Annotated in this window: 58 protein-coding genes, 1 tRNA gene, 2 pseudogenes and 1 riboswitch (1 of these 62 cut by a window edge); of the genes and pseudogenes, 54 read left to right on the top strand and 7 right to left on the bottom strand. The window is 67.9% G+C overall.

All coding sequences use genetic code 11. The features are described from left to right. Positions 1–704, bottom strand: the 5' portion of a protein-coding gene (locus A5728_RS00860; RefSeq protein ID WP_064845240.1) for a 6-phosphofructokinase. Its footprint begins 328 nt before the window's first position; 704 of the gene's 1,032 nt are visible here — the first part of the coding sequence; it begins with the start codon at positions 702–704; its stop codon lies off the left edge, out of view. Positions 705–908: 204 nt separating this feature from the next. On the opposite strand from A5728_RS00860, the gene ppk2 reads away from it, so the two are divergent. After that, entirely contained in the window at positions 909–1,820 is a 912-nt protein-coding gene (gene ppk2 / locus A5728_RS00855; protein WP_172644385.1) for a polyphosphate kinase 2, read from the top strand. A gap of 589 nt (positions 1,821–2,409) precedes the next feature. Then, a pseudogene (locus A5728_RS13260) lies at positions 2,410–2,748 on the top strand (PepSY domain-containing protein); the annotation flags it as partial. A 52-nt stretch (positions 2,749–2,800) separates the two neighbouring features. Here the strand turns inward: A5728_RS13260 and A5728_RS00850 are convergent. From A5728_RS00850 to A5728_RS00840, 3 genes and pseudogenes are all read right to left on the bottom strand, one after another. After that, positions 2,801–2,971, bottom strand: a pseudogene (locus A5728_RS00850) (IS110 family transposase); the annotation flags it as partial. A gap of 242 nt (positions 2,972–3,213) precedes the next feature. Continuing rightward, entirely contained in the window at positions 3,214–3,582 is a 369-nt protein-coding gene (locus A5728_RS00845) for a hypothetical protein (RefSeq protein WP_064845238.1), read from the bottom strand. After that, positions 3,579–4,790, bottom strand: coding sequence for a pyridoxal phosphate-dependent aminotransferase (locus A5728_RS00840; RefSeq protein WP_064845262.1), 1,212 nt, complete (start codon positions 4,788–4,790; stop codon positions 3,579–3,581). Before A5728_RS00840 ends, A5728_RS00845 begins: the two co-directional genes overlap by 4 nt. A 323-nt stretch (positions 4,791–5,113) precedes the next feature. Between A5728_RS00840 and A5728_RS00835 the strand changes: the two genes are divergently transcribed. The 6 genes from A5728_RS00835 to A5728_RS00810 all read left to right on the top strand — a co-directional run bounded on the left by A5728_RS00835 (position 5,114) and on the right by A5728_RS00810 (position 9,159). Continuing rightward, positions 5,114–5,186 (top strand) — tRNA-Trp (locus A5728_RS00835). A 63-nt stretch (positions 5,187–5,249) separates the two neighbouring features. Then, positions 5,250–5,516 carry a preprotein translocase subunit SecE gene (secE, locus tag A5728_RS00830; RefSeq protein ID WP_064845237.1) on the top strand — a complete coding sequence of 89 codons (267 nt, stop codon included), beginning with the start codon at positions 5,250–5,252 and terminating at the stop codon, positions 5,514–5,516. A gap of 45 nt (positions 5,517–5,561) precedes the next feature. Next, entirely contained in the window at positions 5,562–6,434 is an 873-nt protein-coding gene (nusG, locus tag A5728_RS00825; RefSeq protein WP_064845236.1) for a transcription termination/antitermination protein NusG, read from the top strand. A 136-nt stretch (positions 6,435–6,570) separates the two neighbouring features. After that, the gene (gene rplK / locus A5728_RS00820; protein WP_035959909.1) at positions 6,571–6,999 is read left to right on the top strand and encodes a 50S ribosomal protein L11; all 429 of its coding nucleotides are present in this window, start codon (positions 6,571–6,573) and stop codon (positions 6,997–6,999) included. Positions 7,000–7,085: 86 nt separating this feature from the next. Further along, complete coding sequence (gene rplA / locus A5728_RS00815; protein WP_064845235.1) at positions 7,086–7,796, top strand: 50S ribosomal protein L1; 711 nt, start codon at positions 7,086–7,088, stop codon at positions 7,794–7,796. 196 nt (positions 7,797–7,992) lie between these two features. Continuing rightward, complete coding sequence (locus A5728_RS00810; protein ID WP_064845234.1) at positions 7,993–9,159, top strand: GNAT family N-acetyltransferase; 1,167 nt, start codon at positions 7,993–7,995, stop codon at positions 9,157–9,159. Positions 9,160–9,176: 17 nt separating this feature from the next. On the opposite strand, the gene A5728_RS00805 is transcribed toward A5728_RS00810, so the two are convergent. From A5728_RS00805 to moaA, 3 genes are read right to left on the bottom strand one after another with little or no spacing between them, the layout of a single operon-like run. Continuing rightward, a complete protein-coding gene (locus tag A5728_RS00805; RefSeq protein WP_082943126.1) occupies positions 9,177–10,481 on the bottom strand; it encodes a molybdopterin molybdotransferase MoeA in 1,305 nt (434 codons plus the stop codon). Between the two features lie 4 nt (positions 10,482–10,485). Then, complete coding sequence (locus tag A5728_RS00800; protein ID WP_064845233.1) at positions 10,486–10,749, bottom strand: MoaD/ThiS family protein; 264 nt, start codon at positions 10,747–10,749, stop codon at positions 10,486–10,488. A 4-nt stretch (positions 10,750–10,753) separates the two neighbouring features. Continuing rightward, the gene (gene moaA, locus A5728_RS00795) at positions 10,754–11,830 is read right to left on the bottom strand and encodes a GTP 3',8-cyclase MoaA (RefSeq protein ID WP_082943125.1); all 1,077 of its coding nucleotides are present in this window, start codon (positions 11,828–11,830) and stop codon (positions 10,754–10,756) included. A 66-nt stretch (positions 11,831–11,896) separates the two neighbouring features. On the opposite strand from moaA, the gene glp reads away from it, so the two are divergent. The 46 genes from glp (at position 11,897) to rplO (ending at position 55,580) form a co-directional block, all read left to right on the top strand. Then, entirely contained in the window at positions 11,897–13,246 is a 1,350-nt protein-coding gene (gene glp / locus A5728_RS00790) for a gephyrin-like molybdotransferase Glp (RefSeq protein ID WP_082943124.1), read from the top strand. 65 nt (positions 13,247–13,311) lie between these two features. Continuing rightward, a complete protein-coding gene (moaC, locus tag A5728_RS00785; RefSeq protein WP_231885418.1) occupies positions 13,312–13,740 on the top strand; it encodes a cyclic pyranopterin monophosphate synthase MoaC in 429 nt (142 codons plus the stop codon). Beyond that, on the top strand, positions 13,737–14,915 hold the full coding sequence (locus tag A5728_RS00780) for a molybdenum cofactor biosynthesis protein MoaE (protein ID WP_082943123.1): 1,179 nt from the start codon (positions 13,737–13,739) through the stop codon (positions 14,913–14,915). Before moaC ends, A5728_RS00780 begins: the two co-directional genes overlap by 4 nt. 1 nt (position 14,916) lies before the next feature. Beyond that, positions 14,917–15,753, top strand: a complete 837-nt coding sequence (gene fdhD / locus A5728_RS00775; RefSeq protein WP_064845229.1) for a formate dehydrogenase accessory sulfurtransferase FdhD — start codon at positions 14,917–14,919, stop codon at positions 15,751–15,753. Between the two features lie 304 nt (positions 15,754–16,057). Further along, entirely contained in the window at positions 16,058–16,591 is a 534-nt protein-coding gene (gene rplJ, locus A5728_RS00770; RefSeq protein ID WP_035959878.1) for a 50S ribosomal protein L10, read from the top strand. Positions 16,592–16,713: 122 nt separating this feature from the next. Continuing rightward, positions 16,714–17,100, top strand: coding sequence for a 50S ribosomal protein L7/L12 (rplL, locus tag A5728_RS00765; RefSeq protein WP_035959869.1), 387 nt, complete (start codon positions 16,714–16,716; stop codon positions 17,098–17,100). Between the two features lie 158 nt (positions 17,101–17,258). Further along, a riboswitch (glycine riboswitch) is annotated at positions 17,259–17,392 on the top strand. Between the two features lie 162 nt (positions 17,393–17,554). Then, complete coding sequence (gene gcvP / locus A5728_RS00760; protein ID WP_064845228.1) at positions 17,555–20,458, top strand: aminomethyl-transferring glycine dehydrogenase; 2,904 nt, start codon at positions 17,555–17,557, stop codon at positions 20,456–20,458. Beyond that, on the top strand, positions 20,455–21,600 hold the full coding sequence (gene gcvT, locus A5728_RS00755) for a glycine cleavage system aminomethyltransferase GcvT (RefSeq protein ID WP_064845227.1): 1,146 nt from the start codon (positions 20,455–20,457) through the stop codon (positions 21,598–21,600). Before gcvP ends, gcvT begins: the two co-directional genes overlap by 4 nt. A 134-nt stretch (positions 21,601–21,734) precedes the next feature. Beyond that, positions 21,735–22,478 (top strand): MBL fold metallo-hydrolase, encoded by a 744-nt coding sequence (locus A5728_RS00750; RefSeq protein ID WP_064845226.1) that lies wholly within the window; start codon positions 21,735–21,737, stop codon positions 22,476–22,478. A 239-nt stretch (positions 22,479–22,717) separates the two neighbouring features. Beyond that, a complete protein-coding gene (rpoB, locus tag A5728_RS00745) occupies positions 22,718–26,227 on the top strand; it encodes a DNA-directed RNA polymerase subunit beta (RefSeq protein ID WP_064845225.1) in 3,510 nt (1,169 codons plus the stop codon). A 65-nt stretch (positions 26,228–26,292) separates the two neighbouring features. After that, positions 26,293–30,183, top strand: a complete 3,891-nt coding sequence (locus A5728_RS00740) for a DNA-directed RNA polymerase subunit beta' (protein ID WP_064845224.1) — start codon at positions 26,293–26,295, stop codon at positions 30,181–30,183. Between the two features lie 268 nt (positions 30,184–30,451). Beyond that, positions 30,452–31,228 (top strand): IclR family transcriptional regulator, encoded by a 777-nt coding sequence (locus A5728_RS00735; protein ID WP_064845223.1) that lies wholly within the window; start codon positions 30,452–30,454, stop codon positions 31,226–31,228. A 188-nt stretch (positions 31,229–31,416) separates the two neighbouring features. Next, positions 31,417–32,616 (top strand): 4-hydroxybenzoate 3-monooxygenase, encoded by a 1,200-nt coding sequence (locus A5728_RS00730; protein ID WP_064845222.1) that lies wholly within the window; start codon positions 31,417–31,419, stop codon positions 32,614–32,616. A 45-nt stretch (positions 32,617–32,661) separates the two neighbouring features. Further along, positions 32,662–33,474: a protocatechuate 3,4-dioxygenase subunit beta gene (gene pcaH, locus A5728_RS00725; protein ID WP_064845259.1), complete on the top strand. Its 813-nt coding sequence runs from the start codon at positions 32,662–32,664 to the stop codon at positions 33,472–33,474. Beyond that, positions 33,467–34,039, top strand: a complete 573-nt coding sequence (gene pcaG, locus A5728_RS00720; RefSeq protein WP_064845221.1) for a protocatechuate 3,4-dioxygenase subunit alpha — start codon at positions 33,467–33,469, stop codon at positions 34,037–34,039. The genes pcaH and pcaG overlap by 8 nt, the downstream gene beginning before the upstream one ends. Beyond that, positions 34,039–35,481 carry a lyase family protein gene (locus tag A5728_RS00715; protein ID WP_064845220.1) on the top strand — a complete coding sequence of 481 codons (1,443 nt, stop codon included), beginning with the start codon at positions 34,039–34,041 and terminating at the stop codon, positions 35,479–35,481. Before pcaG ends, A5728_RS00715 begins: the two co-directional genes overlap by 1 nt. After that, positions 35,478–36,266 carry an alpha/beta fold hydrolase gene (locus A5728_RS00710; RefSeq protein WP_064845219.1) on the top strand — a complete coding sequence of 263 codons (789 nt, stop codon included), beginning with the start codon at positions 35,478–35,480 and terminating at the stop codon, positions 36,264–36,266. Before A5728_RS00715 ends, A5728_RS00710 begins: the two co-directional genes overlap by 4 nt. Positions 36,267–36,412: 146 nt before the next feature. Beyond that, entirely contained in the window at positions 36,413–36,811 is a 399-nt protein-coding gene (locus A5728_RS00705) for a carboxymuconolactone decarboxylase family protein (protein WP_064845218.1), read from the top strand. A gap of 141 nt (positions 36,812–36,952) precedes the next feature. Next, positions 36,953–38,164 carry a thiolase family protein gene (locus A5728_RS00700; protein WP_064845217.1) on the top strand — a complete coding sequence of 404 codons (1,212 nt, stop codon included), beginning with the start codon at positions 36,953–36,955 and terminating at the stop codon, positions 38,162–38,164. Between the two features lie 32 nt (positions 38,165–38,196). Continuing rightward, positions 38,197–38,895, top strand: a complete 699-nt coding sequence (locus tag A5728_RS00695) for a 3-oxoacid CoA-transferase subunit A (RefSeq protein ID WP_064845216.1) — start codon at positions 38,197–38,199, stop codon at positions 38,893–38,895. Continuing rightward, positions 38,892–39,551, top strand: a complete 660-nt coding sequence (locus tag A5728_RS00690; RefSeq protein ID WP_064845215.1) for a 3-oxoacid CoA-transferase subunit B — start codon at positions 38,892–38,894, stop codon at positions 39,549–39,551. Before A5728_RS00695 ends, A5728_RS00690 begins: the two co-directional genes overlap by 4 nt. Positions 39,552–39,658: 107 nt before the next feature. Beyond that, positions 39,659–40,477 carry an IclR family transcriptional regulator C-terminal domain-containing protein gene (locus A5728_RS00685; RefSeq protein WP_064845214.1) on the top strand — a complete coding sequence of 273 codons (819 nt, stop codon included), beginning with the start codon at positions 39,659–39,661 and terminating at the stop codon, positions 40,475–40,477. Between the two features lie 229 nt (positions 40,478–40,706). Beyond that, the gene (gene rpsL, locus A5728_RS00680; RefSeq protein ID WP_012397684.1) at positions 40,707–41,081 is read left to right on the top strand and encodes a 30S ribosomal protein S12; all 375 of its coding nucleotides are present in this window, start codon (positions 40,707–40,709) and stop codon (positions 41,079–41,081) included. Then, entirely contained in the window at positions 41,081–41,551 is a 471-nt protein-coding gene (gene rpsG / locus A5728_RS00675; protein ID WP_064845213.1) for a 30S ribosomal protein S7, read from the top strand. Before rpsL ends, rpsG begins: the two co-directional genes overlap by 1 nt. A gap of 79 nt (positions 41,552–41,630) precedes the next feature. After that, a complete protein-coding gene (fusA, locus tag A5728_RS00670) occupies positions 41,631–43,745 on the top strand; it encodes an elongation factor G (RefSeq protein WP_064845212.1) in 2,115 nt (704 codons plus the stop codon). Between the two features lie 160 nt (positions 43,746–43,905). Continuing rightward, positions 43,906–45,096, top strand: a complete 1,191-nt coding sequence (gene tuf, locus A5728_RS00665; RefSeq protein ID WP_064845211.1) for an elongation factor Tu — start codon at positions 43,906–43,908, stop codon at positions 45,094–45,096. A 515-nt stretch (positions 45,097–45,611) separates the two neighbouring features. Continuing rightward, the gene (gene rpsJ, locus A5728_RS00660; protein ID WP_003803825.1) at positions 45,612–45,920 is read left to right on the top strand and encodes a 30S ribosomal protein S10; all 309 of its coding nucleotides are present in this window, start codon (positions 45,612–45,614) and stop codon (positions 45,918–45,920) included. Positions 45,921–45,936: 16 nt separating this feature from the next. Next, the gene (gene rplC, locus A5728_RS00655) at positions 45,937–46,593 is read left to right on the top strand and encodes a 50S ribosomal protein L3 (RefSeq protein WP_035959743.1); all 657 of its coding nucleotides are present in this window, start codon (positions 45,937–45,939) and stop codon (positions 46,591–46,593) included. A 5-nt stretch (positions 46,594–46,598) separates the two neighbouring features. After that, positions 46,599–47,222: a 50S ribosomal protein L4 gene (rplD, locus tag A5728_RS00650; protein ID WP_035959733.1), complete on the top strand. Its 624-nt coding sequence runs from the start codon at positions 46,599–46,601 to the stop codon at positions 47,220–47,222. Continuing rightward, positions 47,219–47,524 (top strand): 50S ribosomal protein L23, encoded by a 306-nt coding sequence (gene rplW / locus A5728_RS00645; RefSeq protein WP_035959727.1) that lies wholly within the window; start codon positions 47,219–47,221, stop codon positions 47,522–47,524. The genes rplD and rplW overlap by 4 nt, the downstream gene beginning before the upstream one ends. A 31-nt stretch (positions 47,525–47,555) precedes the next feature. Next, positions 47,556–48,395, top strand: coding sequence for a 50S ribosomal protein L2 (gene rplB / locus A5728_RS00640; protein WP_035959718.1), 840 nt, complete (start codon positions 47,556–47,558; stop codon positions 48,393–48,395). Positions 48,396–48,407: 12 nt separating this feature from the next. Then, a complete protein-coding gene (gene rpsS, locus A5728_RS00635; RefSeq protein ID WP_035959716.1) occupies positions 48,408–48,689 on the top strand; it encodes a 30S ribosomal protein S19 in 282 nt (93 codons plus the stop codon). A 53-nt stretch (positions 48,690–48,742) separates the two neighbouring features. Next, positions 48,743–49,108, top strand: a complete 366-nt coding sequence (gene rplV, locus A5728_RS00630; protein WP_012397693.1) for a 50S ribosomal protein L22 — start codon at positions 48,743–48,745, stop codon at positions 49,106–49,108. Further along, entirely contained in the window at positions 49,109–49,933 is an 825-nt protein-coding gene (gene rpsC / locus A5728_RS00625; RefSeq protein WP_035959714.1) for a 30S ribosomal protein S3, read from the top strand. It begins immediately after the preceding gene. After that, the gene (rplP, locus tag A5728_RS00620; protein ID WP_064845210.1) at positions 49,933–50,349 is read left to right on the top strand and encodes a 50S ribosomal protein L16; all 417 of its coding nucleotides are present in this window, start codon (positions 49,933–49,935) and stop codon (positions 50,347–50,349) included. The genes rpsC and rplP overlap by 1 nt, the downstream gene beginning before the upstream one ends. A 3-nt stretch (positions 50,350–50,352) precedes the next feature. After that, entirely contained in the window at positions 50,353–50,649 is a 297-nt protein-coding gene (gene rpmC, locus A5728_RS00615; RefSeq protein WP_035959707.1) for a 50S ribosomal protein L29, read from the top strand. Next, positions 50,646–50,933: a 30S ribosomal protein S17 gene (gene rpsQ / locus A5728_RS00610; protein WP_035959699.1), complete on the top strand. Its 288-nt coding sequence runs from the start codon at positions 50,646–50,648 to the stop codon at positions 50,931–50,933. Before rpmC ends, rpsQ begins: the two co-directional genes overlap by 4 nt. A gap of 553 nt (positions 50,934–51,486) precedes the next feature. Beyond that, positions 51,487–51,855 carry a 50S ribosomal protein L14 gene (gene rplN / locus A5728_RS00605; RefSeq protein WP_035959693.1) on the top strand — a complete coding sequence of 123 codons (369 nt, stop codon included), beginning with the start codon at positions 51,487–51,489 and terminating at the stop codon, positions 51,853–51,855. Position 51,856: 1 nt separating this feature from the next. Then, positions 51,857–52,195 (top strand): 50S ribosomal protein L24, encoded by a 339-nt coding sequence (gene rplX / locus A5728_RS00600; RefSeq protein ID WP_035959685.1) that lies wholly within the window; start codon positions 51,857–51,859, stop codon positions 52,193–52,195. After that, on the top strand, positions 52,195–52,764 hold the full coding sequence (gene rplE, locus A5728_RS00595; RefSeq protein WP_035959679.1) for a 50S ribosomal protein L5: 570 nt from the start codon (positions 52,195–52,197) through the stop codon (positions 52,762–52,764). Before rplX ends, rplE begins: the two co-directional genes overlap by 1 nt. Positions 52,765–52,838: 74 nt before the next feature. After that, entirely contained in the window at positions 52,839–53,237 is a 399-nt protein-coding gene (gene rpsH, locus A5728_RS00590; RefSeq protein ID WP_035959672.1) for a 30S ribosomal protein S8, read from the top strand. A gap of 31 nt (positions 53,238–53,268) precedes the next feature. Then, entirely contained in the window at positions 53,269–53,805 is a 537-nt protein-coding gene (gene rplF, locus A5728_RS00585; protein WP_064845209.1) for a 50S ribosomal protein L6, read from the top strand. 2 nt (positions 53,806–53,807) lie between these two features. Continuing rightward, entirely contained in the window at positions 53,808–54,179 is a 372-nt protein-coding gene (gene rplR, locus A5728_RS00580) for a 50S ribosomal protein L18 (protein WP_035959658.1), read from the top strand. Continuing rightward, positions 54,176–54,904, top strand: a complete 729-nt coding sequence (gene rpsE, locus A5728_RS00575) for a 30S ribosomal protein S5 (RefSeq protein WP_064845208.1) — start codon at positions 54,176–54,178, stop codon at positions 54,902–54,904. Before rplR ends, rpsE begins: the two co-directional genes overlap by 4 nt. Continuing rightward, a complete protein-coding gene (gene rpmD, locus A5728_RS00570; protein ID WP_035959642.1) occupies positions 54,904–55,110 on the top strand; it encodes a 50S ribosomal protein L30 in 207 nt (68 codons plus the stop codon). Before rpsE ends, rpmD begins: the two co-directional genes overlap by 1 nt. A gap of 2 nt (positions 55,111–55,112) precedes the next feature. Then, positions 55,113–55,580: a 50S ribosomal protein L15 gene (rplO, locus tag A5728_RS00565; protein ID WP_064845207.1), complete on the top strand. Its 468-nt coding sequence runs from the start codon at positions 55,113–55,115 to the stop codon at positions 55,578–55,580. Positions 55,581–55,783 lie beyond the last annotated feature (203 nt).

Below are 55,783 nucleotides of genomic sequence, written 5' to 3'. Positions count from 1 at the left end.
CCCGCGATGGCCTCCTCGCGGTCGTCGGGGATGAAGCCCTCCGCCACGACGACGAGCGGTGAGCGGCCGCGCTCGTGGACCTCACGGACCCACTCGGAAACCTGCTCCATGGACTCCCGGAATTCGGGGATCAGGATGGCGTGCGCGCCGGCGGCCATGCCGGAGTGCAGCGCGATCCAGCCCACGTGGCGGCCCATGACCTCCGCGACCATGCACCGGTGATGCGATTCGCCGGTGGTGCGCAGCCGGTCCATCGCATCCGTTGCGATCGAGACCGCGGTGTCGAAACCGAACGTGAAGTCGGTGGCCTGCAGGTCGTTGTCGATGGTCTTGGGCACGCCCACCACGGGCAGCCCCGCATCCGCGAGCCGCTTGGCGCCGGCCAGGGTGCCTTCGCCGCCGATCGCGACCACGGCGTCGATCCCCTGACCCTCCAGGACCTTGGCGATGTTCTCGGGACCGCCCTGGGGGCCGTCGAAGGGGTTGGTGCGCGAGGTGCCCAGGATGGTCCCGCCCTGGCGCGCGAGGCCGCGTACGCTCTGCCGCGGCAGGTCGATGATGTCCCCTTCGACGACGCCGCGCCAGCCGTCCCGAAAGCCCACGAACTCGTGATCGAAGGATTTGATGCCGTGCAACACCGCGCCGCGGATCACCGCGTTGAGTCCGGGGCAGTCCCCGCCGCTGGTCATGAGCCCGATTCGCATGTGTGCCTCAGTTCCCCTCTGTCGTGTCGTCTCGTTGTTCCCCTTCCATCCTAGTGAAGCGCGCTCGGCGTTGCCCGGGACACCGAATGAACGGATGCGCGGCACATGGTGGGTCCCGTCCACCCGTGGTTAATGTGGACAACTAAGATCGGGGGAGGATCTGTGAACACGCCGTTCGCGATGTCAGGCCACCAGGAGGACGTTATGACCGCCCAGCAAGAACCGGCCCGGGAGAACCTGCGCGAGTTCATCGACAAGCTCGTGGACCAGGGGTACACCGTGCGGGACGGGCAGTCCCCGGACCCCGATCTGATCGACCCGGGTGGAAGCGCGGTGGAGACGTGGCGTGAGGGGTACCCGTACGACGAGCGGATGTCCCGCGAGGACTACGAGCTCGAGAAGTACCAGTTGCAGATCGAACTGTTGAAGTTCCAGTACTGGGGTCAGGACAACGACCTCAAACACGTGATCGTGTTCGAGGGCCGGGACGCCGCGGGCAAGGGCGGGACCATCAAGCGTTTCACCGAGCACCTCAACCCCCGCGCCGCCCGCGTGGTGGCTCTGAACAAGCCCTCGGACCGCGAGCAGGGCCAGTGGTACTTCCAGCGCTACATCCAGCACCTGCCCACCAACGGTGAGATCGTGCTGTTCGACCGCTCGTGGTACAACCGCGGCAACGTGGAGCGCGTGATGGGCTTCTGCACGGACGAGCAGTACGAGAGCTTCATGCTGCAGGCGCCCGTGTTCGAGAAGATGCTCGTGGACTCGGGGATCCACCTGACCAAGTTCTGGTTCTCGGTGACGCAGCACGAGCAGCGCACGCGCTTTGCGATCCGCCAGATCGACCCGGTGCGCCGCTGGAAGCTCTCGCCCATGGACCTCGCGTCCCTGGACCGCTGGGAGGACTACACCGTGGCCAAGGAGGAGACCTTCCGCCGCACGGACACGGACCACGCCCCGTGGATCACCATCAAGTCCAACGACAAGAAGCGCGCCCGCCTCAACGCCATGCGCTTCTTCCTCAACCAGTTCGACTACGAGGACAAGGACACCTCCGTGGTGTACCCGCCAGACCCGCTGATCGTGCGCCGCGGCCGCGACGCCGTGGACGACTGACACCCGGCTCCTCCCACCGTCCCCCGGAAGCGTCCATGGTTGGCTCCACCCCCGTGAGCCGCCTGGCCTGATTGATTCGTGGCTGGGCGGCCGCTGGCGTATCCACCCTGTGCGAGGCCACGTCCCACTACGCGGTGGACCCGAACCCGCCGAACGTGGCCCTCCTGGCGTTGACCCTCTCGATCGCGGGGCTCGTGTGCGTGCTTCTCGCCGGGCGGCGTCTCGGCGCCGTACGAACCGCGTGTGTCGTGGCGCTGAGCCAGCTGCCCTTCCACGCGCCGTTCTCGCTGGGCGGTCATGCCGCGGGGCCGTCCTGCCACGTGGTCGGGACGGCCCACGCCCACGGTCACGCCCTGCACGCCCCGTCCCCGCACCTCACGGACGCCCAGTCCCTCGTGCCTCCCGATCCGGCGGCCATGGGTCACGACCCCATGGTGAGGGCCCACGTGGCCGCGGCCGCCGGCTCTTTCCGTTTGAGCCGCTTTTCTTTCGAGCACACCCCGGGCACTCGCCTGCGGGGTGTCCTCACCACCTGCCGTCGAGAGGTACTTCATCATGTCCGCAACACTGAACGCACCGTCGTCCGAACGTGCCTGCGAGGGTGCGCGCCCCTCCCACGCCTGGTTCATGGTCCTGCTGCAAAGACTGCACTCTGCCGCTGCGCACCACGATCGACCGGTTGCACCGGGACCTGCTGCTGGGTGAGCCCGGGCGGCTCTACAGCGAACTCGCGGCCTCGTGGCTGGGTGTCATGGCCGTGAGCGGGATCGTGCTGATGGTGCTGCACCGACGCCGCGTGGGGCGGGGCCGCTGCGCCCGGGTCACCCTGGTCCCGTGCCCGGGGGAGGCCAATACGTATCGCCGGACCCGGTCGTGCCACACGGCCACGGGCGTGTGGCTGGCCCTCGATTTCCTGTTTCTCGCGTCGTCGGGACTCACGTGGTCCGCGCACGCGGGGGGGGGTGCCTCTATGGTTTTCGTCAAGCAGCCAGGGCCACTGATGACGCGGTCTGAGGGTCGGTGGGGTCTTGGTAGAGGGTGCCGTCACGCAGCATCGCGAACAGGACGTCGGTCCGCCGGCGGGCCAGGGCGATGATTGCCTGGTTGTGGCGTTTGCCCTGGGCGCGTTTCCGGTCGTAGTAGGCCCGCGACGGGGCGTGGTGGATCTCGCGGTCGCCGTCGTCCCACAACGCCGCTCGGCCCGGGAATCCGCGCACTGATCATTCGTGCGGACGGTGCTCCCCGAACGGGCCGCGCCGTCTGAACGGATGTCGCTCCCTGCGCGAACAGCACCCCTGAACGAGCAGCACCCCCGCCAGCGGTCATCTGCCGTCGGGGGTGCGTGTGCTGTGGAGGGTGCGTGCGCGGTGAAGGGTGCGTCCGCGCGGGGGCCTCAGTCGGTCTCGCCCCGGAAGTTGTGCCGGTCCACGAGCGCCCACGACGCCGCGGCGTTGACAGCGGCCACGGTGAACACCGAGGGCCACGCGCCGATCTTCTTGGCCAGCGGGTGGGACAGTCCGAACCCGGCGAGGTACAGCACGCTCAGGCCCGCGGTCGTGGCGGGTCCCGCGGAGCGGTACCACGTGCGCCCGGCGACCATGCCCTTCGCGAGCAGGACCGCGCCGCCCAGGGCGCGCACCCCCGTGAAACGGGCCACCGCGTAACCGCCGATCAGTCCGCCGGCCACCACAGCCGAGCTGGGCAGGGCCACGGCGGAGGGCAGCAATTCGTCCAGCTCGTGCAAGGTCTCTTTGACGCTCATTCGGTGCCTCCCAGGAAGTTCTGCAGACGGGACAGGCCCTCGGCGAGATCGTTGTCGCCCAGGGCGTAGGACAGGCGCAGGTACCCGGACGGGCCGAAGGCCTCACCCGGGACCACTGCCACCTCGGCCTTCTCGAGGATCAGTTCCGCGAGCTCCGCGCTCGTGGTGGGCGTGACGCCCGCGAACTCGCGGCCCAACAGCGCCGTGATGTCTGGGTAGGCGTAGAACGCACCGGTGGGGGTGGGGCACACCACGCCGTCGATCGCGTTGAGCCCGTCCACGATCGTGCGACGACGCCGGTCGAAGGCCTCGCGCATGCGCTCCACCTGGTCCATGGGCCCGTTCAGGGCGGCCAGGGCCGCGCGCTGGGCCACGTTGTTCACGTTGGAACTCAGGTGCGACTGCAGGTTGGTCGCGGCCTTCACGACGTCCGCGGGACCGACCAGCCAGCCCACACGCCACCCGGTCATCGCGTAGGTCTTGGCCACGCCGTTGAGCAGGATGAGGTTCTCGTGCAGCTCGGGCACGGCGCGGGCCATGGAGGTGAACTCCACGTCGTCGTACGTGAGGTGCTGGTAAATCTCGTCGCTGATCACGAAGATGCCCTTGGCCGCGGCCCATTCACCCACGGCCCGGGTCTCCTCGGCGGTGTAGACCGCACCCGTGGGGTTGGAGGGCGAGCAGAACAACAGGGCCTTGGTGTGCTCCGTGTATGCGGCCTCAAGTTGTTCGGGCGTGACCTTGTACTCCTGGTCCGCACCCGCAAAGACCTCCACGGGGTTGCCACCGGCCAGTCGGATGGCTTCAGGGTAGGTGGTCCAGTATGGGGCGGGCAGCAGGACGTCGTCGCCGTCGTCCACGACCGTCTGGAACGCCTGGTACACGGCCTGCTTGCCGCCGTTGGTCACGAGCACCTGGGAGGGCTCCACGGCCCATCCGCTGTCCCGCTGCGTGGCTTGCGCGATCGCTGAACGCAGCTCGGGCAGTCCCGCGGCGGGGGAGTAGCGGAAGTTCTTGGGGTCCTGGAGGGCCTCGGCGGCGGCATCCACGATGTAGTCGGGAGTCGCGAAGTCCGGTTCACCCGCGCCGAAGCCGATCACCGGCCGCCCCTCGGCCTTGAGGGCCTTGGCCTTGGCGTCCACGGCGAGGGTCGCGGACTCCGCGATCGCCGAGATCCGATGCGAGATGCGCTGCTGCGCTGGTGACATGGTGATCATTTCTCCTGGGCTGACTGGGCTGCTTGGACTGACCGGGTCGTCCCGGCGGGCGGGCCTCTCACTGGCCCGCGCACGGATCCGTACGGGAACCTGACGGGCCCGGGGTCCGACCGGGGACGCGGACACCGCTCCCAGCTTAGGTGGCCGGACCCTTGCTTTGCACGGGACGCGGCGGGCGCGTACCATGGTCTGTTGGTGCCGCCACCAGTGCGGTGCGCTCTGCCCCGGGATGGACTCCCGACGGCGGGATGACGGGCCGATGATAGGCTCGGGCACCGGATTTCGTGTCGCGCATGGCTGCGGCGCGGTGTCGAAGGGCAGTGGCGCAATTGGTAGCGCAGCGGTCTCCAAAACCGCAGGTTGCAGGTTCGAGTCCTGTCTGCCCTGCTTCAGGACCCACAACGGCACGCACACCACCGCCGAGAAGTTGCTTCACGCAGGGGAGAGCCGATGTCGCACACCGTCACAGGACAGACCCCGGGTCAACCTGCCGGTTCCGATCACAAACGTGGGATCTTCGGCCGGATCTGGCTGTTTATCCGTCAGGTCGTGGGAGAACTCAAGAAGGTCGTCGCCCCGTCCCGCCGGGAACTGGTCAACTTCGTCCTGGTCGTGCTGGCGTTCGTGGCGTTCATGATGGTGTTGATCTCCCTGTTGGACCTGGGCTTCGGTCAGGTGGCCATCTGGCTGTTCGGGAACGGCGACCAGGCCCAGTAAGTCCTTCCACCACTTCCAGACGTCCACAGAAAGCAGGAATCCCCGGTGACCGATCACGAGCTCGATAACGACGACACCCAGCCCGCTCAGTTCGACTCCCTGATGGCGGACGCTGCGCGGGACGAGTCGGCGCAGAGCACGTCCGAGACCACCGAGACCACGGATCCGCAGCAGGACTCCGACGAGCGCACCGTGCAGGAAGCCGACCTCGACGCCGCCGAGGGTAACGGCGAGGCCGTGCCCGTCCCCACCGAGGACGCCGCGGCCACGGCGGAAGCCGCCGAGGACGACGTCGACCCCGCGGTGGAATTTAAGGCCAAGCTGCGCCGCCAAGAGGGCGACTGGTTCGTGATCCACACGTACGCGGGGTACGAGAACCGTGTGAAGACCAACCTCGAGACCCGCATCCAGTCCCTCAACATGGAAGAGGACATCTTCCAGATCGAGGTACCCATGGAAGAGGTCGTGGAGATCAAGAACTCGCAGCGCAAGACCGTGCGCCGCGTGCGGATCCCCGGGTACGTGCTCGTGCGCATGAACCTCACGGATGCCTCCTGGGGCGCTGTGCGCCACACCCCGGGTGTCACGGGCTTCGTGGGCCAGGACGCTTACAACCCGGTGCCGCTGCGCCTGGACGAGGTCTTCGACATGCTCGCTCCCACGTTCGAGACCCCCGAAAAGGCCAAGGGCCTGGGCGAGACCGCCGGTTCCGGCGCGGGTGCCCAGGGTGGCGCCCAGCAGGTCACCGTGGACTTCGAGGTCGGCGAGTCCGTGATCGTGAAGGAGGGCCCCTTCGAGACCCTCCCGGCCACGATCTCCGAGATCAAGGTGGAATCCCAGCAGCTCGTGGTGCTTGTGTCCATCTTCGAACGCGAGACCCCCGTGACCCTCAGTTTCGACCAGGTCACCAAGATTTAGTCCCATCAGGTTTCGGAATCCGGCCTCGGATGTGCTTTGGTCCGGGGTGTTTCCGTTCGGTCGCCGCGCCACGGCGACCACTCGCCGTCGTACGCTCCTGTGCGGCGGTACGCACAGCTAGAAGAAGGACCATCACATGGCTCCCAAGAAGAAGGTCGCAGGCCTGATCAAGCTGCAGATCCAGGCGGGCGCCGCCAACCCGGCTCCCCCGGTGGGTCCCGCGCTGGGTCAGCACGGCGTCAACATCATGGAATTCTGCAAGGCCTATAACGCGGCCACGGAATCCCAGCGCGGCAACATCGTGCCGGTCGAGATTACCGTGTACGAGGACCGCTCGTTCACGTTCGTAACCAAGACCCCGCCGGCCGCGCAGCTGATCAAGAAGGCCGCCGGCGTCGCCAAGGGCTCCGGTGTCCCACACACCAATAAGGTCGGGAAGATCACCATGGACCAGGTCCGTGAGATCGCCGAGACCAAGAAGGAAGACCTCAACGCCAACGACGTCGAGGCCGCCGCGAAGATCATCGCCGGCACCGCCCGTTCCATGGGCATCGAGGTCAACTGAGCTCTTCCGAGCTCGTACCGAAGACAACCATCGTGGCAGGGCCGAGCGCGGCCCGCTGACCACAACTGCACAAGGAGAACAAGCAGATGGCACAGCGCAGCAAGGCATACCGGGCAGCTGCCGAGAAGATCGAGGCGGGCAAGTTCTACGCTCCCGCCGAGGCGGTCGCCCTGGCCAAGGAACTGGCCGAGAACAGCAAGTCCGATTCCACCGTCGAGGTGTCCATGCGCCTCGGTGTGGATCCCCGCAAGGCGGACCAGATGGTCCGCGGCACCGTGAACCTGCCCAACGGCACGGGCAAGACCGCCCGCGTGGTCGTGTTCGCAACCGGTGACAAGGCCGCCGCGGCCGAGGCCGCCGGTGCGGACTTCGTGGGTTCCGACGACCTGATCGCCAAGGTCCAGGGCGGTTGGACCGATTTCGACGCCGCCGTGGCCACCCCGGACATGATGGGCAAGGTGGGCCGCCTGGGCAAGATCCTGGGTCCCCGTAACCTCATGCCGAACCCCAAGACCGGCACCGTGACGATGGACGTGGCCAAGGCCGTGTCCGACATCAAGGGCGGTAAGATCGACTTCCGCGTGGACAAGCACTCCAACCTGCACTTCATCATCGGCAAGGCGTCCTTCGACGCCCAGAAGCTGGCCGAGAACTACGGTGCCGCGCTGGAAGAGGTGCTTCGTCTGAAGCCGGCCGCGTCCAAGGGCCGTTACATCACCAAGGCTACCGTGGCCACCACGTTCGGCCCGGGCATCCCTGTGGACCCGAGCGCCACCGAGGTCACCACCCAGGCGTGATCGCGGGTACGTAACGAGGGAACGCTCGCATTCCCTGCCGTCGAGGGAAGGGTCCGTGCCGTCACCGGCCGGACCCTTCTTTCGTGGGACGATGGAAACACCGTTACGAATTCTTGATGTACTTGAGGCCGGGTTCCGTGGACGGGGCCCGTCGCCCGGGTGCCGTCCCGGCCGGGCGGCGCGGAAGGAGATCACTGTGACGGAGCCGTCACCGGTACGCATCGAATTGTTGTGCATCCCCGACACCTTCGATGACGAGGCGCAGCGGGTCCTGGGGCGCGTGGCCGCGCTCGTGCAGTCCTCCCGGCGACACGTGTGGGGCACCGGTCAGCTCAGCAACGGCGCCCACGACATCTTCCGGGACCTGCACGACCCCTACGAGCGCGTGAACGTCCTGTGCGCGTACTTCGACGACCGTCTCGTGGGGCGCGCCGAGGTGCGGATGCCCCTGATCACGGACACCGACATGGCGCAGATCGCGGTGGACGTGGCCCCGGACGAGACCTCCGAGGGGATCGGGCGCGCTCTTCTGAGTGCTGCGGAGCAACTTGCGCGGGGTGAGTCCCGCCGGTTCATCCGCCTCGTGACCGAGCACCCCGCGTCCGAGGCGCGCGATCCCTCCGGCCCCGGGGACGGCAGCGCGGACGGCACGGCCGACGGCGGTGCGAGCCCCGTGGCTCCCGTCCCATGGCTCGACGCCGCCGATGGTTCCGGGCGCCTGCCCGCGAGCCACCGCCAGACCCGCTTCGCCCAGCACGCCGGGTACACCCTGCGCACGGTCAGCAGTTTCGCGCTCCTGCCCGTGCCGCTGGACGAACAGCGCGCCGCGCGCATCCACGAATCCCTCGAGGCCGTGCCCTTCGCGGACCACTACCGCCTGCACACGTGGGTGGGGGAGGCCCCGGACGAGCTCCTGGCCCCGCTCGCGCAGCTGCACGCCAAGATCCCCACGGACTCGTTCGTGCGCCCGATCGTGGCGGACCCGGACCCGTGGGACAGCGCGCGGGTGCGCCGCACGGAACAGCTGCGTCAGGAGGACGGCGACCGGTCCCTGATGGCCGTGATCCAGGACGTGCGCACGAGCGAGCTCGTGGGGATGACCGAACTGATCCTCGCGCAGCACCGCCCGGCCCTGGCCCTGCAGGACGAGACCCTCGTGGTGCGCACCCACCGCGGGCACCGGTTGGGGATGCGGCTCAAGCTCGCCAACCTCGAGCAGCTCGCGAACGTGGCCCCCGAGGTCCGGACCGTGTACTCGTGGACCCACAGCGGCAACGACCGGATGAACTGGGTCAACGCCCAGCTAGGCTTCCGGGACGCCGGTCAGTCCGCGATCTGGGAGCAGGACTTCAGCATCCACTGACCGCCGGGGCCGGTCACTCACCACGGCAGGGGCAGCACCACGGTCTCCTGTCCGCGGGCCAGCCCGTCCCGGGGCACGGACAGCAGCCCTTGCGCCGCGGCGAGTCCGCGCACCATGTTGGAGCCCACCGCGCGGCACGGCACCCAGCCGTCCTCGTGCCGCCGGGCCGGTAGCAATCGTTCGGAGCGGGCGTCGGCCAGATCCTCCCCGGCAATCGCGGGGGCGAAAGGTTGGGCATCGCGGCCCAGGTGGCCGGCCAGGAACGCCCCACCCAGCAGCAGGAACGCCACCATGGCGCCCAGGGGATTGCCGGGCAGCGCGAGCACGGCGGTGTCCCGCGCGGCTGCGAACAATGTGGGGTGACCGGGCATGAGGTCCAGCTGGTCCACGAGCACGTGGCACTCGTCCTGCACCAGGGGACGCACGAAGTCCGCGTGCGAGCGGGACGTGCCACCCGTGGTGACCACGAGGTCGTGCTCGGCACTCAGTTCGCGGAGCAGGCAACGCAGCGCCGCGGCGTCGTCGGGACCGCGGCTCACCGTGACCGTGCGCCCGCCGAAGGCCTTCACCATGGGCGGCAGGGACATGCTGAACGCATCGCGCACGTACCCGGGAGCCGGGAGCCCGCTGGTGCGCACCTCGGAACCCGTGAGCAGCAGGGCCACGCGCGGGACGGTACACACGGGCACGTCGTCCCGTCCGGCCACGGCCAGGAACGCCGCGTGCGCGGGGGAGAGCACGGCGCCCGCCCGCACCACGGTCTCGCCCTCGGCGCATTCCGTTCCGGCCGGGCGAATGTGCCTGCCCGCGAGTTCCGTGCGCGGGCTGCCGGGGGACAGCTCAAGGAGCTCGCCGCGGCGGGTTGCGAATTCCTCGCGGATGACCGTGGTGGTGCTGTCCGGGATCACGCCGCCCGTGACCACGGGGACGGCCGTGCCGGGCGCAAGCGTGACCGCGGACGCGGCACTCGGCAGCGGCGCGGACGGCGCAGCGCCGTCGGCCAGGTGATCATCCAGTCGCCGTCCGTCGGATGCCCCCGCACGGGAGCCCGGGGCGACGACGCGCCACGGTCCCGGTCCGTGGACCGCGTACCCGTCCATCGCGCTCGAGGCGTAGTGCGGGACGGAACATGCCGCGCGGACGTCGTGGGCCGCGGTGCGACCCGCCGCCTGGTCCAGGGGGACGATCTCGATCGCGCCGCCGGGCCGGGAGTCCGCGAGCACCGAACCGGCCCGGTGTGCGAGGGTCCGGGCGGCGTCACGCGCCGCGTGGTGCAGGGGTTCGAGACCGCTACTCCACGCGGGTGGGGTAGGACCAGGCATCCGATCAGCCCCCCGCGAAGGGCGGGAGGACGTCCACCGTGGCGGCCGGGGCCAGCGGGGACTCCTGGTCCCGGGCGGCCACACCGTCCACGAGCCACGAGCATTGCGGCAACACCTGGGCCAACGTGCGTTCGCCCGGTGGGGCCACGGGGTGGAGGGTGACCAACAGTTGCTGCAGCTCGGAGCGGGTCAGCGCCGTGGTGGTCTCCACGTGCTCTTCCTCTGTCCCGGCCGCGGCAGCGGCCGCCGCGAAATAACGCACGAGCACGGTCTCAGCCCCCGATCGCGCTCATGCTGCGGTCGGGCTGGACGTAGTCCCCGGAGTCGAGGCCCGCGTGGTCCATCCCGTGGGCGCGCGGCTTGACCCACATGGCATCGCGCCAGCGTTGAGCGATGTCCCGGTCGGTTGCGTTCGAGCGCAACAGGTGCATCAGATCCGTCTCGTGGTGGGAGAACAGACACGAGCGCACGTGGCCGTCCGCGGTGATCCGAGTGCGCGTGCAGTCCTCGCAGAACGGTTCCGTGACGGACGCGATGATCCCCACGGTCCCCACCACGGTGTCCTGACCGCGTTCCCGCACGAGGTACTTCTCCGCGGGGGCGCCCGCGCGGGGTGCGGTGTCCGGGGTGATGTCGAAGTCCCGGGACAGGGACTCGCGGATCTCGGTGGCCGTGACCATGTTCTTCCGGGTCCAGCCGTGGTCCGCGTCCAGGGGCATCTGTTCGATGAAGCGCAGGGCGCAGTCGTGGTCCAGGGCCCAGCGCAGCAGCGCGGGCGCCTCGTGGTCGTTGATCCCGCGCATCAGGACGGCATTGAGCTTGACCGGGCTCATGCCCGCGTCCTGGGCGGCAGCCACGCCCTCGAGCGTTTGGGTGAGCCGCCCGCGGCGGGCGAGCTTCTCGTAGGTGTCCGCGCACAGGGTGTCCAGGGAGATGTTCACGCGGGTCATCCCGCCGTCCGCGAGGGCCTGGGCACGCCCGGCGAGTCCGATGCCGTTGCTCGTCATGGACACGGGGATCCCCGGCATGCGCTCGGTCAGGGCGGCCACGAGCTCCTCGAGATCGGGGCGGATGAGCGGTTCCCCGCCCGTGAGTCGGATCTCCCGCACCCCGAAGTCCGAGACGGCGATGGCGGCCAAACGCACGATCTCCGGGACCGTCAGCAACGATTCACGCGGCAGCCACTGCATGCCCTCCGCGGGCATGCAGTACGTGCACCGGAGGTTGCACTTGTCCGTGAGGGAGATGCGCAGGTCCGTGGCGGTACGTCCGAAGCGGTCCGTCAACGGCCCCTGCGTGGGCACCCCGCGAACGGGGAGGACATGGGGATTACCGAGGAAAACGGACATACCGTCCAGTGTAGGTGCTGCCCCCAGCACGGGCGGAACCCCCGGCGGGGTGGCTACCCTGGAGCCATGTCCCGCTGTATCGAAACGCACCAGCGCACGCTGGTCGAGTTGCTCAACTCGGCGTCACACGACGACGCCGCACTCCTGCCCCTCACGCGCGCCGCGGGACGCGTGCTCGCCCGGGACCTCGTGGCGGAGGCGGACCTGCCACCGTTGGCGAACTCGCAGATGGACGGGTTCGCGGTGCGCGTGGCCGATCTGACCCCCTCCGTCCCGCCCCAGCCAGGGGATGTTGAAGGGATCGAACTGCCCGTCGCGGACGTGCGGCCCGCGGGTGCCCAACCGGCGCGGCACACACCCGGTACCGCGACCGCCGTGATGACCGGGGCCGTGCTCCCCGAGGGCGCGGACGCGGTGATCCCCGTGGAACGGGTGCGTCCCCCGCGCTTCGACGTCCCGGCCGTGACGATCAGCCCCGACGTCGCCCGGTCCGTCACCGAGGGCACCTTCGTGCGAGCGGCCGGGAGCGACGTCGCCCGCGGCGCCGTGGCGCTGCCCGCCGGAACGCGGCTGGGGGCTGCGGCGCTCGGTGCGTGCGCCGCGCTCGGACTGGGCCCGGGAACCGAGGTGTCCGTGCGCACCGGACCGCGTGTGGTCGTGGTGAGCGGAGGGGACGAGATCGCGCCCGACGGGCACGCGCCGCGCCCCGGGATGTACCACGACGCCAACGGCCCCTTGCTGGCCGCGTGGTTGTCCGAGGCGGGCGCCGAATCGGTGACCCGGGTCCGTGTGGACGACGACCCGGACGCCTTCGTGCGAGCCCTGGATCACGTTGTCACCGAGGCACGACCCCACCTCGTGATCACGAGCGGCGGGATCAGCGCGGGCGCGTTCGAGGTCGTGCGCCAGGGCCTCGAGCGGGAGGGCCGGGACACGTGGTTCGGCCACGTGGCCATGCAACCGGGAGGCCCCCAGGGACACGGCACGTTCCGTGGCGTGCCCGTGATCTGCCTGCCCGGTAATCCCGTGAGCACGTGGGTCTCGTGCGAGGTCTTCGTGCGTCCCGCGCTCGCGGCCGCGTGGGGGTGTTGCCCGTCGCCGCGGTGGTTCACGGCCGAATTGGGCGAGGCGGTTCGACCGCTGGACACCAGGACCCAGCTGCGCCGCGGGAGTATGGAACACCCGGGGGACGGAACGGTCCCGCGCGTGCGTCTCGTGGGGGGAGCGTCGTCGCACCTGCTGAGCGCCGCCGCCCGTGCGGACGTCCTGGTGCGCATCCCGCCCGGGAAGCACGAACTCGCTGCCGGGACGACCGTGGCGGTACTGCCGGTGGACGGCGGCGTGCTGCCCGCGGACGACGACCCGGTGCCCGCGGGCGCAGCAGACGGAACGGAACGAACAGGAGAGCCAGCGTGAGCGAACGAGAGCCGGAGCCCGGACAACAGCACCTGACACACGTGCGGGAGGACGGCACGGCGCACATGGTGGACGTGAGCGAGAAGACGGTGACCTCGCGCGAGGCCACCGCCCAGGCCGTGCTCATGACCCGCCCGGACGTGATCGACCTGCTGGCCTCGGGGGGGCTACCCAAGGGGGACGCGCTCGCCGTGGCGCGCGTGGCCGGGATCATGGCCGCCAAGCGCACCCCGGACCTCGTGCCCCTGTGCCACCCGCTGCCCCTGAGCAAGGTGACCGTGGACCTCACCCCGGGCGAGGACCGCGTGGTGATCGAGACGACCGTGCGCACCCGCGGTGTGACCGGCGTGGAGATGGAGGCCCTCACTGCGGCGAGCGTGGCCGCGCTGACCCTGTACGACATGATCAAGGCCGTGGACAAGGCCGCCACGATCACCGACACCCGCGTGCTCGCCAAGTCCGGCGGCAAGAGCGGCGATTGGAGCGCCCGATGAGTGAGCACGCGGATCCGGCCCACGGCCGTCCCTCCCGTCGACACGAGGTGGGCGACACCCACCTGGAGGGGCGCGGCGCCGTGGTGGTCGTGGTGTCCAGCTCGGCGGCGTCGGGCACGGCGGAGGACCGCTGCGGGCCGCTACTGCGGGACTGGTTGCGGGGCCGCGGCCTGGACGTGACGCTGCGCGTGATCCCGGACGGGCCCGAGGTCCTCGAGCTGCTGCGCAACCTCACATCGGCGTCCGGGCCTGCCGCCCCGCGGTTCGTGATCACGACCGGGGGCACCGGACTGAACTCGGACGACGTCACGCCCGAGTCCACGGCCCGGGTGCTGGAGCGCGAGTCGCCGGGGATCATGCACGCGCTGTGGAGCGCGGGGCTGCAGAAGACCCCCACGGCCGTGATGAGCCGCGGGGTCGCGGGGCACACCGGCCAGACCTTCATGGTGAACCTCCCGGGCTCGCGCGGGGGCGTCAAGGACGGGATGACCGTGCTGGACCCCCTGCTGGACCACATCAGCGCGCAGCTCGAGGACGTGCACGGTCACGGGGAGGACCGCTCCGTGACGCGCTCCGCGCAGGGGGAGGTCGTCCCCGCGGCGGTCCCGGACTCCCCGGGCCACGCCGAGCGCACGGACGTGCCCGGCCATGACGCCGCCCCCGCGGTCGGCACGGTCGGCGCGCGGGTGCCCGCAGCGGCGGCGTCGTCGTCCGACGACGACGCCGCGCCGGGCGCCGAGCCCTCGGCGGGCGAGGTGCTGCTGGCGCTCGTCACGACCGACCCCCTGGATGCGGCCGAGGCGCAGCGTGCGGTCCAGCATCCGCGGTGCGGGGCGGTCGTCGGGTTCAGCGGCGTGATCCGCGACCACGACGGCGGCAAGGACGGTGTCACGGCGCTTGAGTACAGCGCCCACCCCAGCGCGGGCGAGGTCATGCGGGACGTGGTCGGTGAGATCGCGAGCGCCCACCCGGACGTGCGCTTGTGGGCCGCGCACCGGATCGGCGCGCTCGCCGTGGGGGACAGCGCGCTCGAGGTGGCCGTGGCCGCGGGACACCGTCGCGAGGCGTTCGAAGCGTGCGCGCAGCTCGTGGACCTCATCAAGGAACGCGTGCCCATCTGGAAGCGGCAGAGCTTCGAGGACGGGCAGCACAACTGGGTGGGGCTGGACGCCTGAGATGGCCGCTCGGATCATCGTCCCCGCCCGCGTGCGCACGTTCGACGCCCACGGGGAAGTGCGCGCGGGTCCGGACCGGCTCGCGGGGGAGGAACCCCTGGAGATCCGGCTGAACGGGCAACAGTTCACCGTGACCATGCGCACGCCCGGGGACGACTTCGAACTCGTGACGGGGCTGCTGCTGAGCGAGGCCGTGATCACGGAGGTCTCGCACATCGTGAAGATGGACTACCGCTCGGGCGTGGACCAGGACGGGCACCGCACGTACAACGTGGTGGACGTCCGGCTCGCACCGGCGGCCCCGGGGCCGCGCGCGGACGCCCAGCGCCAGGTGTTCACATCCTCGTCGTGCGGGGTGTGTGGCACGCCGTCGTTGGACGGGGTGGTCAAGTCCTCCGCGTACCCCGTGGCGCACCCGCGTCCACTCGTCACCGCGGCGCGGCTCGTGTCCCTGCCGGATGAGTTGCGGGAGCACCAGCGGGTCTTCTCCGCCACGGGCGGGGTGCACGCGGCGGCGCTGTTCCCCGTGGGCCGGGACGAACCCCTCGTGGTCCGGGAGGACGTGGGCCGGCACAACGCCGTGGACAAGGTCATCGGGTGGGCGGTGCAGCGAGGACTGCTGCCGCTGCACGAAGCGGTCCTGCAGGTCTCCGCTCGGGCGTCGTTCGAGCTTGTGAGCAAGGCCGCCATGGCCGGGATCCCCGTGCTCTCCGCGGTCAGCGCACCCTCCGCACTCGCCGTGACCCACGGGCGGGAGCGCGGGGTCACGGTCGTGGGGTTCAACCGCAAGGGCCGGTGCAACGTCTACACCCACCCGGAGCGCATCACGGGGGAGTGAACCGGGCCCTGACGATTTGATGGGCACCCGCGCCCCGCTGATTTGGTGGGCACCGCGCCCTGGGGTACGATGGATGTACCAAAGACCGCCGGTCATCATGCGTGCCCCGGTACGCGCGATCTAAGAGGTTCCCGGAAACGTGAACCGTCCAGCGCAGGTGAACCAGCACGAATCCCGCTCCTCAAAACCGCATCTTCATGCGTGTGATCAGGACGTGGTCTCGAGCCCCGGGCATCTGCGCGGGGCTTTTTTCGTGTCCTCGTACGGGACGCGGGCCGGCACCCACATGTAAGGAAGGAGCACCATGGCGAATCCTGAAAAGGCTGCCGCGGTTGCGGAGTTGAAGGAATTCTTCTCCAACTCGCACGCTGCCGTCCTGACGGAGTACCGCGGTCTCACCGTGGCTCAGCTGAAGACGCTGCGCCGTTCCCTCGGTGAGAACGCCGAATACGCCGTGGTGAAGAACACGCTCACCGCCATCGCGGCTCGCGAGTCCGGTATCGACGCGTTCGAGGGCAAGCTCACGGGCCCCTCGGCCATCGCGTTCGTCTCCGGTGACGCCGTCGAGGCCGCCAAGAGTCTGCGTGACTTCGCCAAGGACAACCCCCAGTTGGTCGTCAAGGGCGGTTACCTGGATGGCGTCGCGATGGACGAGTCCGAGATCAAGAAGCTCGCGGACCTCGAGTCCCGCGAGGTTCTGCTGGCCAAGGTCGCCGGCGCCGCCAAGGCGTCGATGTCCAAGGCTGCTGCGCTGTTCCAGGCCCCGCTGTCCAAGACCGTGCGCACCGCCGAGGCCCTGCGCGCCAAGCTGGACGAACAGGGCGAGAACGCCGCCTGATCCCTTCGGGGACCCGGTTGCGGGGTCCCGGGCGAGCGCCCGGGAAACACCCGTGTTCTTCCCACGCACACCTCGCCGGCGCCACCAGCACCGGCACCACGTACAAGTAAGGAGCCAATACCATGGCTAAGCTGACCACCGAAGAACTCATCGAGGCCTTCAAGGAACTGTCCCTCATCGAGCTGTCCGAGTTCGTGAAGGCGTTCGAGGAGACCTTCGACGTCACCGCTGCCGCCCCCGTGGCCGTGGCCGGTGCCGCTCCCGCCGGCGGCGACGCCGGTGGGGCCGAGGAGGAGAAGACCGAGTTCGACGTCATCCTCGAATCCGCCGGTGACAAGAAGATCCAGGTCATCAAGGAAGTTCGCGGCCTGACCTCCCTGGGCCTGAAGGAAGCCAAGGACCTCGTGGACAGCGCTCCCAAGGCCGTCCTCGAAGGCGCCACCAAGGAAGCCGCTGACAAGGCGAAGGAAGCCCTCGAGGGCGCCGGCGCCTCCGTCACTGTCAAGTGATCCACGGCGCCTCGTGCGCCCGCCGTGTCCCGTGACGTGACCCCCGGGTCCGTCCGGCACGACATCCCCGCGAAACCCCGCACCGATCATCGGTGCGGGGTTTCGCGCATTCCCCGTAGCGGTGTGATGTGCGAAACTGTGTGTGACCATCTGGCCGTCACCGTACGGCGGGAGAGCATGGCGGATCCTCGTGAGCCGGAACCACGTGAACCGGTACCGCGGGCATCGCGCCATCGCCGAAGGAGCAAACCCTCCCCGGGAATCTCTCAGGCACCCGTACCGCCGCACCGGGCCACTCTGAAGAGCTCACCCCTGTCACGGGGAGAGCACCGACGGGGCAGGTCGACGGGCGCGAGTTGCTGCGCCCGCCGGCGAAATCTCTCAGGTTGCGATACAGAGCGGGGAGGACTCACCGGGCCCTCGCGCGCCCACAAGCAGCCCAGGAGACCCTCGTATGTCCTTCCTGTCACGCCACATCGGCCCCGACGCCGATGACATGGCCGTCATGCTCCGCACCGTGGGGGTAGCCAGCCTCGACGAACTGATCGACCGCGCCGTCCCCGAGAGCATCCGTGTCCGGGACGCCCTGGACCTGCCGGAACCCCTCGACGAGCCCGAGGCCCTCGCGGCCCTGCGCTCGATCGCTGCGCGCAACACCGTGATGCGCCAGATGATCGGGCAGGGCTACCACGACACCGTGACGCCCGCCGCGATCCGACGCAACATCCTGGAGAACCCCGGGTTCTACACGTCCTACACGCCGTACCAGCCCGAGATCTCCCAAGGCCGGCTCGAGTTGCTGCTCACGTTCCAGAACGCGGTGATCGACCTCACCGGCCTCGAGGTGGCCAACGCGTCCCTTCTGGACGAGTCCTCTGCCGTGGCCGAGGCCGTGCTCATGATGCGCCGCGCCAACCGCCGATCCAAGAGCCTGCGCGTGCTCGTGGACAGCCGCAGCCTGCCCCAGACCCTCGCCGTGCTCACGGGCCGCACCCGTGCCGCGGGTATCGAGCTTGTCACGGCGGACCTCGGTGATCCCGACGCCGCCGCGCGGGCGGTCTCGGAGGGTGACGTCTTCGGCGTCGTCGTCGCGCAGATCGGTGCGGACGGGGACGTCACGGATCCCACCGCGGTGATCGACGCCGCGCACGAGGCGGGCGCGCTCGTGACCGTGAGCACCGACCTGCTCGCCTTGACCATGCTGCGCAGCCCGGGTGAGCTGGGCGCGGACATCGCGGTCGGCTCGGCCCAGCGCTTCGGGGTGCCCCTGTTCTTCGGGGGCCCGCACGCCGCATTCATGGCGACCCGCAAGGGTACCGAACGCTCCTTGCCGGGGCGCATCGTGGGGGTGTCCACCGATTCCTCGGGCGCACCCGCGTACCGGCTCGCGCTGCAGACACGTGAGCAGCACATCCGCCGCGAGAAGGCGACCTCCAACATCTGCACGGCGCAGGCCCTGCTCGCGATCGTGGCCGCGGCCTACGCGGTGCACCACGGTCCCGTCGCACTGCGTGCCCTCGCCGAGCGGCTGCACGGTCTCGCCGCGGAGCTCGCCGCCGGGTTGCGGGAGCGCGGGATCGACGTCGCCCACGAGCGGTTCTTCGACACCGTGACCTTCTCCGCGCCGGGCCGGGCGGACGGCATCGTGGCCGCGGCCGCGGACCGCGGGATCAACCTCCGTCGCATCGACCAGGACACGGTGGGCGTGAGCTTCGGTGAACCCCATACGCAGCGGGACGTCCAGGACGTGCTCACCGCGGTGTCCGAGGCGTGCGGCGCGCGCACCTCGGACTCCGGGGAAGCCGCGAGCGCGGACGCACTGCCGGACGAGTGGCTGCGCACGGACGAGTACATGACCCACCCGGTCTTCCACACGCACCGCTCCGAGACCTCGCTCATGCGGTGGCTGCGCGAACTCTCCGACAGGGACCTGGCGCTGGACCGCACCATGATCCCGCTGGGCTCGTGCACCATGAAGCTCAACGCGGCGGCGGAGATGGAACCCATCTCGTGGCCCGAGTTCGCGAGTATCCACCCGTTGGCCCCTGCGGATCAGACCCGGGGCTGGACCGAACTGATCGAGCAGTTGCAGACATGGCTCGCGGAGATCACCGGCTACGCGGCGGTGTCCGTGCAGCCCAACGCCGGTTCGCAGGGTGAACTCGCGGGTCTGCTGGCCATCCGGCGGTACCAGCTGGCCCGCGGCGAGGGTCAGCGCAAGACGATCCTCATCCCGTCCTCCGCGCACGGGACCAACGCGGCGTCGGCCGTGCTCGCGGACCTCAAGGTCGTGGTCGTGGCGACCGCCGCGGACGGCACGATCGATCAGGCGGACCTCGCGGCCAAGATCGAGGCGGTGGGGGACGAGCTCGCGGGCATCATGGTCACCTACCCCTCGACCCACGGCGTCTACGACACGGACATCACCGAGGTGTGCGCCGCGGTACACGACGCCGGTGGTCAGGTCTACGTGGACGGCGCGAACCTCAACGCGCTCATGGGGCTGGCACGGCCCGGCCGCTTCGGCGGGGACGTCTCCCACCTGAACCTGCACAAGACCTTCTGCATCCCGCACGGCGGCGGCGGGCCCGGTGTGGGTCCCGTGGCCGTGGCCGAACACCTCGTGCCGTACCTGCCGGGCAACCCGGCGGACGCGGACCTGGACGAGCACGGCGCGGGCTTCCCCGTGGCGCAGGCTCCCTACGGTTCCGCGGGGGTTCTGCCCATCACGTGGATGTACATCGCCATGACGGGCGCGCAGGGGCTGACCGAGTCCACGCGCACCGCGGTGCTCGGGGCCAACTACATCTCCCGCGCGCTCGCGGACGTGTTCCCCACGCTGTACACCGGGGACGGCGGGCTCGTGGCCCACGAGTGCATCCTGGACCTGCGGCCCATGACCAAGGCCTCCGGCGTCACGGCCGAGGACGTGTGCAAGCGCCTCGTGGACTTCGGATTCCACGCGCCCACGCTCGCGTTCCCGGTCGCCGGGACCCTGATGGTCGAGCCCACCGAGTCCGAGGGCCTCGAGGAGCAGGACCGGTTCATCGCCGCGATGCGCACGATCCACGCGGAGATGCAGGAGATCGCGGACGGCACCGTGTCCCTCGAGGATTCCGTGATCCGCAACGCCCCGCACACCGCCCAAGTGCTCACCGCGGACGAGTGGCAGCGCGCCTACCCGCGCTCGCAGGCCGCCTACCCGGTCGCGTCCCTGCGCCGGGTCAAGTACTGGCCCCCCGTGGGCCGGATCGACAACGCCGCGGGGGACCGCAACCTCGTGTGCGAGTGCCCGCCCATCGAGGCGTTCGACGCCGCGTACAACACCGCGGCAGTAGCACAGGAGGAGACTCGATGAGCGAGCAGCACACCGCACTGTACGAGGACCACGAGCGGTTGGGGGCGCGGTTCACCGACTTCGGTGGCTGGACCATGCCCGTGCGCTACGCGAGCGACACCGCCGAGCACCACGCGGTGCGCCGCGGCGCCGGGATCTTCGACCTGTCCCACATGGGGGAGGTCTCGGTCTCGGGTCCGCAGGCCGGCGCGTTCCTGGACTACGCCCTCGTGGGTGTGCTCTCCGGGCTCACGGTGGGCCGCGCCAAGTACTCGATCATCGTGGACGAACAGGGCAGGATCCTGGACGACCTCATTACCTACCGTACGGACGAGGACGAGTACCTCGTGGTGCCGAACGCGGGCAACCAGGAGACGGTCGTGCGTGCGCTCCAGGAGCGCGCCCAGGGCTTCGACGTGCGCGTCACGGACAACGGTCCGGCGACGTCGCTGATCGCCGTCCAGGGTCCGCGCGCCCTCGAGGTGCTCGAGGCCACGCGCTTGGAACCGGCCGAGGACGTCGCCGCGCTGAAGTACTACGCGTGCGTGCGCGCACGCTGCGCGGACGTGGCCGTGCTCGTGGCCCGCACCGGGTACACGGGCGAGGACGGTTTCGAACTGTACTGCGACAACCAGGACGCGCCCGTGCTGTGGGACGCGCTCCTGACGACCGCGGCCGAGCTCGGCACGGAGGAGGCCCCCGTGGGAGCGGCGGGTCTCGCGGCGCGCGACTCCCTGCGGCTCGAGGCCGGGATGCCGCTGTACGGTCACGAACTGTCCACGGAGATCACCCCGGTCGAAGCGGGACTCGGCAAGCTCGTGGAGATCGCCCTGCGCAAGAAGGCGGAGGCCGGCACCACCACGGTCGGCGAGGAGGTGCTCGCGGCGATGCTGGAAGGCACGCCCGAACGCACCCTCATCGGTCTGGAGGGCCTGGGTCGCAAACCCGTGCGCGCGGGCTACACCGTGCACGTGGGGGAGCGCACCGTGGGTGAGGTCACGAGCGGGCTGCCCTCGCCCACGCTGGGCAAGCCGGTGGCCATGGCGCTCGTGGCCACGGACGCCGTCGACGGGATCGACGCCGGTGAGGTGAGCGTCCAGGACGCACGCGGGCGCGCCGTGGAGGTCACGCGCACCGCGCTGCCCTTCTACAAGCGGTCCTGAAGGGTGGTGTGGGGAGCGAGCCGCCCGGAGTAGTCTCTAGGCAGGCCCGCTCCGCCGTGCACGTTCCGAGGACCGCGCGGGCCGGTGAGGGTCCCGCCCCGTGTGATCGGGGCGGGACGGACAAGGAGAACGACGTGTTCCTGCGCGACGCCGCCCCCGGGATCCATATGATCCAGAACCACAACGTGAACTGCTATGTCCTGGAGGACTCGGACGGCCTCACGGTCGTGGACGCCGGTCTGCCCAGGGTGTGGAACGAACTCGGGTGGGCCGTGCGCGAACTCGGCCACGCCCCAGAGGACATCAAAGCGCTCGTATTGACCCATGCGCACTTCGACCACGTGGGGGTCGCCGCGAAACTCGTGGACCGGCTCGGGATTCCCGTTTACGCCCACCAGCGGGACAAGCACCTCGCGGCACACCCTTACAGCTACGCGCACGAGAACCCCACGGCCGTCTACCCGCTGCGTCACCCGCGCGCCGTGCCGATCCTCGCGTCCATGATCGCCGGTGGCGCCGCGATGGTGCGGGGCGTGACCGTGACCCGCGAGCTGACCGCGGGGGAGACCGTCCCCGTCCCGGGCCGCCCGCGGGTCGTGTTCACCGCGGGCCACACGTACGGGCACTGCGCGCTGTACGTCCCCACAGCGGACGCCGTGATATCGGGGGACGCGCTCGTGACCCTGGACCCCTACTCGGGTCTCACGGGCCCCCGCATCGTGGCTCGCGCCGCCACCGCGGACAGCGCGATGGCCGTGGAATCCCTCGCCGCACTCGAGGTCACGGGAGCCACCCTGGTGCTGCCCGGACACGGCGACCCGTGGCGTGAAGGTGTGGGACGCGCCGTCGAACTGGCCCGGGAGAACGGGATCGCCTGAGGGTGCGCCGCCCGAGGGGCGGGCATCTTACGGCCCGGACGGGATTTCGTCCAGCACCGGTGTGGACAAACGGGCGCAGTTCGCCTAAACTGGTACTTTGCGTTGTCCCTTATACATGCGTGCCTTCATATAGCGGTGGGCGCCGCAGGGGCGGTTGTCGACGAGCATCGAAAACCGGCCCCTTTTTCTCTCCCCGGGAACCTCGCGTATTCACTGCATGTCTGTGGAAGGATCACATCTTGGTCGCCTCGAGCACCGATACGAACGTCTCCGCCAACCACCCCACGAGTGATAACACTCCTCGCCGCGTTTCCTTCGCGAAGATCCACGAACCGCTGGACGTCCCCAACCTGCTCGCTCTGCAGACCGACAGCTTCGATCGGCTGGTCGGCAACGAGCGCTGGCAGGCACGCGTGGTCGAAGCCCAGGAGACGGGTGACACCAGCGTTCCCACGACCTCCGGTCTGTCCGACATCTTCGAGGAGATCTCCCCGATCGAGGACTTCCAGGGCACCATGTCCCTGTCCTTCTCCGAGCCGGAGTTCTACGACCCCAAGTACACAATGGTCGAGTGCAAGGACCGCGACGCGACCTTCTCGGCCCCGCTGTACGTCAAGGCCGAGTTCATGAACAACAACACGGGCGAGATCAAGCAGCAGACCGTGTTCATGGGCGACTTCCCCCTGATGACCGACAAGGGCACGTTCGTGATCAACGGCTCCGAGCGCGTCGTCGTCTCCCAGCTCGTGCGTTCCCCGGGTGCCTACTTCGAGAAGGGCCAGGACCGCACGTCCGACAAGGACATCTACTCCGCCAAGATCATCCCGTCCCGCGGTGCGTGGTTCGAGCTCGAGATCGACAAGCGCGATCAGGTGGGTGTGCGCCTGGACCGCAAGCGCAAGCAGTCCGTGACCGTGCTGCTCAAGGCGCTGGGCTGGACCGAGTCCAAGATCCTCGAGGAGTTCGGCGAGTTCGACTCCATCCGCGCGACGCTGGAGAAGGACACCACGGAGACCCGTGAGGAGGCGCTGCTGGACATCTACCGCAAGTTGCGCCCGGGGGAGCCGCCCACGGTGGACGCCGCCCAGTCCCTGCTGGACAACATGTACTTCAACCCCAAGCGCTACGACCTCGCCAAGGTGGGCCGCTACAAGCTCAACCGCAAGCTCGGTCTGGACAAGCCGTTCACGGACTCGGACGCCTCGGTGCTGTCCCTCGACGACATCGTCGCCATGATTCGCTACCTCGTGACCCTGCACGACGGCGGCTCCACCATGCCCGGTACGCGTGACGGCGAGGCCCGTGAGATCCACGTGGACGTGGACGACATCGACCACTTCGGCAACCGTCGCATCCGCGCGGTGGGCGAGCTGATCGAGAACCAGATCCGCACGGGTCTGTCCCGCATGGAGCGCGTGGTGCGCGAGCGGATGACCACCCAGGACGTCGAGGCGATCACGCCGCAGACCCTGATCAACATCCGCCCGGTCGTGGCCGCGATCAAGGAGTTCTTCGGGACCTCCCAGCTGTCGCAGTTCATGGACCAGAACAACCCGCTCGCGGGCCTCACGCACAAGCGTCGTCTATCCGCGCTGGGTCCCGGTGGCCTCTCCCGCGATCGCGCGGGCATGGAGGTCCGTGACGTGCACCCCTCGCACTACGGCCGCATGTGCCCGATCGAGACGCCGGAAGGCTCGAACATCGGTCTGATCGGTTCGCTCGCGACCTACGCGCGGATCAACCCGTTCGGTTTCATCGAGACGCCCTACCGCCGCGTCGTGGACGGCACCGTAACCAACGACGTCGTCTACCTCACCGCGGACGACGAGCGCGGGCTCACCATTGCGCAGGCCAACGCTCCGTTGACCGACGACGGTCGCTTCGCCGAGGACACCGTCCTCGCGCGTGCCTCCGACGGCTCGGGTGAAGCGGTGCTCGTGGCCCCCACGGACATCGAGTTCATGGACGTGTCCCCGCGCCAGATGGTGTCGGTGGCCACCGCCCTGATCCCGTACCTCGAGCACGACGACGCCAACCGCGCGCTCATGGGCGCCAACATGCAGCGTCAGGCCGTGCCGCTGCTCACGTCCGAGGCGCCACTCGTGGGCACTGGTATGGAGCGCTACGCGGCCCTGGACGCCGGCGACTCGGTGCTGGCCACCAAGTCCGGCGTGGTCGAGGAAGTCTCCGCGGACCTCGTGACCGTCCTGAACGACGACGGCACCACCAAGCTCTACCCGATCAACAAGTTCGTGCGCTCGAACCCGGGCAACACGTACAACCAGCGCGTGATCGTCTCCGAGGGCGACCGCGTGGAGCCCCGCACCGTGATCGCGGACGGGCCCTCCACCGACCACGGTGAACTCGCACTGGGCAAGAACCTGCTGATCGCGTACATGTCCTGGGAAGGCCTCAACTACGAGGACGCCATCATCCTGTCCCAGCGCATGGTCTCCGAGGACGTCCTGACGTCCATCCACATCGAGGAGCACGAGATCGACGCCCGCGACACCAAGCTCGGTGCCGAGGAGATCACCCGTGACATCCCCAACGTGTCGGAAGAGGTGCTCTCCGCCCTGGACGAGCGAGGCATCATCCACATCGGTGCCGAGGTCCAGGCCGGTGACATCCTCGTGGGTAAGGTCACGCCCAAGGGCGAGACCGAACTGACCCCGGAGGAGCGGCTGCTGCGCGCGATCTTCGGTGAGAAGTCCCGCGAGGTCCGTGACACCTCCCTCAAGGTTCCCCACGGCGAGTCCGGCACCGTGATCGGTGTGCGCGTGTTCGACCGCGACGACGAGGACGACGACCTCCCGGCCGGCGTCAACCAGGTCGTGCGCGTGTACGTGGCGCAGAAGCGCAAGATCACGGACGGCGACAAGCTCGCCGGTCGTCACGGCAACAAGGGCGTCATCTCCAAGATCCTGCCCATCGAGGACATGCCGTTCATGGAGGACGGCACCCCCGTGGACGTGATCCTGAACCCGCTGGGCGTGCCCGGTCGTATGAACCTGGGCCAGGTGCTCGAGGTCCACACCGGCTGGCTCGCCAAGCAGGGCTGGAACATCGAGGGCGACCCCGAGTGGCTGCACGGTCTGAGCAACTTCCCGAAGTCCACCGGTCCCACTAACGTGGCCACCCCGGTGTTCGACGGCGCTCGCGAGGACGAGATCTTCGACCTGCTGGACCACACCAACCCCACGCGGGACGGTGACCGCTTGATCGGGCGTTCCGGCAAGGCCAAGCTCTACGACGGCCGTTCCGGTCAGCCGTTCCCGGACCCCGTGTCCGTGGGCTACCAGTACATCTTGAAGCTCCACCACCTGGTGGACGACAAGATCCACGCGCGCTCCACCGGCCCGTACTCCATGATCACCCAGCAGCCGCTGGGCGGTAAGGCGCAGTTCGGCGGTCAGCGTTTCGGTGAGATGGAGGTGTGGGCGCTCGAGGCGTACGGCGCGGCCTACACCCTGCAGGAACTGCTCACCGTCAAGTCGGACGATGTCCACGGCCGCGTCAAGGTGTACGAGGCGATCGTCAAGGGCGAGAACATCCCTGAACCGGGTGTGCCCGAATCCTTCAAGGTGCTCATCAAGGAAATGCAGTCCCTGTGCCTGAACGTGGAGGTCCTCTCCGCGGACGGTAACGCGGTGGAAATGCGTGATTCCGAGGACGACAGCTTCCGGGCTGCGGACGAACTCGGTATCGACCTCTCCCACTCCGAGCCCAGCTCGGTCGAAGAGGTCTGAGACCCCTTTCGTTCATCGATCAGCCCGAACACACTTCAGGATTTTAGAAAGAGGGACAGGACCTTATGTCCAACGATTCTTCACTGGGCCTCATGCGTATCGGCCTCGCGACCGCGGATCAGATCCGCGGCTGGTCCTACGGCGAGGTCAAGAAGCCCGAGACCATCAACTACCGCACGCTCAAGCCTGAGAAGGACGGCTTGTTCTGCGAGAAGATCTTCGGCCCCACCCGGGACTGGGAGTGCTACTGCGGTAAGTACAAGCGTGTGCGCTACAAGGGCATCATCTGCGAGCGCTGCGGCGTGGAGGTCACGCGCGCCAAGGTGCGTCGTGAGCGGATGGGTCACATCGAGCTCGCCGCTCCCGTGACCCACATCTGGTACTTCAAGGGCGTGCCCTCGCGCTTGGGATACCTGCTGGACCTCGCCCCGAAGGACCTCGAAAAGGTCATCTACTTCGCGGCGTACATGATCACGTCCGTGGACGAGCAGGCCCGTCACGACGACCTGCCCAACCTGCAGGCCGCGATCGACCGTGAGAAGAAGCAGCTCGAGGACACCCGCGACGCGGACATCAACGCGATCGCCCGTGACCTCGAGAACGATCTCGCGCGCGTCGAGGAAGAGGGTGGCAAGGCCGCCGAGAAGCGCAAGCTGCGCGACTCCGCGGACCGCCAGATGGCAAACGTGCGCAAGCGCGCCGATCGCGAGATCGACTACCTCGAGAAGGTCTGGGACCGCTTCAAGAACCTCAAGGTCAACGACCTCGAGGGCGACGAGGCCCTGTACCGCCAGATGGTGGACCGCTACGGCATGTACTTCGAGGGCTCCATGGGCGCCGAGTCCATCAAGAAGCGCCTCGAGACCTTCGACCTCGCTGCCGAGGCCGAGGCCCTGCGCGAGACCATCGCCACGGGCAAGGGCCAGCGCAAGACGCGTGCGCTCAAGCGCCTCAAGGTTGTCAACGCGTTCCTGACCACGGACAACTCGCCGCTCGGCATGGTCCTGGACGCCGTCCCGGTCATCCCGCCGGAACTGCGCCCCATGGTCCAGCTGGACGGCGGCCGCTTCGCGACGTCCGATCTCAACGACCTCTACCGTCGTGTGATCAACCGCAACAACCGCCTCAAGCGGCTGTTGGACCTCGGTGCCCCCGAGATCATCGTGAACAACGAGAAGCGCATGCTCCAGGAGGCCGTGGACTCGCTGTTCGACAACGGCCGCCGCGGTCGCCCGGTCACGGGCCCCGGCAACCGTGCGCTGAAGTCGCTGTCCGACATGCTCAAGGGCAAGCAGGGCCGCTTCCGTCAGAACCTGCTGGGCAAACGCGTGGACTACTCCGGTCGTTCCGTGATCGTGGTGGGCCCGCAGCTCAAGCTGCACCAGTGCGGGCTGCCCAAGCAGATGGCGTTGGAGCTGTTCAAGCCCTTCGTGATGAAGCGCCTCGTGGACCTCAACCACGCGCAGAACATCAAGTCCGCCAAGCGGATGGTGGAGCGCTACCGCCCGCAGGTGTGGGACGTGCTGGAAGAGGTCATCACGGAGCACCCCGTGCTGCTCAACCGCGCACCGACCCTGCACCGTCTGGGCATCCAGGCGTTCGAGCCGCAGCTCGTGGAGGGCAAGGCCATCCAGCTGCACCCGCTCGTGTGCGGCGCGTTCAACGCCGACTTCGACGGTGACCAGATGGCCGTGCACCTGCCGCTGTCTCCGGAGGCGCAGGCCGAGGCGCGTGTGCTGATGCTGTCCTCGAACAACATCCTCAAGCCCTCGGACGGCAAGCCGATCGCCCTGCCCTCGCAGGACATGATCATCGGCCTCTACCACCTCACCACCGTGCGTGAGGGTTGGGCCGGGGAGGGCAACAGCTACTCCTCCGTGGCCGAGGCCATCATGGCCGCGGACTCCGGTGAGCTGCACCTGAACTCGCGCTGCAAGATCGAGCTCGAGGACTTCGTGCCGTACGCCGGGTGGGAAGCGCCCGAGGGCTGGGAGCAAGGTCAGCCCGCCGTCGTGGAGACCACGCTCGGTCGCGTGCTGTTCAACGAGACGCTGCCTGCCGACTACCCGTGGGACGAGAACGTCGCGGACAAGAAGCACCTGTCCGCGCTCGTGAACGACCTCGCAGAGCGTTACCCCATGACCCAGGTGGCCAAGACCTTGGACAACCTCAAGGACGCCGGCTTCCACTGGGCCTCCCGCTCGGGTGTCACCGTGGCCATCTCGGACATCGCCACCCCGCCGGAGAAGCCCGCCATCATGGAGGGCTACGAGGCGCAGGCCGCGCGGATCCAGGGCCAGTACGACAAGGGTCTGATCGACGACGACGAGCGCCGCTCCGAGCTCATCGACATCTGGTCCAAGGCCACCGACGAGGTCGCCGAGGCCATGCGCAACAACCTGACCGCCGGGAACACGATCAACCGGATGGTCTCCTCCGGTGCACGTGGTAACTGGATGCAGGTGCGTCAGATCGCGGGTATCCGTGGTCTGGTGGCAAACCCCAAGGGCGAGATCATGCCCCGACCGATCAAGTCCTCCTACCGTGAGGGCCTGTCCGTGTTGGAGTACTTCATCGCGACCCACGGTGCGCGTAAGGGCCTCGCGGACACCGCTCTGCGTACCGCCAACTCGGGTTACCTGACCCGTCGTCTGGTGGACGTCTCGCAGGACGTGATCGTGCGAGAGTCCGATTGCCAGACGGTGCGCGGGTTGACCCTGCCGCTCGCGGACATCACCGACACCGGTGTGCGCACGCTGCACGAGGACATCGAGAACACGGTGCACGGCCGCGTGCTGGCCAGCGCCGTGGCGGACGAGAACGGCGAAGTGCTTGCCGAGGCGGGCGCGGACATGTCCGACGCCATGATCAACAAGCTCTACAACGCCGGTGTGGACCAGGTGCGCGTGCGCTCGGTCCTCACGTGCGAGTCCGCCGTGGGCGTGTGCGCCGCGTGCTACGGTCGTTCGCTGGCCACCAACCAGTTGGTGGACATCGGCGAGGCCGTGGGCATCGTGGCCGCCCAGTCCATCGGTGAGCCCGGTACCCAGCTGACCATGCGTACGTTCCACACCGGTGGTGTGGCGTCCTCGGACGGTGACATCACGCAGGGTCTGCCCCGTATCCAGGAGCTGTTCGAGGCCCGCACGCCCAAGGGTGTGGCCCCAATCTCCGAGGTGGCTGGCCGAATCCGCATCGAGGACACGGACAAGTCGCTGAAGATCGTGGTGGTCCCGGACAACGGTGACGAGGAGTTCGCCTACCCAGTGCTGCGCCGCGCCAAGCTGCTCGTCGCGGACGGCGATCACGTGGAGGTCGGTCAGCAGCTCGTGACCGGAGCCGTGGACCCCAAGGAGGTACTGCGTATCCGCGGTCCTCGCGAGGCGCAGAAGCACCTCGTGGATGAGGTCCAGGGCGTGTACCGCTCCCAGGGCGTGGGCATCCACGACAAGCACGTGGAGGTCATCGTGCGCCAGATGCTGCGGCGCGTGACCATCATCGAGTCCGGCGACACCTCGTTGCTGCCGGGTGAGCTGGTGGACAACGTGCGCTTCCTCGAGGCCAACCGCGCCGCGGTGGCGGAGGGCAAGCGTCCCGCGGCCGGGCGTCCGGAGCTCATGGGCATCACCAAGGCCTCCCTGGCCACGGACTCGTGGCTGTCCGCCGCGTCCTTCCAGGAGACCACCCGTGTGCTCACGCAGGCCGCCATGGAGGGCAAGTCGGATCCGCTGCTGGGTCTGAAGGAGAACGTGATCATCGGTAAGCTCATCCCCGCCGGTACCGGTCTGGAGCGGTACAACAGCGTGGACGTGGAGCCCACCGAGGAGGCCAAGGCCTCCATGTTCACGGATCCCTCCGCGTTCACCGATTTCAGCTACGCCGAGGAGAACGCCGGGGGGCTCGGTTCCGAGTTCCATGCGATCCCCCTGGACGACTACGATTTCGGCGGTCACTGAGCCGAGTAGGCGTGTGATCTGAGAGCCCGGGTGGGCTTCCCTTCGGGGAGGGCCACCCGGGCTCTCGCGTACCCGGACCCGTTCCGGACGACGGCGCGGTACCCGGCCACCGCGCCCCGGTTGCGACCGACCCGAACGCGTTCGTCCCGGTCGCGGCCACCCTCGCCGCGGCTTCGTGCCGGGAGAGGCACGGCCGCGGGGTCGTAGGCTGAAGCGGGCAAGGATCCCGCGGTTCGGCTTTCGCGGGAGCCATGAACGGAGGCGAAGCATGGCCAACTCGGCGTCCGGTGAATCACTGATCACCCGGTTCGATCGCGTCCTGGACGCGTTCGGCCCCGCACGTCCCGAGCTGACCTTCCGCGAGATCTGCGCGGCCACCGGGTTGCCATCCTCCACGGTGCACCGGATCCTGGGGGACATGAAGCGCGCGAGGTGGCTCGAGTCCGGTTCCGCGCAGACCTACCGGGTGGGGACCCGGTTGTGGGAGCTCGCGTCCCGCGCGGCATCCGCCGAGAACCTCGCAGCGGTCGCGATCCCGTTCATGTCGGACGTGCACGCGGTGCTGCGCCAACACGTGCACGTGGGGGTGATCGAGGGCCACGACGTCCTGTTCGCCGAGCGGATCGCCGCGAGTGACTCGGCGGTCCCACTGCGCTCGATCGTCGCCGGACGCCTTCCACTGCACCGCTCGGCCACGGGTCTCGCCCTGTTGTGCCACTGTTCGGACGAGTTCATCGCGCAGTACCATGACGCCGCCGCGGCGCGGGCGGTCGCGGATGAACCGGGCGGTGCCCTCGTGGGCAGGGAACGCTTCGCGGCGGACCTGCGGGTCTTCGCGCAGCGCGGTTATGCGATCCAGCGCGAACGCATCGACGAGGGCAGTGGGGGAGTGGCGGTCCCGCTCAAGGTCCCCCCGGGGCACCGCGCAGCGGCCCTCGGAGCGGTGCTGCCCCTGAGCGACATGCGAGATCCGGACGTCTCGGCCATCGTGCAAACGTTACGGGTTGCCGGCCACGGGATCTCCCGCGCCCTGGGGGCATTCTGACAACCCCTTGTGGGTGATCTTCGCGGGAAACACCTCCGCCCAAGGCGCAACGGGGAGCCGCGTACCGGCCGCAGCGATGTCGTACCCCGCGTCACAGGCGCGGCCCCCGTCCCATTGAACGGAATCAATGAGATACGCGCCATGTGGCTCCAACATAATGTGACCCACGACGTGCGCAAGGAGGACACATGCTCGAGGAGCGAACGATCATCGACACCCAGGTGGCCATCGTGGGGGCGGGGCCCGCCGGACTGATGCTCTCCCACCTGTTGCACCGGGCCGGGATCGACAACGTGGTCGTGGAGAAACGCAGCCACGACGAGATCGCCAACACCCACCGTGCGGGCATCCTCGAAGCGGGGACCGTGCAGATGCTCGCCGAGACCGGCGTGGACGGGCGCGTGCTGTCGCACGGCCACGAGCACGAGGGCACCGTGCTGCGCTTCGAGGGCGAGAGCCGTCGCATCGACTTCCAAAAGCTCGTGGGTCAGTCCGTGTGGCTGTACCCCCAGAACGAGGTCTTCGTGGATCTTGCGGCGGCGCGCGAGCGCGACGGCGGTGACGTGCGCTGGGAAGTCACGGACACCGAGGTCCGGGACCTGACCACGGAGCAGCCCACGGTGCTGTGCACCACCAAGGAGGGCGAGAAGCTCGAGATCCGTAGCCGCCTGCTCGTGGGCGCGGACGGTTCCAAGGGCATCTGCAAGCGTCAGATCCCGCAGGACGTGCGCACGGACAATTTCATCGAGTACCCGTTCGCGTGGTTCGGGATCCTGTGCGAAGCGCCGCCGTCGGCACCCGAGCTGATCTACGCGAACTCGCAGTACGGTTTCGCGTTGATCTCGCAGCGCAGCGACACCGTGCAGCGCATGTACTTCCAGTGCGACCCCAATGAGAACGTGGACGACTGGGACGACGAGCGGATCTGGACCGAGTTGCAGCGGCGCATCGACGGCCCGGACGGGTTGCAGCTGCAGCGCGGGCCCATCTTCGACAAAACCGTGCTGCCGTTCCGCTCGTACGTGTGCGAGCCCCTGCGCTACGGGAACATGTTCCTGGTGGGGGACGCCGGGCACACCGTGCCGCCCACGGGCGCCAAGGGTCTGAACCTCGCGTTCTGCGACGTGCGGGTGCTCGCGCCGGCGATCATCGAGTTCTTCGGTTCCGGTGACGAGCGCGGGTTGGCCGGGTACTCCGCCAAGGCCCTGGACCGGATCTGGAAGGCCCAGAACTTCTCGTACTGGGTCACCAACCTGATGCATATCCAGCCGGGGGAGAACCCCTTCAACATGAAGCGCCGCCGGGGCGAGTTCGAGACCGTCACGAACTCCACGTACGGCTCGGGCTACTTCGCCGAGTCATACACCGGCTGGCAGGACCGCACCTGAGCACACCGGACCCAGACTCCGATCCACTCACCCAAGGAGATGATCATGACCACCGAGAACGACGACACCTTCGACCCGCCGTACGTCAAGGACGCGGACGACGCCGCCGACACCCAGAACCAGCTCAACGACGAGATGGCCGCCATCAGCAAGCAGTACGAGAAGGCCGGCACGGAGGAGACCCAGCCTCGTCTGGACTACGCCCCGTACCGCAGCTCGATCCTGCGTCACCCCACCAAGGACCCCCGCCACGCGGACCCGGAGACCATCGAGCTCTACGCGCCGGCCTTCGGCCAGCGGGACGTGCACGCGCTGGAGTCGGATCTGACAATCCAGGACGGCGGCGAGCCCATCGGTGAGCGGATCCGGATCTCCGGGCGCATCCTGGACGGCGACGGCCGCCCCGTGCGCAACCAGCTCGTGGAGATCTGGCAGGCCAACGCCGCCGGTCGCTACATCCACAAGCGCGATCAGCACCCGGCCCCGATCGACCCGAACTTCACGGGCGTGGGCCGCTGTCTGACCGGTGACGACGGTTCCTACTCGTTCATCACCATCAAGCCGGGCCCGTACCCGTGGAAGAACCACCTCAACGCGTGGCGCCCCGCGCACGTGCACTTCTCGCTGTTCGGCACGGATTTCACGCAGCGCATGATCACCCAGATGTACTTCCCGGGTGACCCGCTATTCGCGTTGGACCCCATCTACCAGTCGATCGTGGACCCCAAGGCGCGCGAGCGTCTCGTGGCGGACTACGACCACGACATCTCCGAGCACGAATGGCTGCTCGGCTACCGCTGGGACATCGTGCTGAGCGGTTCGAACCGAACCTGGACGGAGGACGACAGCAATGTCTGAGAACACTGAGCGCCTGGTGCCCACCCCGGGCCAGACCATCGGACCCTTCTACGGCTACGCGCTGCCCTACGAGGGCGGGGAGTTCCTCGTGGACCGTTCGCACCCGAACGCCGTGCGCCTGCACGGCACGGTGTATGACGGCCACGGCACGCCGGTTCCGGACTCCATGCTCGAGATCTGGCAGGCGGACGAGAACGGCCAGGTCTCGCAGGAGCCCGGTTCGCTCAAGCGGGACGGCTACACCTTCACCGGTTTCGGCCGCGTGGCGGTGGACAACGTGGGGCACTACGACTTCACCACGGTCAACCCCGGCCCCACCGAGGACGGCAAGGCCCCGTTCATCTGCCTCACGGTGTTCGCGCGCGGTCTGCTGAACCGACTGTTCACCCGCGTGTACCTGCCCGAGGATACGGACGCACTGACCAACGATCCGCTGCTGTCCTCGCTGTCCGAGGCCGAACGCGCCACGATGATCGCAGAGCGTCAGTCGGACGGCTCGTTGCACTTCGACGTGCACCTGCAGGGGGACCGCGAGACCGTGTTCCTGGCCTACCCGGGGATCTGATGATCTTCACCGGTCTTCTCACTCCGGGGAGCCACCGAGCCGCAGAGCTCGCCGACGACCGTGCCGTGGCCCGCGCGATCCTCCGTGTGGAGGACGCGTGGGTCGCGGCCCAGTCGCGGTCCGGGCTCGTTGCGCCCGACGCCGCTCGGGCGGCCCACGCCGCAGCTGAAAGCGTGGCGCTCGACGAAGCGGCCCTGAACGACCTCGCGGTCGCGTCCGAGGGCGGAGGCAATCCCGTGATCCCCCTGCTCGCGGCCTACCGTGCAGCGGTCACCGAGGAGAACGGCGCGCCGATTAGTGCGGTGCACGCCTCGCTGACCAGCCAGGACGTCATGGACACGGCCCTCGCGCTGGTGATGCGTGACGTCCGCTCGAGCATCCTCGCGCACCTCGCCCGCACGGGGGACGCTCTCGCTCGCATCGTGGCTGAGCACCGCGACACCGTGATGGTCGGACGGACCCTCACCCAGCACGCACTCCCCATTTCTTTCGGTCTCAAGGCCGCCTCGTGGCTCGCAGCGGTCGACGACGCCGTGGACGCCGTGCTCGCCGCACGGCTTCCCGTGTCGTACGGCGGGGCGTCCGGGAGCCTGGCCGCCACGATGGCCCGCTGCTCCGACGGCGCAACGTCGGAGCAGACCTTCGGGCGGGTCACCGATTTGCTGGGCCACTGGGCGGACGAGCTCGGCCTGGAGCTGCCGAACGGTGTGTGGCACACCGACCGCGTGCCGGTGCTGCGGGTCGCGAGCGGCTACGCGCAGACCACCGCCGCACTGGCCCGCATGGCCAACGACGTCCTCATGATGTCCCGGCCGGAGGTGGGGGAGCTGCGCGAACCCACCGCGGAGGGACGAGGTGTTTCCTCGGCCATGCCGCAGAAGCAGAACCCCGTGCTGAGCGTGCTGCTCAAGCGCACGGGCATCGCGGCCCCGGGGCTGCTGTCCCAGGTGTTCGCGGGTGCGAGCGCCGCGGACGACGAACGCCCGGACGGCGGCTGGCATGCCGAATGGGCCGCGTTGCGCGAGCTCGCGGTACTGGCGACCGCGGCGTCGTCGCACGCTGCCGAGCTGGCCGGGGGGCTCACGGTGGACACCGAGCGCATGGCGCAGAACCTCGAGCGCGCGGGAACGGGCGTGATGGCGGAACGGCTGAGCGCGGCACTCGCGCCGGTGCTGAGCGAGCGCGAGGTCAAGAACGCGAAGCAGCGCGTGCAGGCCGCGGTGCGCGCCGAGCCGTGGGACGCGGACGCGCTCGCGAGCGCCCTGGCGCGGGAGATCGCGGCGGAAGAGGACCCGACTCTGCCCGAGGGAGTGTCCGTCGGGGATCCGCAGTCCGTGACCCGCTGGGTCCGGAGCCTGCTGGACCCGCGCGGTTACCTGGGCGCGTCGGGCGAACTGTGTGACCGGGCCGTGGCCCGGCACGAGGAAAGGACGACGGCATGACGGTTCCCGCACCGGGACTCGTGGAATTCACCCGACCGCAGGACCTCGCGGAGGGTGCACCCCTCGTGGTGCTCGGCCCCGCACTGGGCACCTCGGTCACCCATCTCTACGCGGCCGTGGCCCCGCTGCTGGCCGAGCGGTTCCACGTGATCGGCTGGGACCTTCCGGGCCACGGGGTCAGCGATCCCGCGCAGGAATTCACGCTCGGAGAACTCGCCCGCGCCGTGGCGGACGCCGTCACCGAGCACACCGGTGCGCGGTCGTGGCACATGGCGGGGACCTCGATCGGGGGAGCGGCGGTGCAGCAATTGCTCGCCCAGGATCCCGAGCGGGTGGCGTCCGCGGCGTTGATCGCCACGAGCAACTACTTCCCGGACCCGCGGATGTGGCGCGAGCGCGCCGAGCTCGTCGCGAGTGCCGGCACACCCACCCAGGTGATCGAGTGTGCCAAGGCGTGGTTCGCCCCCGATTTCCTGGCCGAGCACTCGGAACGCGGGACCCCGTTGCTGCACGACCTGCAGGGGACGGACCGGTTCAGTTACGCCGCGGCCTGCCGTGCGCTGGGTGGTTTCGACCTGCGGGAGCGCACGCGCCCCGCGCCCGTCCCCACCGCAGTCGTGGCCGGTGCGCAGGACGCCATGGTGGGGCCCGACGTCGCCCAGGGTCTCGCGGACGCGCTGCACGCGCGCTGCGAGGTCGTTGACGACGCCGCCCACCTCGTACCTGTGGCCGCACCCGAGCTCGTGGCCCACACGATCGCGGAGCTCGTGGCGGCCGCGCGCTGACGCGGTCCACGCGCGCTCGATCGATCCGCGGCACCCGCGGGGAGCCGCGAGCGCACGAGACACGGATTCACGGGACGCGGCATGACGGGCCACGATCTCGGGAACGACGACACGAACCAGCACGAGACCAGGAACGAGGAACAAACATGAACCCACGCTCGCAACGCACCGAAGCACAGGCCCTGCAGGACGGGATGACCGTGCGCCGGGAGGTGCTCTCGGACGCCCATGTGGACCGCGCGGAGTCCGGCAAGACCGAGTTCACGGAGGACTTCCAGGACTTCATCTCGCGCTACGCGTGGGGTGAGATCTGGACCCGGCCCGGCCTGGACCGCCGGATGCGCAGCGCGTGCGTGTTGACCGCGCTGATCGCCGCCGGTCACTGGGAGGAGTTCGAGATGCACGTCAAGGCGGCGTTGCGCAACGGGCTGAGCACGGACGAGATCAAGGAGATCCTGCTGCAGTCCGCGATCTACCTCTCCGTCCCGTCCGCCAACAACGCGTTCAAGCACGCGCAGAAGGCGCTGTCGGAGTACTCGGGCTGACCGGAATTGTTCGTCATGCGAACAAGTGTTCACATGGCGAGCACCGCGCTCTAGACTGAACATATGCAACGCGGTGACCGGACACCCGAGCCCGGCGCCGCCCCGGCCGCGGCCGGGTGAGCTACCACGGTGAGGATCCCCATGAACCACGCATACGTCTACGACGCCATCCGTACCCCGTTCGGGAAGGTGGGTGGCGCGCTCGCGAGCCACCGTCCCGACGACCTCGCGGCCCTCGTGGTGCGCACGCTCGTGGAACGCGCACCCGAGCTGGACCCCGCCACGATCGACGAGGTCTACTTAGGCAATGCCAACGGCGCCGGTGAGGAGAACCGCAACGTGGCGCGCATGGCCACGCTGCTCGCGGGTCTGCCCGTGTCCGTTCCCGGCTCCACGATCAACCGGTTGTGCGGTTCGTCCCTGGACGCCGCGATGATGGGCTCCCGTCAGATCGAGGTGGGGGAAGGGGACTTGCTGCTCGTGGGCGGCGTCGAGTCCATGTCCCGCGCGCCGTGGGTGCTGCCCAAGACCGAGCGGCCCTACCCCATGCAGAACCTCGAACTCGCCAACACGACCCTGGGCTGGCGCCTCGTGAACCCGGACATGCCGAGCGAGTGGACGGTGTCCCTCGGTGAGGCCACCGAGCAGTTGCGCGAGAAGCACGGCATCTCGCGCGAGGACCAGGACGCGTTCGCGGCCACCTCCCACCAGCTCGCGGCCAAGGCGTGGGACGAGGGCAAGTACGACGACATCACGGTCAGCGTGGCCCCCAACACCAAGAAGGGCGTGGAGCTCACCCGGGACGAAACCGTGCGCGGGGACTCCACCCCGGAGACGCTCGCCGGTCTGCGCACCGTGTTCCGCAGTGGTGACAACGCGACCGTCACCGCCGGTAACTCCTCTCCCATGAACGACGGCGCGTCCGCCGTGTGGCTCGGCAGCGAGCGCGGTGCGCAGCTGCTCGGTCGCGAGCCCATCGCCCGTATCGCCGGCCGCGGTGCCGCCGCCAACGAACCACAGTTCTTCGGTGAGGCGCCCGTGGAGGCGGCCAACATCGCCGTGCGCCGCGCGGGGATCACGTGGGACGACGTCGCCGCCGTGGAACTCAACGAGGCCTTCGCCGCGCAGTCGCTCGCGTGCCTGCGCCAGTGGGGTGTGGACCAGAGCATCGTCAACCAGTGGGGCGGGGCCATCGCGATCGGCCACCCGCTCGGCGCCTCCGGGACCCGCGTGTTGGGGACCCTGGCCCGCCGGTTGCAGGAGAGCGGGCAGCGCTGGGGTGTGGCCAGCCTGTGCATCGGCGTGGGGCAGGGCCTCGCGGTGGTGCTCGAGAACGAGAACGCCCAGGGCTGAGACCCCTCCAACCTTTTCGAGAAAGGCACACCATGCTCAACATTGCAGACAGCGCCGCGGCGGCCGTGGAGCTCATCCACGACGGTGCGTGCGTGATGATCGGCGGCTTCGGTGTGGCCGGTCAGCCCGTGGAACTCATCGACGCCCTGATCGAACACGGCGCCAAGGACCTCACGGTCGTGAACAACAACGCCGGCAACGGGGACGTGGGTCTCGCCAAGCTGATCCAGCTGGGCCGCGTGCAGAAGATCATCTGCTCGTTCCCGCGCCAGTCGGACTCGTGGCACTTCGATGAGAAGTACCGCGCCGGTGAGATCGAGCTCGAGGTCGTCCCGCAGGGCAACCTCGCCGAGCGGATCCGCGCCGCCGGTGCCGGGATCGGGGCGTTCTTCACGCCCACCGGTTACGGCACGCCCCTGGCCGAGGGCAAGGAGGTGCGCGAGCTGGACGGCAAGCACCAGGTGCTCGAGTACCCCATCCACGCGGACTTCTCCCTGACCAAGGCGTACCGGGCGGACAAGGCCGGCAACCTCGTGTACCGCAAGACGGCGCGCAACTTCGGCCCCATCATGGCTGCGGCGGCCACGCACTCCATCGTGCAGGTCAGCGACATCGTGGAGCGCGGGCAGATCGATCCCGAGGTTGTGGTGACCCCTGGGATCTACGTGGACACCGTGGTGCAGATCAACCGGCCCCAGCAGCAGGACCCGCGAGAGGAAGGTGCGGCATGAGCGTTCCGCAGAACAGTGATCACCCGTTGAGCCCGGAGGAACTCGCGGAGGTCGTGGCGCGGGACATCCCCGCCGGGGCGTACGTGAACCTGGGCATCGGCCAGCCCACCCTGGTCTCCAACTACCTCAGCGCCGAGGACGACGTCACCCTGCACACCGAGAACGGGATGCTCGGGATGGGTGCGGAGGCCCACGGGGACGAGGTGGACCCGGACCTGATCAACGCCGGCAAGATCCCCGTGGTCGAGACCGAGGGCTGCTCGTACTTCCACCACGCGGACTCGTTCGCCATGATGCGCGGCGGTCACCTGGACTGCTGCGTGCTGGGTGCGTTCCAGGTGGACCAGCAAGGCAACCTTGCCAACTGGCACACCGGTAAGCCGGACGCGATCCCCGCCGTGGGCGGTGCCATGGACCTCGCCACCGGCGCCAAGCAGACCTTCGTGATGATGACCCTGAAGACCAAGAAGGGTCAGTCGAAGCTCGTGAAGGAGTGCACCATGCCGCTCACGGGCGTGGGCTGCGTGTCCCGGATCTACACGGACCTCGGCGTGTTCCTCCTCGAGGACGGCAAGGTCACGGTGCGCGAGACCTTCGGTGTCGGCTTCGACGAACTCGCCCAGCAGGTGGATGTGGAGCTGACCCCCGCCCAGTGACCCGCGCGGTAGTCTGCCGGGTAGTGTGCCGATGGTGTCGCGCGGACCGTTCGCGGTGCCATCGCCGTGTCGATCAGTGACCCACGCGGCGTCGTGGGGGAGAGAGGGTGGTCACCACGACCGGTAGCAACGACTCCGCCCCCGGGGACGGTTTCGTGCAGTCGCTCGCGCGCGGGCTCGCCGTGATCGGGGCGTTCGACGTCGAACGCCCCGCCATGAGCCTGTCCGAGGTGGCCCGGCAGACCCAGCTGACCCGCGCGACCGCCCGCCGGTTCCTGCTCACGCTCGAGTCCCTGGGTTACGTGCGCTCGGACGGGCGGCGCTTCGAACTCACGCCCAAGGTACTGAGCCTGGGCTACTCCTATCTTTCCGCGCTGTCGCTGCCGCAACTGGCCCAGCCCCACCTGCGTTCGTTGTCGGACGAGCTCGGGGAATCCACGTCCATGTCCGTGCTCGACGGCGCGGAGATCGTCTACGTCGCGCGCGTGGCCACCCAGCGGATCATGAGCGTGAGCATCTCGCTCGGCACGAGGTTCCCGGCGTACGCAACCTCCATGGGCCGGGTCCTGCTCGCGGCACTGCCCCCCGAGGAGCTCGCGGAACTGCTCGAGCGGGCGCAACCGCGCAGCTTGACCCCGCTGACACTCACGGACCACACGCAGCTGCGGGCGCAGATCGCCGCCGTGCGTCGTGCCGGCCACGCCGTGGTGGACCAGGAACTCGAACTCGGGCTGCGCTCCGTGGCCGTGCCGGTGACGGACGGCACGGGAGCGGTGGTGGCCGCGATCAACGTGTCCATGCGCGCGGGCCTCGGATCCGGGGACGTGGAACACCTGGACCGCCGCGTGGTCCCCGCCCTGCAACGGTGCGCCGCCGCCCTGTCGGCGGACGTCGTGACCTCCGGCAAAAGCGATTTCTCCTCCTGAGACGCGAGCTGCTATGCTAAGGAAGAATTGCTCGATTCCGGGCAGTCCTCAGATGGCAAATCGGACACCGTCCTGTGGTACGCACCCTGTACCTAGATGCCATCTTTCGTCATGCTCGGACACGGTTTCGTCGCAGTCACTACTGCTGATCCGTCCCGGCGGGCCCGGGATCAATATTCCGCCATCAACGGGGGCGGCCACCACCGGTCCCGTTCCAACAGGAGGCACTGTGCCAACTATCCAGCAACTGGTCCGCAAGGGCCGGCACTCCAAGGTCGTGAAGACCAAGGCTCCCGCGCTCAAGGGCAACCCCATGAAGCGCGGCGTCTGCACCCGCGTGTTCACCACGACCCCCAAGAAGCCGAATTCGGCGCTGCGCAAGGTGGCCCGTGTGAAGCTCAACGGCGGCGTGGAAGTCACCGCCTACATCCCGGGTGAGGGTCACAACCTTCAGGAACACTCCATCGTGCTCGTGCGCGGTGGTCGTGTGAAGGACCTGCCGGGTGTCCGTTACAAGATCGTGCGCGGCGCGCTCGACACCCAGGGTGTCAAGGGCCGTCAGCAGGCTCGCTCCCGCTACGGCGCGAAGAAGGAGAAGAAGTAATGCCTCGTAAAGGTCCCGCTCCCAAGCGCCCCCTCGTCGTCGATCCCGTCTACGGCTCGCCCGTGGTCACGCAGCTGATCAACAAGGTCCTGCAGGACGGCAAGAAGTCCACCGCCGAGCGCATCGTCTACGGTGCCCTCGAGGGTGTACGCAACAAGACCAACTCCGATCCCGTGGCCACCCTGAAGAAGGCCCTCGACAACGTCAAGCCCGCCCTCGAGGTCCGCTCCCGTCGTGTCGGTGGCGCCACCTACCAGGTGCCGGTCGAGGTCAAGGCAGGCCGCGCCCAGGCACTGTCCCTGCGCTGGCTCGTGGGCTACTCCAAGGCCCGTCGTGAGAACACCATGACCGAGCGTCTGCAGAACGAGATCCTCGACGCCTCCAACGGCCTCGGTGCCGCTGTGAAGCGCCGCGAGGACACCCACAAGATGGCCGAATCCAACAAGGCCTTCGCCCACTACCGCTGGTAAAATTCGGTAGTCCTGTCGGCCCCGCCCCGCGCGGGGCCGACACCAGGGCCCGGCACTACCTTTTACGAAGGGAACCATCGTGGCACTCGACGTGCTTACCGACCTCAAGAAGGTCCGCAATATCGGCATCATGGCTCACATCGATGCCGGTAAGACCACGACCACCGAACGAATCCTGTTCTACACGGGCATCAACCACAAGCTCGGCGAAACGCACGACGGTGCATCCACGATGGACTGGATGGCTCAGGAGCAGGAACGCGGCATCACCATCACGTCCGCCGCGACCTCGTGCTACTGGCACGACTACCAGATCAACATCATCGACACCCCGGGTCACGTGGACTTCACGGTCGAGGTCGAGCGCTCCCTGCGCGTGCTCGACGGCGCCGTGGCCGTCTTCGACGGCAAGGAGGGCGTGGAGCCCCAGTCCGAGACCGTGTGGCGCCAGGCCGATAAGTACGAAGTGCCCCGCATCTGCTTCGTCAACAAGATGGACAAGCTGGGCGCCGACTTCTACTTCACTGTGGACACCATCAAGTCCCGCCTGGGCGCGACCCCGCTCGTGCTGCAGCTGCCGATCGGTGCCGAGAACGACTTCGTGGGCGTCATCGACCTGGTGACCATGAAGGCTCTCGTGTGGGAGGGCGACTCCAAGGGTGACGTCTCCCTGGGTGCCAAGTACGAGACGCGCGAGATCCCCGAGGACCTGAAGGACCGCGCGGATGACTACCGCAACCAGCTCGTCGAGGCCGTCGCGGAGGCGGACGACGAGCTCATGGAGAAGTACCTCGGCGGCGAGGAGCTCACCGAGGACGAGATCAAGGCCGGCATCCGCAAGCTGACGATCACCTCCCAGGCCTACCCCGTGCTGTGTGGCTCGGCGTTCAAGAACCGCGGCGTGCAGCCCATGCTCGACGCCGTGGTGGACTACCTGCCCTCCCCGCTCGACGTGGAGGACGTGCAGGGCCACGCCATCAACGACGAGGAAGAGGTCATGACCCGCACCGCGGACGCCAACGGCCCCTTCGCGGCCCTCGCGTTCAAGGTCGCCTCGCACCCGTTCTACGGCCAGCTCACGTACATCCGCGTGTACTCCGGCAAGGCGAAGGCCGGCGAGCAGGTCATGAACTCGACCAAGGGCAAGCGCGAGCGCATCGGCAAGCTCTTCCAGATGCACTCCAATAAGGAGAACCCGGTGGACGAGATCTCCGCCGGTCACATCTACGCGGCGATCGGTCTGAAGGACACCACCACGGGCGACACCCTGTGCGATTCGAACAACCAGATCGTGCTGGAGTCCATGAGCTTCCCCCAGCCTGTGATCTTCGTGGCCATCGAGCCCAAGACCAAGGGTGACCAGGAGAAGCTGTCCACCGCCATCCAGAAGCTCTCCGCGGAGGACCCCACCTTCACGGTGTCCCTCAACGACGAGACCGGCCAGACCGAGATCGGCGGCATGGGCGAGTTGCACCTGGACATCCTGGTGGACCGCATGAAGCGCGAGTTCAAGGTCGAGGCCAACGTGGGCAAGCCGCAGGTGGCCTACCGCGAGACCATCAAGAAGGCCGTGGACAAGGTCGACTACACCCACAAGAAGCAGACCGGTGGTTCCGGCCAGTTCGCCAAGGTGCAGGTTTCCTTCGAGCCGCTGCCGCTGGACGCGGAGGAGCTGTACGAGTTCGACAACGCCGTGACCGGTGGTCGCGTGCCGCGCGAGTACATCCCCTCGGTGGACCACGGTATCCAGGACGCCATGCAGTTGGGCATCCTCGCGGGCTACCCGGTGGTGGGCGTCAAGGCCACCCTGATCGACGGTGCCTACCACGACGTGGACTCCTCGGAAATGGCGTTCAAGATCGCCGGTTCGATGGTGTTCAAGGAAGGTGCCCGGCGTGCCAACCCGGTCCTGCTCGAGCCGCTCATGGCCGTGGAGGTGCGTACCCCGGAAGAGTACATGGGTGACGTCATCGGTGACCTGAACTCCCGCCGCGGCCAGATCCAGTCCATGGAGGACGTCGCGGGTGTCAAGCTCGTGAAGGCCCTGGTGCCCTTGTCGGAGATGTTCGGCTACATCGGTGACCTGCGGTCCAAGACCCAGGGTCGCGCGGTGTACTCGATGGAGTTCGACAGCTACTCGGAGGTCCCCAAGGCCGTGGCCGAGGAGATCATCCAGAAGAACCGCGGCGAGTGAGCCGGCGGGGCCCACGCCCCGTGATTTCAGTAAATTCGTAATCCAGAAGTAGACTTGCACAGGTTTCGACACGCGCAGCGTCTGAAGCGCTGTGGTCCCACGCTCCGTGGTCCGGAGCAGTCGAGCAAGTCTCACCTCAATGTTCTAGGAGGAACACATCATGGCGAAGGCCAAGTTCGAGCGCACCAAGCCGCACCTCAACATTGGCACCATCGGCCACGTTGACCACGGCAAGACCACGCTCACCGCTGCGATCTCCAAGGTTCTGGCCGACAAGTACCCGGACGTCAACGAGCAGCGTGACTTCGGTGCGATCGACTCCGCCCCGGAGGAGAAGCAGCGCGGCATCACGATCAACATCTCTCACATCGAGTACCAGACCGACAAGCGTCACTACGCCCACGTGGACGCCCCCGGTCACGCCGACTACGTGAAGAACATGATCACCGGTGCCGCTCAGATGGACGGCGCGATCCTCGTGGTCGCCGCGACCGACGGCCCCATGGCCCAGACCCGCGAGCACGTCCTGCTCGCCCGCCAGGTGGGCGTGCCCTACCTGCTGGTGGCGCTGAACAAGTCCGACATGGTCGACGACGAAGAGCTGCTCGACCTCGTCGAGATGGAGGTCCGCGAGCTGCTGTCCGACCAGGGCTTCGACGGCGACAACGCCCCCGTGGTGCGCGTCTCCGCTCTGAAGGCCCTCGAGGGCGACGCCGAGTGGGTCAAGTCCGTCGAGGACCTCATGGAGGCCGTGGACGAGAACGTCCCGGACCCCGTGCGTGACACCGACAAGCCCTTCCTGATGCCCATCGAGGACGTCTTCACGATCACCGGTCGCGGCACCGTGGTGACCGGCCGCGCCGAGCGCGGTACCCTGCCGATCAACTCCGAGGTTGAGATCGTGGGCATCCGCCCCGTGCAGAAGACCACGGTGACCGGTATCGAGATGTTCCACAAGCAGATGGACGAGGCCATGGCCGGCGAGAACTGCGGTCTGCTGCTGCGCGGTCTCAAGCGCGACGACGTCGAGCGTGGCCAGGTCGTGTGCAAGCCGGGTTCCATCACCCCGCACACCGACTTCGAGGCCAACGTCTACATCCTGTCCAAGGAAGAGGGCGGGCGTCACAACCCGTTCTACTCGAACTACCGCCCGCAGTTCTACTTCCGCACCACGGACGTCACCGGCGTCATCACCCTGCCCGAGGGCACCGAGATGGTCATGCCCGGTGACAACACCGAGATGACGGTCGAGCTGATCCAGCCGATCGCCATGGAGGAAGGCCTCGGCTTCGCCATCCGTGAGGGTGGCCGCACCGTGGGCTCCGGTCGTGTGACCAAGATCAACAAGTAAGACCCGTTGATCCGGTGAGGCGCTGAGTCGAACCTTCGAGAACCCCGTGGTCCGTTCAGGACCGCGGGGTTCTCGCATGTCTGGGCGGCGGCGTGCCCGCCGGTCCGGGGGAGTAGGGGCGTGGCCGGTTTGCGCGCTCCCCCGGGTCTCTGGCAGAATGGTCGCTGTTGTTCGCTCAGCGACGCGGGATTCCCGTGCGCCGGTCGAGCGCGTGGAGTCCATTGCGAGAACCGGGTGCGGAGCAGTCGCGCAACCGAAGCAAACGCAATGCAGCGAACTTCCACGCGGGTATCACCGCGGACAACCATTTTTCAACCGGCACCGCATCATTGTGTGGACCGGGCGGCGCGCTCCTCGCGCGACACGCCCGAGTTCGGGTGCCGGGGCCCCGACAGGGTGAGGAACCCGGAAGTTTCCGGATTCAGTCTGTGCGGGGTGGCGAGCACGATCGCCGAGCACAAGGAGTCCGCGAACTCCATACAGGGAAGTACTTGAAGAAAGAGAGTCACGACGCCATGGCGGGACAAAAAATCCGCATCCGGCTGAAGTCCTATGACCACGAGGTCATCGACGTCTCGGCCCGGAAGATCGTTGAGACGGTGACGCGCGCAGGCGCCACGGTGGTGGGACCCGTCCCGCTGCCCACCGAGAAGAATGTGTACTGCGTGATCCGCTCGCCGCACAAGTACAAGGACAGCCGTGAGCATTTCGAGATGCGCACCCACAAGCGGCTGATCGACATCATCGACCCCACGCCCAAGGCCGTCGACTCGCTCATGCGTCTCGATCTGCCCGCTGACGTGAACATCGAAATCAAGCTGTAAAAAGGATCGCACCCCAATGACTACCACTTTCGAACGCCAGGTGAAGGGCCTGCTGGGCACGAAGCTCGGCATGACCCAGGTCTGGGACGAGAACGGGAAGTTCGTGCCGGTGACCGTGGTCAAGGCCGACTCCAACGTCGTGACGCAGCTGCGCAACGAGGACAAGGACGGCTACAACGCCGTGCAGATCGGCTTCGGTGCGATCGATCCCCGCAAGGTGACCAAGCCACTGGCCGGTCACTTCGCCGCTGCAGGCGTGACGCCCCGTCGTCATGTCGTCGAACTTCGTACTTCCGACGCCGCTGAGTACGAGCTGGGACAGGAACTGTCCGTCGAGCTCTTCGAGGCCGGTGCCAAGGTCGACGTCGTCGGCACCACCAAGGGTAAGGGCACCGCGGGTGTCATGAAGCGCCACGGCTTCGCCGGTGTGGGCGCCTCCCACGGTGCACACAAGAACCACCGCAAGCCGGGTTCCATCGGCGGCGCATCGTACCCTGCTCGCGTGTTCAAGGGCATGCGCATGGCCGGCCGGATGGGCAACGCCCGTCACACGACCATGAACCTGACCGTGCACGCTGTCGACGCCGAGAACTCCCTGCTGCTCATCAAGGGCGCCCTGCCGGGCCCCAAGGGATCGGTCGTCCTCGTCCGTTCCACCGTGAAGGGAGCTTGATACTCATGGCAACTGAAACCGTCAACGTCGAGCTGCCCGCTGAGATCTTCGACGCCCAGACCAACGTGGCGCTGCTGCACCAGGTCGTCGTCGCCCAGCTGGCCGCCGCCCGTCAGGGCACGCACAAGACCAAGACCCGCGCGGAGGTCTCCGGCGCCGGTCGCAAGCCGTTCAAGCAGAAGGGCACCGGCCGGGCTCGTCAGGGCTCCATCCGCGCCCCGCACATGACCGGCGGTGGTGTGGTGCACGGCCCCACGCCGCGTGACTACTCCCAGCGCACGCCCAAGAAGATGAAGGCTGCCGCCCTGCGCGGTGCCCTCTCGGACCGGGCCCGTAACGGCCGCATCCACGTGGTCGCGGACCTGGTGAGCGGCGAGCAGCCGTCCACGAAGGCCGCCAAGGAGGCGCTGCGTTCGCTCACCGAGCGCAAGAACCTGCTCGTGGTGCTGAACCGTGGCGAGGACAACGCCGCGCTGTCCGTGCGCAACCTGGTCAACGTGCACGCCGTGTACGCCGATCAGCTCAACACGTACGACGTGCTCGTCTCGGACGACGTGGTCTTCACCAAGGCCGCTTACGACTCGTTCGTCGCAGCCGCGTCCGGTAGCAAGCAGGAGGACGCCAAGTGAGCGTTATCTACAACAAGGACCCGCGCGACGTCATCATCCGTCCCGTGGTCTCCGAGAAGTCCTACGGTCTGATCGACGAGGGCAAGTACACCTTCCAGGTGGCCCCCTCCGCCAACAAGACCGAGATCAAGTACGCGATCGAGCACATCTTCGGTGTCAAGGTCGCGTCCGTGAACACCCTCAACCGTCCCGGTAAGCGTAAGCGCACGCGCTTCGGCTGGGGACAGCGTAAGGCCACCAAGCGTGCCATCGTGTCCCTCCGGGAAGGCTCCATCGACATCTTCGGCGGTCCGCTCTCTTGAGCGGAGACCACTTTAACGAGGAACTCAAAACATGGCTATCCGTAAGCACAAGCCGACAACCCCGGGCCGTCGTGGCTCGTCGGTTGCGGACTTCGTAGAAATCACGCGCACCACGCCCGAGAAGTCCCTGGTGCGTCCGCTGCCCAAGAAGGGCGGTCGTAATAACACCGGCCGCATCACCACCCGTCACAAGGGTGGCGGGCACAAGCGCCAGTACCGCGTGATTGACTTCCGTCGTCACGACAAGGACGGCGTGGACGCGAAGGTCGCCCACATCGAGTACGACCCGAACCGTACGGCTCGGATCGCGCTGCTGCACTACGTGGACGGCACCAAGCGCTACATCATCGCGCCGAACCGCCTGCGTCAGGGCGACGTCGTGGAGTCTGGCCCCAATGCCGACATCAAGCCGGGCAACAACCTGCCGCTGCGCAACATCCCCGTGGGTACCGTGCTGCACGCGGTGGAGCTGCGTCCGGGTGGGGGAGCCAAGCTCGCCCGTTCCGCCGGCGCATCCGTGCAGTTGGTCGCCCGTGAGGGCAAGTACGGTCAGCTGCGCCTGCCCTCCGGTGAAATCCGCAACGTGGACGTGCGCTGCCGCGCGACCGTGGGCGAGGTCGGTAACGCCGAGCAGTCCAACATCAACTGGGGCAAGGCCGGACGTAACCGCTGGAAGGGCATCCGCCCGACCGTCCGCGGTGTGGTCATGAACCCCGTGGACCACCCGCACGGTGGTGGCGAGGGCAAGACCTCCGGTGGTCGTCACCCGGTCAACCCCAACGGTAAGCCCGAGGGACGCACCCGTCGCCCCAACAAGGAAAGCGACAAGCTCATCGTGCGTCGTCGTCGTACCGGCAAGAACAAGCGCTAAGGAGCCTGACTAATGCCACGCAGCCTCAAGAAGGGCCCTTTCGTTGATCAGCACCTCTTCGTGAAGGTCGCCAAGGAGAACGAGAAGGGCACCAAGAACGTCATCAAGACGTGGTCCCGCCGCTCGATGATCGTGCCCGACATGCTCGGACACACGATTGCCGTGCACGACGGACGCAAGCATGTCCCGGTGTTCATCACTGAGTCGATGGTCGGGCACAAGCTCGGCGAATTCGCCCCCACCCGCACGTTCCGCGGCCATGTGAAGGACGACAAGAAGGGCAAGCGTCGCTGACCCCTCGGGGTGAGCACGTTGCACTTCTTCGACAAGACGAGAGAAGGAAAGCAATGGAAGCCAAGGCATCTGCGCGCTACATCCGCGTGACGCCTATGAAGGCCCGGCGCGTCGTCAACCTGATTCGTGGCCAGCAGGCGAATGAGGCGTTGGCGATTCTGAAGTTTGCCCCGCAGGCAGCTTCAGAGCCGGTGTTCAAGGTTCTCGAATCCGCCGTGGCCAACGCCCGGCAGAAGGCCGACCGCGAGGGTCTCGCGTTCAAGCCGGAAGACCTCGTGGTCTCCGCGGCCTTCGTGGACGAGGGACCCACCATGAAGCGGTTCCAGCCGCGTGCCCAGGGCCGTGCGTTCCGCATCAACAAGCGCACGAGCCACGTGACCGTGGTCGTGGCGACCCCGGAGAAGGAGGAGGTCCGCTAAGTGGGACAGAAAATCAACCCCAACGGATTCCGTCTGGGTATCACCACCGACCACGTCTCGCACTGGTACGCGGACTCGAACCAGCCGGGTCAGCGCTACAAGGACTACATCCGCGAGGACGTGAAGATCCGCGAGCTCATGTCCACGGGCATGGAGCGCGCCGGCATCGCCAAGGTCGAGATCGAGCGCACCCGTGACCGCGTCCGCGTGGACATCCACACGGCGCGCCCGGGCATCGTGATCGGCCGCCGCGGCGCCGAGGCGGACCGGATCCGCGGTGAGCTCGAGAAGCTCACCGGCAAGCAGATCCAGCTCAACATCCTCGAGGTCAAGAACCCCGAGACCGATGCCCAGCTCGTCGCTCAGGGTGTCGCCGAGCAGCTGGCCTCCCGTGTCGCGTTCCGTCGCGCCATGAAGAAGGCCATCCAGTCCGCGCAGCGCGCCGGTGCCAAGGGCATCCGGATCCAGTGCGCCGGCCGCCTCGGCGGCGCGGAGATGTCCCGTTCGGAGTTCTACCGCGAAGGCCGTGTGCCCCTGCACACCCTGCGCGCGAACATCGACTACGGCTTCTTCGAGGCCAAGACCACCTTCGGCCGCATCGGCGTGAAGGTCTGGATCTACAAGGGCGACCTCACCGATAAGGAACTCGCCGCCCAGCAGGCCGCTGCTCCGTCCTCGCGCGGACGCAACGACCGTCGCGGCGGTGGCGAGCGGCGTCGTCGCAATGACCGTAACGACCGTGGTGGACGCCGTGAGCGCGACTCCGCCGCAGCCCCGCAGCAGAACACCGCTGCGGAGGCGACCAACGCAGAGGGTGGTAAGTAATGCTCATCCCACGTCGTGTGAAGTTCCGTAAGCAGCACCACCCGCGTCGTCGGGGTCAGGCGAAGGGCGGAACCCAGGTCACGTTCGGCGAGTGGGGCATCCAGGCGCTGAGCCCGGCGTACGTCACGAACCGTCAGATCGAGGCCGCGCGTATCGCCATGACCCGTCACATCAAGCGTGGCGGCAAGGTCTGGATCAACATCTACCCGGATCGTCCCCTGACCAAGAAGCCCGCCGAGACCCGCATGGGTTCCGGTAAGGGTTCCCCCGAGTGGTGGATCGCTAACGTCAAGCCCGGACGCGTGTTGTTCGAGATCTCCGGCGTGAGCGAGGACGTGGCGCGTGAGGCGCTGCGCCTGGCCATCCACAAGCTCCCGATGAAGGCACGCATCGTGCGTCGCGAAGGCGGTGAATGATCAATGGCTATTGGATCCAAGGATCTGAACATGGAGAACCTCGCGGCTCTCGACACCGGTGCCCTCACCGACCAGCTGCGCAAGTCCAAGGAAGAGCTGTTCAACCTGCGCTTCCAGGCCGCGACCGGTCAGCTCGAGAGCAACGGGCGTCTCAAGTCCGTCAAACGCGACATTGCCCGGATCTACACCGTGCTGCGTGAGCGCGAGCTCGGGATCCGCGAGGACGTGGCGCCGGCTGCTGAGAAGACCGAGAAGAAGGCCTCGAAGAAGGCTGCCAAGTCTGAGGATGATGCCAAGTGAGCGAGCAGGTTAACAACGAATCGGCCGCGGCCGAGCGCGGTGACCGCAAGACCCGCCAGGGCTACGTGGTCTCCGACAAGATGGACAAGACCGTGGTCGTCCAGGTCGAGGACCGCGTCAAGCACGCCCTGTACGGCAAGGTGCTGCGCAAGTCCAAGCGTGTGAAGGCCCACGACGAGCAGAACACCTGCGGCGTCGGGGACCTCGTGCGCATCGCCGAGACCCGTCCGCTGTCCGCCACCAAGAACTGGCGGATCGTGGAGATCATCGAGAAGGCCAAGTAAGTCCTCCTCGACAGCGTCAAGGGCCCCCGACCGGTTGCGGTCGGGGGCCCTTGCGCGTGCACGACGGCGCTGCCCGGCGCCGTTCCCGCGTCCACCCGCGCCCCGGCCGCCGGCCTGTCCATCGATTGGCGTTCCCCGCCGGGGCGCGGTAGAGTAGGCCGGTACGCGTGTCGACACACGTGTGCCCACTCTGACTTCGACCCTGCTGAGTCAGAATCCACGTCCGCCCCACGTGCGCTGTGCGCACCGTGCCGGGACGGCGGCAAGCCCCACGGTGCGTCCGTGGGCGGCTCCGCGCATTGCACGCCGCGGTTGCTGCGACAACTTGCTCGTTGATTCTGCATTCAGCCACGAATCCGAGCAGGGCAGCACGGCGAACCCGTTCGCCATCCATGTGTGAGCGATCATCGCGTACGAACTCCGCGCACGCCCCGGACCCCTCCTACGGTCACGGGGAACACCGTGGCGTGGAGCGTTCACACGACCACCGTTCCGCAAGGCTCGGCATTCAGCACCATCGGATGAGAACCAGCGCGACGACAGGAGTAAATCAGTGATTCAGCAGGAATCGCGGCTGAGGGTCGCCGACAACACGGGTGCGAAGGAAATTCTCACCATCCGTGTGCTCGGTGGATCCGGACGCCGTTACGCAGGCATTGGCGACATCATCGTCGCCACCGTCAAGGACGCCATCCCCGGCGGCAACGTCAAGAAGGGTGACGTCGTCAAGGCGGTTGTGGTCCGTACCAAGAAGCAGAGGCGCCGTCCCGACGGTTCCTACATCCGTTTCGACGAGAACGCCGCAGTGATCTTGAAGAACGACGGGGACCCCCGCGGCACGCGCATCTTCGGCCCCGTGGGCCGCGAGCTGCGCGACAAGAAGTTCATGAAGATCGTCTCGCTGGCCCCGGAGGTGCTCTGACATGGCGAAATTCAAGATCAAGACCGGCGACCTGGTTCAGGTCATCACCGGTAAGAACAAGGGCGAGCAGGGCAAGGTCCTGCGCGTGATCACCGAGACCTCCCGCGTGGTGGTCGAGGGCGTCAACGTCGTGACCAAGCACAAGCGCGCCAACGCCCAGGGCGAAGCTGGCGGCCTCGTCAAGTCCGAGGCTCCGATCCACATCTCCAACGTGATGCTCGTGGACCCGGAGACCGGCAAGCCGACCCGTGTGGGCTACCGCACCGAGACCGTGGAGCGCAACGGCAAGCAGAAGACCGTCCGCGTTCGCGTGTCCAAGAGCACCGGCAAGGATCTGTGATGAGCGAAACCACCGAAACCAAGTTCACCCCCCGGTTCAAGACCAAGTACCAGGAGACCGTCGTCCCGGCCCTGCAGGAGCAGTTCGGCTACGCGAACGTCATGCAGATGCCGCGCGTGGTCAAGGTCGTGGTCAACATGGGTCTGGGCGAGGCGGCCAAGGACTCCAAACTGGTGGACAACGCCATCAAGGACCTCACCGCCATCACCGGTCAGAAGCCCGTGGTCAACCGGGCCAAGAAGTCCATTGCGCAGTTCAAGCTGCGTGAGGGAATGCCCATCGGCGCGCACGTCACCATGCGTGGCGAGCGGATGTGGGAATTCCTGGACCGTCTCGTCACGCTCGCGCTGCCGCGTATCCGTGACTTCCGTGGTCTGTCCGACCGTCACTTCGACGGCAACGGCAACTACACCTTCGGTCTGACGGAACAGTCCATGTTCCACGAGATCGATCAGGACAAGATCGATCGCGTGCGCGGTATGGACATCACCGTGGTCACCTCCGCCAAGACCGACGACGAGGGTCGCGCGCTGCTCAAGGCGCTCGGTTTCCCGTTCAAGACCAACTGATTCCATCGACGTCAGAAGGTCCCTGCGGGCTGCAACCGGCAGGGAAACCCTGACGAGGAAGGGCTGAAGCCCACATGACAATGACAGATCCCGTCGCAGACATGCTGACGCGGCTGCGCAACGCGAACTCGGCCTACCACGACACCGTGAGCATGCCGTACTCCAAGCTCAAGGCTCGGATCGCGGACATCCTCAAGGCCGAGGGCTACATCGCCGACTGGTCCGAAGAACCCGCCCGGGTGGGCAAGACCCTGACCCTGTCGCTGAAGTTCGGTTCCAACCGTGAGCGCTCGATCGCCGGTGTCCGCCGCATCTCCAAGCCGGGCCTGCGCGTGTACGCGAAGTCCACCGAGCTGCCCCGCGTGTTCGGCGGCCTCGGCATCGCGATCCTCTCCACGTCCTCCGGACTGCTGACCGACAAGCAGGCCGGCAAGAAGGGCGTGGGCGGGGAAGTCCTCGCGTACGTCTGGTAACCGGTAGCACAGAAGAAGAAAGGAAGAAGACATGTCACGTATTGGACGTCTCCCGATCTCTGTGCCCGCCGGTGTGGAGGTCTCCGTGGACGGTTCCGTGGTGCAGGTCAAGGGCCCCAAGGGCGAACTGACCCACACCGTGCCCGCGCCCATCACCGTGGTCGTCGAGGACGGCACCGTGCAGGTGTCCCGCCCCAACGACGAGCGCGAATCCCGTTCCTTGCACGGCCTCACGCGCACCCTGATCTCCAACATGATCCAGGGTGTCTCGCAGGGCTACGCCAAGCAGCTGGAGATCGTGGGCACGGGTTACCGTGTCCAGGCCAGGGGTGCCAACCTGGAGTTCGCTCTGGGTTACAGCCACCCGGTGCCCTTCAACGCTCCGGACGGCATCACGCTGTCCGTCGAGGGCGCCAACAAGGTCACCGTTTCCGGTATCGACAAGCAGCAGGTTGGCCAGGTCGCCGCGAAGATCCGCTCCCTGCGTCTGCCCGATCCCTACAAGGGCAAGGGCGTGCGCTACGCCGGCGAGCAGATCCGCCGCAAGGCCGGAAAGGCTGGTAAGTAATCATGGCTCTCGTAATCAAGGGAAAGTCGAAGGCTGCTCAGCGGGCACGGCGTCACCGCCGCGTGCGCAAGCACATCGCCGGAACCGCGCTGCGCCCCCGTCTGGTGGTCACGCGTTCCACCCGCCACATGGTCGCCCAGGTGATCGACGACGACAAGGGTTTCACCCTGGTCTCGGCGTCCACCATGGAAAGCGATCTGCGTGCGTCGTCCGACGACAAGACCGCCAAGGCCAAGCGCATCGGTGAGCTGATCGCCGAGCGTGCCAAGGCTGCGGGGATCGAGACCGTCGTGTTCGACCGCGGCGGCAACAAGTACCACGGCCGCGTGGCCGCGGTGGCCGAGGGTGCCCGTGAAGGAGGTCTGGCGCTGTGAGCGAGCAGAAGAACGAGAAGGAAACTCAGGTGAGCGAAGCCACCAACGGTTCCAACACGACGACCGAGGCGAACACCTCGGAGCGCCAGGGGACCGACGAGAACCGCGGTGGCCGCGGCGGTCGTAACGACCGTGGCGGTCGCAACGAGCGCGGTGGCCGCAACGACCGTGGTGGTCGTGGGGGCCGCGGCGGGCGCGACGACGACAAGGACAAGTTCCTCGAGCGCGTCGTGACCATCAACCGTGTGTCCAAGGTCGTCAAGGGTGGTCGTCGCTTCAGCTTCACCGCTCTCGTGGTCGTCGGTGACGGCAACGGCATGGTCGGCGTGGGCTACGGCAAGGCCAAGGAAGTTCCCGCCGCGATCTCCAAGGGCGTGGAGGAGGCCAAGAAGAACTTCTTCCGGGTCCCCCGCGTGGAGAACCGCACCATCCCGCACCGTGTGCAGGGTGAGGCCGCGGCTGGCGTCGTCATGCTGCGCCCGGCGACCCCGGGTACCGGTGTGATCGCCGGTGGTCCGGTGCGTGCGGTGCTCGAGTGCGCCGGTATCCACGACGTGCTGTCCAAGTCCCTGGGCTCGTCCAACCAGATCAACATCGTGCACGCGACCATCCAGGCGCTGCGTGAGCTCGAGGAGCCCGCCTCCGTGGCGGCCCGCCGTGGCCTGCCCATGGACGAGGTCGTTCCCGCGCCGTTGCTGCGTGACATCCAGAAGGCAGGTGCCTGATGAACGGAAAGCGCATTCAGGCCACCGGCGCGTCCCTGCGCGTGAAGCAGGTCCGCTCCGTGGTCGGTCAGAAGCAGAACATGCGCGACACGCTGCGTTCGCTCGGTCTCAAGCGTCCGGGCCAGGTCGTGGAGCGCAAGGCCGATGCCGCCACCGTGGGCATGATCAACACGGTGTCGCATCTCGTAGAGGTTGAGGAGGCCTGAGCATGGCTGAAAACACCGAGAGCAAGCGCCACGCTCTGAAGGTCCACCACCTGCGTCCCGCCCCCGGCTCGCACCAGGCCAAGACGCGTCTTGGCCGTGGCGAGGCCTCGAAGGGTAAGACCGCGGGCCGTGGTACCAAGGGCACCAAGGCGCGTTACCAGGTCAAGGCCGGTTTCGCGGGCGGTCAGCTGCCGCTGCACATGCGCCTGCCCAAGCTGCGCGGGTTCAAGAACCCGTTCCGCGTGGAGTACCAGGTCGTGAACTTGGACCGCCTGGGCGAGCTGTTCCCCGAGGGTGGCACGGTCACCGTCGCGGACCTGGTCGCCAAGGGTGCGGTGCGCAAGAACCAGCCCGTGAAGGTGCTCGGTAGCGGGGAGATCTCCGTGGCACTGAACATCACCGCGGACAAGTTCTCCGCGTCCGCGTCGGAGAAGATCGCCGCGGCTGGTGGGTCCACGCAGAACGCATGAACCGATCCCAGTGTTCGGTTGTAGGGTGAATCCCTGAACTGGAACGGGCCCCCCGCCCGGGCCGTGCGGGGGGGGCCCGGGGGGGGGGCCCCCCCCCCCCCCCCCCCCCCCGGGGCCCCGCCCCCCCCCCCGTTCCCCCCGCGCCCCCCCCCCCCCCGGGCCGGGGCACATTCCACCTCCTTTAAATTCCCGGGGGCTTCCAG

The sequence above is a fragment of the Kocuria sp. ICS0012 genome (genome assembly GCF_001665945.1).
Taxonomy (GTDB): Bacteria; Actinomycetota; Actinomycetes; order Actinomycetales; family Micrococcaceae; genus Kocuria; species Kocuria marina.
Note: the sequence above shows the minus strand (reverse complement) of the source record. Positions and strands in the feature narration are given on the sequence as shown.

What these genes read in the sequence shown, in the direction of transcription:
- rplL (WP_035959869.1), top strand. Translation starts at nt 16,714, where the DNA reads ATGGCTAAGCTGACCACCGAAGAACTCATCGAGGCCTTCAAGGAACTG.
- gcvP (WP_064845228.1), top strand. Translation starts at nt 17,555, where the DNA reads ATGTCCTTCCTGTCACGCCACATCGGCCCCGACGCCGATGACATGGCC.
- rplJ (WP_035959878.1), top strand. Translation starts at nt 16,058, where the DNA reads ATGGCGAATCCTGAAAAGGCTGCCGCGGTTGCGGAGTTGAAGGAATTC.
- rplE (WP_035959679.1), top strand. Translation starts at nt 52,195, where the DNA reads ATGAGCGAAACCACCGAAACCAAGTTCACCCCCCGGTTCAAGACCAAG.
- rplO (WP_064845207.1), top strand. Translation starts at nt 55,113, where the DNA reads ATGGCTGAAAACACCGAGAGCAAGCGCCACGCTCTGAAGGTCCACCAC.
- rpmC (WP_035959707.1), top strand. Translation starts at nt 50,353, where the DNA reads ATGGCTATTGGATCCAAGGATCTGAACATGGAGAACCTCGCGGCTCTC.
- rplF (WP_064845209.1), top strand. Translation starts at nt 53,269, where the DNA reads ATGTCACGTATTGGACGTCTCCCGATCTCTGTGCCCGCCGGTGTGGAG.
- fdhD (WP_064845229.1), top strand. Translation starts at nt 14,917, where the DNA reads ATGGCCGCTCGGATCATCGTCCCCGCCCGCGTGCGCACGTTCGACGCC.
- rpmD (WP_035959642.1), top strand. Translation starts at nt 54,904, where the DNA reads ATGAACGGAAAGCGCATTCAGGCCACCGGCGCGTCCCTGCGCGTGAAG.
- moaA (WP_082943125.1), bottom strand. Translation starts at nt 11,830, where the DNA reads ATGTCCGTTTTCCTCGGTAATCCCCATGTCCTCCCCGTTCGCGGGGTG.
- rpsH (WP_035959672.1), top strand. Translation starts at nt 52,839, where the DNA reads ATGACAATGACAGATCCCGTCGCAGACATGCTGACGCGGCTGCGCAAC.
- A5728_RS00710 (WP_064845219.1), top strand. Translation starts at nt 35,478, where the DNA reads ATGACGGTTCCCGCACCGGGACTCGTGGAATTCACCCGACCGCAGGAC.
- ppk2 (WP_172644385.1), top strand. Translation starts at nt 909, where the DNA reads ATGACCGCCCAGCAAGAACCGGCCCGGGAGAACCTGCGCGAGTTCATC.
- rpsG (WP_064845213.1), top strand. Translation starts at nt 41,081, where the DNA reads ATGCCTCGTAAAGGTCCCGCTCCCAAGCGCCCCCTCGTCGTCGATCCC.
- rplP (WP_064845210.1), top strand. Translation starts at nt 49,933, where the DNA reads ATGCTCATCCCACGTCGTGTGAAGTTCCGTAAGCAGCACCACCCGCGT.
- A5728_RS00705 (WP_064845218.1), top strand. Translation starts at nt 36,413, where the DNA reads ATGAACCCACGCTCGCAACGCACCGAAGCACAGGCCCTGCAGGACGGG.
- A5728_RS00840 (WP_064845262.1), bottom strand. Translation starts at nt 4,790, where the DNA reads ATGTCACCAGCGCAGCAGCGCATCTCGCATCGGATCTCGGCGATCGCG.
- rplX (WP_035959685.1), top strand. Translation starts at nt 51,857, where the DNA reads ATGGCGAAATTCAAGATCAAGACCGGCGACCTGGTTCAGGTCATCACC.
- rplR (WP_035959658.1), top strand. Translation starts at nt 53,808, where the DNA reads ATGGCTCTCGTAATCAAGGGAAAGTCGAAGGCTGCTCAGCGGGCACGG.
- A5728_RS00695 (WP_064845216.1), top strand. Translation starts at nt 38,197, where the DNA reads ATGCTCAACATTGCAGACAGCGCCGCGGCGGCCGTGGAGCTCATCCAC.
- rplB (WP_035959718.1), top strand. Translation starts at nt 47,556, where the DNA reads ATGGCTATCCGTAAGCACAAGCCGACAACCCCGGGCCGTCGTGGCTCG.
- secE (WP_064845237.1), top strand. Translation starts at nt 5,250, where the DNA reads ATGTCGCACACCGTCACAGGACAGACCCCGGGTCAACCTGCCGGTTCC.
- tuf (WP_064845211.1), top strand. Translation starts at nt 43,906, where the DNA reads ATGGCGAAGGCCAAGTTCGAGCGCACCAAGCCGCACCTCAACATTGGC.
- rplC (WP_035959743.1), top strand. Translation starts at nt 45,937, where the DNA reads ATGACTACCACTTTCGAACGCCAGGTGAAGGGCCTGCTGGGCACGAAG.
- A5728_RS00700 (WP_064845217.1), top strand. Translation starts at nt 36,953, where the DNA reads ATGAACCACGCATACGTCTACGACGCCATCCGTACCCCGTTCGGGAAG.
- rpsS (WP_035959716.1), top strand. Translation starts at nt 48,408, where the DNA reads ATGCCACGCAGCCTCAAGAAGGGCCCTTTCGTTGATCAGCACCTCTTC.
- A5728_RS00780 (WP_082943123.1), top strand. Translation starts at nt 13,737, where the DNA reads ATGAGTGAGCACGCGGATCCGGCCCACGGCCGTCCCTCCCGTCGACAC.
- pcaH (WP_064845259.1), top strand. Translation starts at nt 32,662, where the DNA reads ATGACCACCGAGAACGACGACACCTTCGACCCGCCGTACGTCAAGGAC.
- A5728_RS00845 (WP_064845238.1), bottom strand. Translation starts at nt 3,582, where the DNA reads ATGAGCGTCAAAGAGACCTTGCACGAGCTGGACGAATTGCTGCCCTCC.
- rplV (WP_012397693.1), top strand. Translation starts at nt 48,743, where the DNA reads ATGGAAGCCAAGGCATCTGCGCGCTACATCCGCGTGACGCCTATGAAG.
- gcvT (WP_064845227.1), top strand. Translation starts at nt 20,455, where the DNA reads ATGAGCGAGCAGCACACCGCACTGTACGAGGACCACGAGCGGTTGGGG.
- pcaG (WP_064845221.1), top strand. Translation starts at nt 33,467, where the DNA reads ATGTCTGAGAACACTGAGCGCCTGGTGCCCACCCCGGGCCAGACCATC.
- A5728_RS00690 (WP_064845215.1), top strand. Translation starts at nt 38,892, where the DNA reads ATGAGCGTTCCGCAGAACAGTGATCACCCGTTGAGCCCGGAGGAACTC.
- rplD (WP_035959733.1), top strand. Translation starts at nt 46,599, where the DNA reads ATGGCAACTGAAACCGTCAACGTCGAGCTGCCCGCTGAGATCTTCGAC.
- A5728_RS00715 (WP_064845220.1), top strand. Translation starts at nt 34,039, where the DNA reads ATGATCTTCACCGGTCTTCTCACTCCGGGGAGCCACCGAGCCGCAGAG.
- rplA (WP_064845235.1), top strand. Translation starts at nt 7,086, where the DNA reads ATGGCACAGCGCAGCAAGGCATACCGGGCAGCTGCCGAGAAGATCGAG.
- A5728_RS00735 (WP_064845223.1), top strand. Translation starts at nt 30,452, where the DNA reads ATGGCCAACTCGGCGTCCGGTGAATCACTGATCACCCGGTTCGATCGC.
- A5728_RS00730 (WP_064845222.1), top strand. Translation starts at nt 31,417, where the DNA reads ATGCTCGAGGAGCGAACGATCATCGACACCCAGGTGGCCATCGTGGGG.
- A5728_RS00805 (WP_082943126.1), bottom strand. Translation starts at nt 10,481, where the DNA reads ATGCCTGGTCCTACCCCACCCGCGTGGAGTAGCGGTCTCGAACCCCTG.
- rplK (WP_035959909.1), top strand. Translation starts at nt 6,571, where the DNA reads ATGGCTCCCAAGAAGAAGGTCGCAGGCCTGATCAAGCTGCAGATCCAG.
- glp (WP_082943124.1), top strand. Translation starts at nt 11,897, where the DNA reads ATGTCCCGCTGTATCGAAACGCACCAGCGCACGCTGGTCGAGTTGCTC.
- A5728_RS00740 (WP_064845224.1), top strand. Translation starts at nt 26,293, where the DNA reads ATGTCCAACGATTCTTCACTGGGCCTCATGCGTATCGGCCTCGCGACC.
- rpsJ (WP_003803825.1), top strand. Translation starts at nt 45,612, where the DNA reads ATGGCGGGACAAAAAATCCGCATCCGGCTGAAGTCCTATGACCACGAG.
- moaC (WP_231885418.1), top strand. Translation starts at nt 13,312, where the DNA reads ATGGTGGACGTGAGCGAGAAGACGGTGACCTCGCGCGAGGCCACCGCC.